Origin of the sequence: Lacihabitans sp. CS3-21 (assembly GCF_024343675.1) — a bacterium.
Classification (GTDB): domain Bacteria; phylum Bacteroidota; class Bacteroidia; order Cytophagales; family Spirosomataceae; genus Leadbetterella.
In genome coordinates, this window is sequence record NZ_RJUD01000099.1 from 1 (window position 1) to 49,923 (window position 49,923).

35 protein-coding genes are annotated in these 49,923 nt (G+C 36.3%); 7 read left to right on the plus strand and 28 right to left on the minus strand.

The features are described 5' to 3' along the window. The 6 genes from EGI24_RS16975 to EGI24_RS17000 all read right to left on the minus strand — a co-directional run. On the minus strand, nucleotides 1-964 hold a 964-nt coding region (locus tag EGI24_RS16975), incomplete at its 3' end, for an amidase (RefSeq protein ID WP_255049734.1). A 487-nt stretch (nucleotides 965-1,451) separates the two neighbouring features. Beyond that, nucleotides 1,452-2,153 carry a hypothetical protein gene (locus tag EGI24_RS16980; protein ID WP_255049735.1) on the minus strand — a complete coding sequence of 234 codons (702 nt, stop codon included), beginning with the start codon at nucleotides 2,151-2,153 and terminating at the stop codon, nucleotides 1,452-1,454. Between the two features lie 274 nt (nucleotides 2,154-2,427). Continuing rightward, nucleotides 2,428-5,460, minus strand: coding sequence for a metallophosphoesterase (locus tag EGI24_RS16985; RefSeq protein WP_255049736.1), 3,033 nt, complete (start codon nucleotides 5,458-5,460; stop codon nucleotides 2,428-2,430). 298 nt (nucleotides 5,461-5,758) lie between these two features. Then, nucleotides 5,759-7,114 (minus strand): PhoPQ-activated pathogenicity-related family protein, encoded by a 1,356-nt coding sequence (locus EGI24_RS16990; protein WP_255049737.1) that lies wholly within the window; start codon nucleotides 7,112-7,114, stop codon nucleotides 5,759-5,761. A gap of 262 nt (nucleotides 7,115-7,376) precedes the next feature. Further along, nucleotides 7,377-7,886, minus strand: a complete 510-nt coding sequence (locus tag EGI24_RS16995; protein WP_255049738.1) for a VOC family protein — start codon at nucleotides 7,884-7,886, stop codon at nucleotides 7,377-7,379. A gap of 663 nt (nucleotides 7,887-8,549) precedes the next feature. Then, entirely contained in the window at nucleotides 8,550-10,412 is a 1,863-nt protein-coding gene (locus tag EGI24_RS17000) for a M6 family metalloprotease domain-containing protein (protein WP_255049739.1), read from the minus strand. Nucleotides 10,413-10,702: 290 nt separating this feature from the next. Between EGI24_RS17000 and EGI24_RS22025 the strand changes: the two genes are divergently transcribed. Then, complete coding sequence (locus EGI24_RS22025) at nucleotides 10,703-11,005, plus strand: hypothetical protein (protein ID WP_409035488.1); 303 nt, start codon at nucleotides 10,703-10,705, stop codon at nucleotides 11,003-11,005. Between the two features lie 340 nt (nucleotides 11,006-11,345). Here the strand turns inward: EGI24_RS22025 and EGI24_RS17005 are convergent, their stop codons facing one another. The 13 genes from EGI24_RS17005 to EGI24_RS17065 form a co-directional block, all read right to left on the minus strand. Further along, nucleotides 11,346-17,864, minus strand: a complete 6,519-nt coding sequence (locus tag EGI24_RS17005) for a PAS domain S-box protein (protein ID WP_255049740.1) — start codon at nucleotides 17,862-17,864, stop codon at nucleotides 11,346-11,348. Between the two features lie 991 nt (nucleotides 17,865-18,855). Beyond that, a complete protein-coding gene (locus tag EGI24_RS17010; RefSeq protein WP_255049741.1) occupies nucleotides 18,856-19,476 on the minus strand; it encodes a dihydrofolate reductase family protein in 621 nt (206 codons plus the stop codon). Nucleotides 19,477-19,617: 141 nt separating this feature from the next. Then, nucleotides 19,618-20,070 (minus strand): GNAT family N-acetyltransferase, encoded by a 453-nt coding sequence (locus tag EGI24_RS17015; RefSeq protein ID WP_255049742.1) that lies wholly within the window; start codon nucleotides 20,068-20,070, stop codon nucleotides 19,618-19,620. A gap of 34 nt (nucleotides 20,071-20,104) precedes the next feature. Next, complete coding sequence (locus EGI24_RS17020) at nucleotides 20,105-20,467, minus strand: hypothetical protein (RefSeq protein WP_255049743.1); 363 nt, start codon at nucleotides 20,465-20,467, stop codon at nucleotides 20,105-20,107. 78 nt (nucleotides 20,468-20,545) lie between these two features. Then, a complete protein-coding gene (locus EGI24_RS17025) occupies nucleotides 20,546-20,989 on the minus strand; it encodes a DUF1801 domain-containing protein (protein ID WP_255049744.1) in 444 nt (147 codons plus the stop codon). Continuing rightward, nucleotides 20,986-21,369: a VOC family protein gene (locus EGI24_RS17030; protein ID WP_255049745.1), complete on the minus strand. Its 384-nt coding sequence runs from the start codon at nucleotides 21,367-21,369 to the stop codon at nucleotides 20,986-20,988. The genes EGI24_RS17025 and EGI24_RS17030 overlap by 4 nt, the downstream gene beginning before the upstream one ends. 266 nt (nucleotides 21,370-21,635) lie before the next feature. Next, the gene (locus EGI24_RS17035; RefSeq protein ID WP_255049746.1) at nucleotides 21,636-22,094 is read right to left on the minus strand and encodes a YciI family protein; all 459 of its coding nucleotides are present in this window, start codon (nucleotides 22,092-22,094) and stop codon (nucleotides 21,636-21,638) included. Between the two features lie 214 nt (nucleotides 22,095-22,308). After that, nucleotides 22,309-23,166 carry an SDR family oxidoreductase gene (locus EGI24_RS17040; protein ID WP_255049747.1) on the minus strand — a complete coding sequence of 286 codons (858 nt, stop codon included), beginning with the start codon at nucleotides 23,164-23,166 and terminating at the stop codon, nucleotides 22,309-22,311. 7 nt (nucleotides 23,167-23,173) lie between these two features. Further along, nucleotides 23,174-24,022: a hypothetical protein gene (locus EGI24_RS17045; protein ID WP_255049748.1), complete on the minus strand. Its 849-nt coding sequence runs from the start codon at nucleotides 24,020-24,022 to the stop codon at nucleotides 23,174-23,176. A 161-nt stretch (nucleotides 24,023-24,183) separates the two neighbouring features. Next, the gene (locus tag EGI24_RS17050; protein WP_255049749.1) at nucleotides 24,184-25,269 is read right to left on the minus strand and encodes a two-component regulator propeller domain-containing protein; all 1,086 of its coding nucleotides are present in this window, start codon (nucleotides 25,267-25,269) and stop codon (nucleotides 24,184-24,186) included. A gap of 172 nt (nucleotides 25,270-25,441) precedes the next feature. Continuing rightward, a complete protein-coding gene (locus tag EGI24_RS17055) occupies nucleotides 25,442-26,302 on the minus strand; it encodes an alpha/beta hydrolase (RefSeq protein WP_255049750.1) in 861 nt (286 codons plus the stop codon). A gap of 143 nt (nucleotides 26,303-26,445) precedes the next feature. Continuing rightward, a complete protein-coding gene (locus EGI24_RS17060) occupies nucleotides 26,446-27,753 on the minus strand; it encodes a glycosyltransferase (protein ID WP_255049751.1) in 1,308 nt (435 codons plus the stop codon). A 52-nt stretch (nucleotides 27,754-27,805) separates the two neighbouring features. Then, nucleotides 27,806-28,369: a Crp/Fnr family transcriptional regulator gene (locus tag EGI24_RS17065; RefSeq protein WP_255049753.1), complete on the minus strand. Its 564-nt coding sequence runs from the start codon at nucleotides 28,367-28,369 to the stop codon at nucleotides 27,806-27,808. A gap of 443 nt (nucleotides 28,370-28,812) precedes the next feature. Here EGI24_RS17065 and EGI24_RS17070 point away from each other — a divergent pair, with 443 nt between their 5' ends. The 5 genes from EGI24_RS17070 (at nucleotide 28,813) to EGI24_RS17090 (ending at nucleotide 37,928) form a co-directional block, all read left to right on the plus strand. Beyond that, a complete protein-coding gene (locus EGI24_RS17070; RefSeq protein ID WP_255049754.1) occupies nucleotides 28,813-31,110 on the plus strand; it encodes a PSD1 and planctomycete cytochrome C domain-containing protein in 2,298 nt (765 codons plus the stop codon). Between the two features lie 2 nt (nucleotides 31,111-31,112). Continuing rightward, nucleotides 31,113-32,567: a DUF1501 domain-containing protein gene (locus EGI24_RS17075; protein WP_255049755.1), complete on the plus strand. Its 1,455-nt coding sequence runs from the start codon at nucleotides 31,113-31,115 to the stop codon at nucleotides 32,565-32,567. 47 nt (nucleotides 32,568-32,614) lie between these two features. Further along, nucleotides 32,615-34,765, plus strand: coding sequence for a c-type cytochrome domain-containing protein (locus EGI24_RS17080; RefSeq protein ID WP_255049756.1), 2,151 nt, complete (start codon nucleotides 32,615-32,617; stop codon nucleotides 34,763-34,765). Nucleotides 34,766-35,411: 646 nt separating this feature from the next. Beyond that, nucleotides 35,412-37,049 carry a hypothetical protein gene (locus tag EGI24_RS17085; RefSeq protein ID WP_255049758.1) on the plus strand — a complete coding sequence of 546 codons (1,638 nt, stop codon included), beginning with the start codon at nucleotides 35,412-35,414 and terminating at the stop codon, nucleotides 37,047-37,049. 219 nt (nucleotides 37,050-37,268) lie between these two features. Beyond that, the gene (locus EGI24_RS17090; protein ID WP_255049759.1) at nucleotides 37,269-37,928 is read left to right on the plus strand and encodes a hypothetical protein; all 660 of its coding nucleotides are present in this window, start codon (nucleotides 37,269-37,271) and stop codon (nucleotides 37,926-37,928) included. Nucleotides 37,929-38,217: 289 nt separating this feature from the next. Here the strand turns inward: EGI24_RS17090 and EGI24_RS17095 are convergent, their stop codons facing one another. The 9 genes from EGI24_RS17095 to EGI24_RS17135 all read right to left on the minus strand — a co-directional run bounded on the left by EGI24_RS17095 (nucleotide 38,218) and on the right by EGI24_RS17135 (nucleotide 48,883). Next, nucleotides 38,218-39,192, minus strand: coding sequence for a DUF4062 domain-containing protein (locus EGI24_RS17095; RefSeq protein ID WP_255049760.1), 975 nt, complete (start codon nucleotides 39,190-39,192; stop codon nucleotides 38,218-38,220). A gap of 187 nt (nucleotides 39,193-39,379) precedes the next feature. Further along, nucleotides 39,380-39,643 (minus strand): hypothetical protein, encoded by a 264-nt coding sequence (locus tag EGI24_RS17100; RefSeq protein WP_255049761.1) that lies wholly within the window; start codon nucleotides 39,641-39,643, stop codon nucleotides 39,380-39,382. A gap of 2 nt (nucleotides 39,644-39,645) precedes the next feature. Next, nucleotides 39,646-40,152 (minus strand): hypothetical protein, encoded by a 507-nt coding sequence (locus EGI24_RS17105; RefSeq protein WP_255049762.1) that lies wholly within the window; start codon nucleotides 40,150-40,152, stop codon nucleotides 39,646-39,648. A 1-nt stretch (nucleotide 40,153) separates the two neighbouring features. Further along, complete coding sequence (locus tag EGI24_RS17110; protein ID WP_255049763.1) at nucleotides 40,154-41,965, minus strand: hypothetical protein; 1,812 nt, start codon at nucleotides 41,963-41,965, stop codon at nucleotides 40,154-40,156. A gap of 5 nt (nucleotides 41,966-41,970) precedes the next feature. Next, nucleotides 41,971-42,849, minus strand: coding sequence for a DUF4407 domain-containing protein (locus EGI24_RS17115; RefSeq protein WP_255049764.1), 879 nt, complete (start codon nucleotides 42,847-42,849; stop codon nucleotides 41,971-41,973). After that, entirely contained in the window at nucleotides 42,833-44,077 is a 1,245-nt protein-coding gene (locus EGI24_RS17120) for a DUF4407 domain-containing protein (protein ID WP_255049765.1), read from the minus strand. Before EGI24_RS17120 ends, EGI24_RS17115 begins: the two co-directional genes overlap by 17 nt. Next, nucleotides 44,074-44,619 (minus strand): hypothetical protein, encoded by a 546-nt coding sequence (locus EGI24_RS17125; protein ID WP_255049766.1) that lies wholly within the window; start codon nucleotides 44,617-44,619, stop codon nucleotides 44,074-44,076. The genes EGI24_RS17120 and EGI24_RS17125 overlap by 4 nt, the downstream gene beginning before the upstream one ends. A gap of 892 nt (nucleotides 44,620-45,511) precedes the next feature. Then, nucleotides 45,512-47,863: a PQQ-binding-like beta-propeller repeat protein gene (locus tag EGI24_RS17130; RefSeq protein WP_255049767.1), complete on the minus strand. Its 2,352-nt coding sequence runs from the start codon at nucleotides 47,861-47,863 to the stop codon at nucleotides 45,512-45,514. A 141-nt stretch (nucleotides 47,864-48,004) separates the two neighbouring features. Next, complete coding sequence (locus tag EGI24_RS17135) at nucleotides 48,005-48,883, minus strand: diacylglycerol kinase family protein (RefSeq protein WP_255049768.1); 879 nt, start codon at nucleotides 48,881-48,883, stop codon at nucleotides 48,005-48,007. A gap of 1 nt (nucleotide 48,884) precedes the next feature. Between EGI24_RS17135 and EGI24_RS17140 the strand changes: the two genes are divergently transcribed. Next, the gene (locus EGI24_RS17140) at nucleotides 48,885-49,874 is read left to right on the plus strand and encodes an App1 family protein (RefSeq protein WP_255047618.1); all 990 of its coding nucleotides are present in this window, start codon (nucleotides 48,885-48,887) and stop codon (nucleotides 49,872-49,874) included. Nucleotides 49,875-49,923: the final 49 nt, after the last annotated feature.

The window sequence follows — 49,923 nt, forward strand, 5'->3', positions numbered from 1 at the left end:
TGTTAAACAAAGCCACCACTTGGGAGTCTGCTTTGGCAGGATCGCAAAGCTGCCTAAAAACGCCAATTCTGGCTCCTTTTAAGCCATTTTTATCTAAATAAGCCCTATAGCTTTCTGGAATTTTACCATTACTTAGCCGTGTTACGGAATCGGCTTTGTCGTAGCCCGCTATGACGTCGAGTACCCGCACGGCATCTTCCACCGTTCGGCAAATGGGGCCACCCATGTCATTGGTCAGAGCGAGGGGGGCAATACCGTTGCGGCTGATTAAGCCGAGTGTACAACGAAACCCTACCAAGCTCTGGTGAGCAGCCGGGCCGCGGATCGAGCTACCTGTGTCGGTCCCCAAGCCAATGGTGCCAAAGTCTGCCGCCACGGCAGCGGCTGTTCCACCGCTTGACCCTGCTGTGGTACGCCGTGTATCATAAGGGTTGCGAGAGTAACCCGGCAGAATGGAACTTACCGAAAAGTTGCCCGATTGGGCAAACTCGGCCAGGTTGGACTTGGCAATGATGATGGCTCCGGCCTCCCTTATTTTTTGAATCACAAAGGCATCGGCGGGCGGGATAGAATTTTTCATGGCCAGCGTACCGTTGGTCGTGGGCATGTCGAAGGTATTGTAATTATCTTTTACGATGATCGGAATGCCGTGAAGCGGACCTATGAATTTACCTGTAACTTTATAAAGCGAATCGAGCCTACGGGCTTCGGTTAAAGCTTTGGGATTCACCATAATAAGGGCGTTGATAAACGGCCCGTCTTTGTCGTATTCTTTAATTCGGTCGAGGTAAAGTTGCACCAGCTCCACGGCGGTAAGTTTACCATTTTGCATAGCCGTATGCAAGCTGGAAATGGTGGCTTCTTGTAATTGTTTGGGCGAAAAATGCTGTGCAACAGCCGATGGTTTAAGCCCCAAAAAAGCCATTGCGATGGCAAGTATAAAAAGAAGTTTGTTTGATTTCATTTTTATTGAAATTTTTAGAATGATGGCTTACAATGGCTGGTTTTAGGCTTACTCGTTTTTAGTTTCCATGGTCTGTGGCATGCTATAGCTGTCAAGCCAAGCTTTTATTTAGTGAATATAAATATTGCTTACTGATAAACACAGATTTGATACAGATTTTTTAGATTTTAAATTTGGAGATGTGTTTGTAATTGGGTACTTCGCCATCTTCCCGATGTCGAAGCAAGTCCTGATAGCTTTCGGGAGAGGATTTACAATCCGACAAAAAGGTTTGTAAATTAAGGTGGTGGAATTTTGAAAATTTAGAAAATGCTTTTGAGGAAATAGAGGATTACAAATGCTAAACTATCTCGCTTCGACATGCCCTAGCGGGAGATGTGGAAGAGCGGATTAACAATCGCTTCCTCACAAATATTCATTATATATCAAAAAAGGTACAATGCCAATTTGCACCGTACCTTTCAACCTATATAGGACAGGATTTTTCTCAAATATTTTCTATTTTGTTATATAACTCATTAATTTCAACTAGTGTACTATAGCAACCATACCCTTCTAATTCCGTTAAATCAAAACTCTCAATAGATTTGAAAAAAACTTTACTTTGACTTGTATATGCATTAACATAAAGTTTTAATTCATTCTTATTTGATTCATCGAGAACAAAATCTCTTTTGATTAAAACTTTACATTGGCTCAAAAAAACCAACAAAAGATTAATATTAGTAACTACTTTTTTGCCGCTGTTTTGGACCTCAAAAGTTAAACTATTAAAATTTCGAGATTTATACAATTCTAAATAAATATCAATTCTCTTTAAATTGTCCTTATCAACCTTTTGCTCAAATTCTGCCCATTGATTTTCAATGTATTGATGTATATGATTAACTTGATTCCTTAACATTTCCGTTTTTTGGAGTTCTACAGCGGCAAGTTGAACTTCAAAAGTTTTTAATATAAAAAGAAAACTTATGAACGTTAATAATGACCCAACTACTCCTCCAAAAAAATCTCCCATTTGCCCTGTTACTTCTGGATCAAAATCCTTGAATCCAAAACTAGTATTTTTGAATACCACAATTAAGAATAATAGAGTTATCAGTATAGTTAGAAGTGAAAAAATTTTAATCAATAGATTTATTGATGTTGGTTTCTTAAACCATTTATTCAATGCACTTTGTTTACTCATTTTGATTTAACTATAATATAAAAAAATCATTTTGCAACGTTCAAACATGCAACTTTAGCTCTTCTACATCTTCCCGATGTCGAAGCAAGATAAGGAGGATTTACAATCCGACAAAAAGGTATGCTTAATAAAGGCAATGGAACTACAATAATACAAAAAAAGAAATAGAGGATTACAAATCCTAAACTATCTCGCTTCGACATGCCCGATCGGAACATGTCGAAGAGCGGATGTTAAAGTAAAGGAAGAGCGGATGTTAATAATATTTATTCTATTACCCATCTATTTTTTTATTGTCTCTTTGTGGTAAAATGTTGTCAGGTACTTTTGCAACTGTATCAATTCCAGGTTTTGGACTTCCACTATTATGTTTAATCCAACAAGCTTTTATCAAATATTCACAGTCCTTTAATTCTGGAGACGACAAAAAGCCAGTCGAATAGGTAGTCCTTAGATTTGTATATAAATTTCCTAGATAAAATGAATTCTTACCAATTTCTCCAATGTAATCTAATATGGACTTCTTCCATCCTTTTGGTCTAGTATAACATTCCATTAAAGCTAGTATATGTTTAACTGTTAAGTCTGTCTCTCTTGTTCTGTAATCACGAAAAAGCATTCTTAATTTATCAGAGAAAAGGTCATCTTTAAACCAAATGTTTAAATTGAAAGGCATAGCGATTAATATACTCTTTAAACATTCATTGTATTCCTTTGGAAAGTCTTCTGATAATTTAAATCTTGCACCACCCACTCCTCCAAAACCATTTTTGGCCATAACTGGTGAGATTAAGTAAAGTGCTCTCATTAGGGCTTTCCATGCTACAGTAATGTTCTTGAGTAATTCCTCTCTTAACTCAGGCTTTACAAATTCACTATTTCTCAAAGCTCTTGATGATGATTTAATAAGCGACATTAAATTTTTGACATCATATTCTTCAAAATAGTTATAAATAGTTTGTGTGTATGGTTTGACACTATCATAGTTTTTATCTGCTACTATGTCTTTAATTTCTTCTGAAATGCCTGACTGCTGAATGTTTTGTTCCAACTGTTCTTGAGTCATCCCTTTCACGGTTTCATTTAGAGCCCATTTAATATCCTTGTAAGGATTAATATCCCCCGTTATTTCTAATTTAGTATGAACCTTTTTTGATAGCGTATCTAGATCTGAAATTAACATTATGACAATGTCTTCAGACCTACCATCAATTCCCGTATAAAATTCTATGACTTCAGGATAGTATAATGAATGCTTGTCACCTAACATGTAGGATTTAAATTCCTCTGAGTATTTCATTCTGAGAGCAGCAAAATAATATATCCAATAAGAAAATCTAAACCGTAAAGATCCATTGAAATTTACAATGATTTGATTGTTTTTTAAGATTTGTAATAAGTCATTAACATTTGTCGTGTTATGTTGCTTTTCACAAAAGGGTTTTGTCAAATTTAAAAAATGAGATTCTGTAAATGATTCTTGATTGTTTTTAAGAAGTTCTTCACAGAAATACCCAACAATAAAGCCACAGTTATCTTCATCAATGGTATCACCATAAAATAGGTTTCCTGGATTATCAAATACTACTTTTAAAACATTTTTAAATACTTTTGATCGATTTATTGGTCTGTCTTCAAAATCACTGAGAAAAGCAATTAATAATTGAATACAATTAATTGGAGTTCGGTGAATATTGAGATCAATTAAATCAACATCAAGTCTTTGTAATATGAGATTTTCTTCAGCAATTTCGTGAATACTATTAAAATCCTTAACAATGTTTCGTAATCCCTGTCGATTTAATTCACATAAATATATCTGACTAAAGCCTTCATGACTTTCTTCAGAATCCAAACCTTCAAGAACGATATTATCATGATAATTTGAGAAAATTATTATTGGAACCTCTGGGAATTTCCTTCGAATATTTTCAATTATTTTTCTCGAATCTCTTGTGTTATTTTTCCAATGGTCAAGTAATAGGCATCTAACAGAAGTATCTTCAATATTTAAATCTGTCAAGGCGTCCTCAAGATCAGAATGATATTTGCCAAAAGTCCAATTATGGGTATCCAAATAAAGCCAACTTTCTTTTTTAATTTCCCAAGCTTTTAATGCGAGATATTGAGCATAGCAAGTTAACCCAAATTGGGGAGCGGCTATTATATGATAATTCTTAGGACTGTTTATTATATTTATGTAGTCTAATTTTTTACTTTCTGACTTATTGGAGCTATTCGGTGAATTAGATGTGAAGTACCTTTCAACCCATTTTGGAGACTGAGAGTATGATTTCATTGCTTTTTGAAAATTAGAGTTGAGTTTCATAAAAATAAAATCATCTGTAGTGATTTCATTACGTTTGAAATTCCATTTGCCATTTTCTGTCCCAGAAAAATTTTGACCTGCCATAAATTTTCTTTGGCGAGGCACCCATTCTCGATAAGATATTGACTCGATTTTCTTGTTTTCAAAATTTATTAATGAATAACCATTAAGATCTGCCTTATTGGAAAATAATTGTGGTGATCCTAACTTTATAATACCACTGCTGTCTGAAACATAAGAATGTAGTAATTCTTGATCATGAATATGCCCTGATATAATTATGTCAATTCCATTTTTAAGCATTGCATTCAATTCATTTCTTGCAAACGAGGTAAGATATTCAAGTGGATGATGCATAACCAATATTTTGGTTCTTCCTTGATTTTCACTTATCCACTCATTTAATCCTGAAGTTTCAATCTTTAGTCTTCCTTTGTCATTGATTTTATTAAGTCCACCATAACAAAGTAAAGAGCAGTTTAAAAAATACAATGTGATTTCAGGAGCGATAATCTCAGGAAAGCCATTCAAATTAAAATTAGATGATTGCAATTTATCTAGATAGAATTTCTTGTAATATTTAAATTTATTATGTATAATATTGTCTTCTTCTTTGATAAAATTATTGAAGCCCGTTTCAGTAAACTCTTTTTCTATAATGTCGTTATGATCTTTCAGGTTATCTTCAATTTCTTTTCTATTAAGGTCATGATTTCCTGGAATACAAAAAATGTTTTGAATTGGAACTCTCTTTAAAATTTTCAATATAAAATTTTCATAGAAATCATTATAGGTTTTCTCAGAATTTCCTTTATTAACTAAATCACCTGATATTACACAATATGTGTTGTCTTTATTATTTAGGTCTAATTGAGTGTCCAAATCGATGAAGAAGGAAGATAGTATTAAACCTTGGGTTTCCGGCTCATTAAATTCATAATGAATGTCTGAAATCTGTATTATCGTAATTTTATCCATATGTGTATTATTAAGGTATATTTGTTCTGGGAGCTGTTTTGTCTTTTAATTGTCAATAGCTTATAAATAGCCGCAAAAATTGTAGTAGTTTTTATATTGTTTGGTGTGATATTTTGAAACTGTTGCATTTTGGCTTGCGTACTTATTTATCAAAAATAGTAAAAAACTTTTAAAGTATAATCCATTCTAATATTAAGAAAGCGGACCCCCTTTTATGCGTTCGCCCTTTTCCCTAACAGCATCAAGTAGTTCGCCAAATTCTGAAGTAGCATAGATAAAAAAGGTCTTAGTTAATGTCCTATAAAACCTTTTCTACGTCTGTTACATATACTCTTGTACTTGTCGTGTAGGTTCCTCCATGGGGGTCTTTGTATTTTAAATCAAGATAAAATGCTTGAAAACCTTTTTTTGGAAAAGGAACCATAACGCGAATATCTGGCAAGCTATCCAATTTTATATTTCTGCTTAACCACAAATTGTTTCTAAAATCTCTGTCGGAAGAGGTGGTATGCCAAAGTGTGGCTCCTACCAAATCAGTCGTCACAGGACTTACTTCTAATGATATATTTCCATGGCTTGGCACAACTTTCCACGTCGCCAAGGGATATGCTTTATTCGTGATCGTCGTTCCGAAAAAAGCACTCAAAGCTTCAAAAGCCTGTTTTCCTCCACCCAAATTATGCCCAACATTGGGCACATAATGAATCAAGTTTTTACCTGGGATTTTATCATAATAAAACTTGATGGCATCAATGGTCCAGTATTCGTCATTGGTGCCTATAAAAATCATTTTTGGAACGGTCAAATGGCTGCGATAGGAAAAAGGGTCAATCATGTCGTTGATGGCTTTGCCGTCTTCGGTGGCGGTGCCTTGCGGAATACCGAGTTTTACATAGTCATCAATTTGCTCACTGTATTCACCGTAGGTTTCATACTGATAATTGAGCGTTGCCGGCATATTGAGCATATCAATTACGATCGGAGCAATGGCTTTTACGCGTTGGTCATCAATAGCAGCCGAAAGCCAAGTGGTCCAACCACGTTTTGATGCTCCAGAAATCAAAAAATTATTGATAGTAATATGGGCTTTTTTCTTTGTAAATTCTTGCACCGCATCCATACCCCTCACGGCCGATTTTACCATCGGGAAAAGCAAAGGGAAAGAATAATCTTTGGATAGCTTAAATTGATTTAAAGTATAAGAAATCAGAGCATCTTCGGTCAGGTCGCCATAAAAGGGCTGATTGGGAACTTGCTTGATGACGGCTACAATCGCTTTGTTTTTTTCTGCAATACCGGATAGAATAGGCCAAAGTCCATTGTTTGCACTCCAATTGGGTTGTTCATCTTTGTTGGAACCACCATCAATAAAAAGCATCGCACCATCGTATTTGACTTCTTTAGGTATAAAAACTGTCAATTGGTGTCGCCAAGTATATTCACGCCATTTTTGCGAAGTCAAAAGCAAATGATAGCCTTTTACATTGCCTAATTCCACCGAATCTTTTAATTCCCATTGATAAGTTTTATCGCCATTTTGGAGGTAATTCTTCAAGGCGGTTTGTGGCGTAGTGGTATTTTGAGCTAGTACAACAGCTATCGAAATCAAGTAAAATGCAAAAAGCAAAGCAGTTTTGTTAGGGCTAAATTTCATAGTTTATAATTTTGGTTGAAATAATATTGGTTTAATAAGGTAATGTCTAGTATTCATAATTAGTTGGATTTCTTTGTAGGCTGATGCCCAAAGTAAATGGCTTGGCGTTCTAGGGATATTTGAAAAACGTCTACCGACAACTGAAACCCAATATTGTTTTAAAAGTTGAAGATAGCAAAAAAGCTAAATTATTAAAGTACTGCCGAAACCAAATTTGATAGCGTACTACAGCTGATGTTCCAACGATAACGCCAAACCCCTTTTAGCGGTTCGTGCTACCGTTTGCAGGCATTGCTTCTATTACGTGTATTTCGTTTCCATCAGGGTCTTTAATCTCGATAGATTTCGCACCGTTGGGCATTCTGTCAATAATTGGGTGCTTGTATTTGCCTGATTTGTAATCGCTGCTTACTTCCATTAGCCTCTTCAGAAAAGCATCCATAGAAATTACCATAAAACCTAGGTGTACAAAACCTACATATTTGGGTGCCGAAGGTACGTCACTGATAATTTTAGTGGTATCGGTGACCCATTGTGACAAATGGAGTTCAATACCCTCATCAAATTTCAACCATTTTACAATGTATTGAGGGCTGGGAGCAAATGGATATTGTATCGTGTCCGCCTGAAAAACTTTGGTGTAAAAATCTACACTACTTTCCAAATTCTTAACATCCAATAAAGTATGGTTATACCAAGCAGTACTTTTTTTTTGTGCTATCGAAAAGGATGCGTTAAAGAAAAGGAGTACAAGCAGGAAAGACTTTATCATGGGCTTATATTTTTTTTACAAAGTGAAGACGAAGCATGACCACCAATTCATAAATACCCACAATATCTGCAGTAGTTTTCGGATTGTTTAGTTTTATATCGTGAAACTATTACATTTTGGTTTGGGTACTTATTTATCAAAAATAGAAAAAAAACTTTTTAAAGTTTAATCAATTCCAATATTTCGAAATCGGATTAATTAATGATCGCTTGAATCCAAAAATCAACAATAATAAATAAATAGGGCAGGTCTTAATCTTAAAATCGCATTTATGGTAGTTTTGAATAGGATGTTTAATGTTTTTAGTATTCTCGGGAAAAGTTTTCAGGAGGTCAGGAAACGTTGGCGGAGGTTGGGAATGGTATACATCTAAGAAATAATTTAGATGATTAGGATTACAAATCTTAAACCATCTCGCTTCGACAGAGCTTTCGCTCGCAAAGTTCGTAAGCCGTTGACTTTCAGAACATGCCGAAGAGCAAAGTAGGGGGATGGATAAGAAAACCGTATTTATGAAGGACTGGAATTTGAAATACAGAAGTTGAACATTTGTACAATGCCAAGCAGAATTTCAAAAGCTGAATTACTTAGCTCCTCCAGTCTTTCATCAATACAAGGTGGGTGACTTCCGTTTTTTCACCATTTATCTATATGGACCTATGATCATTTTTTCTCAAAAGTAATCACATCTCCATTTTCAGTTTTGGCCGTGTAGGTTATGCTTATGCCCTGATAAGTTATGGTTTGAGCAATGCTCATGGTTGCTTGGTATTTTGTTTGATCTGCTTCATTGAGGGGCAGTACTTTTAAAGGCCCGTTACCTGTCCGAATACTGGCATCTACTAAATACACCAAAGGACCTTCTTTGATCAAATTCTTGTCAAAGCCGATCCCCCTTCTGCTTTCAACCACAATGGTGGCCTTATTGTCAATCGGTATGGTTAGTATTTTAACCCCACCCACACTTTCGATAGGCGTCAACGTAACAGCTCCATTTCCTACATTACCTTGGCAAACCACTTGATTATCATTTATCCAGCCTAATATCCAGCGTTCCCATCCAAAAGGTTCAGGAGATTTACCACCTTGGGTTCCCATCAACCCAAACTCACCAACATATTTATGATAGGGTGTTGTGAAAGCGTAGAGGTCAGGCAGTCCTAAATTATGCCCAAATTCATGACAAAACCAAAGCCCTTTTGGCCAAAACGCCATGTCTCTTCCAGAAGTAACGCCATTATGGATACTGGCACCATCAACAGGTATGCTGTTGCCTGGGTGATTCGACTGAAACGCTGGTCCAATATCAGAAGGGCTATTCTTTGGGTCGTTTACCACGAGCACAGAACTATATTTTGAAAAATCTACATTAGCATTTGCTAAACTTATCGCTTCTTGAATATAAGTCTTATGTGCTGCGAAAGTATTAAAAGGTACATAAGAAGCTGCAGCTTTGCTCATTCTATACCATTGAAAAGCTGGCTCAAATTCTATTTTTAGTTTACCGTAAGAAACGCTTTGATAAAAATCTTCTGCAACGGGAGAAATATGAGCGTCAAATATTTCTTTTGGTGTTTTGGTAGCAACAGCGTCATTAAAATCAACAAAAATTACGCCTATTTTTACAATACCCGAAGTAGCTGGTCGAAGGGCCCTGTTTGAGAATCCAATGACGACGTTGTCATTAACCGTATTTTGTAACTTACAAGTTGTAACTACCGGATTGAAATAGACAAAACCTGGATAGGTGGCCAAGCCAGCAGGTGTAGTAACCGTTATGTCACCGCTTTTACCAGTGCCTATTTCGGCATAGATAGTGGTCGCATTGGCCACTGTAAAAGAAGCTGCTGGCTGCCCTCCAAATGAAACCGCAGTAGCCCCAGTGAAATTTGTTCCCGTAAGGATCACTGTCAAATTAGCCGTTCCGTTTTTTTGATTTACCGATGTTATTGTAGCTACAGGTAATTGATAGGTAAAGCCAGCTATTTTGGCACTTCCACTTGCCGTAGTGACCACTATATCGCCACTTGCACCATTTCCCACTACTGCAGTTATGGTAGTCTCATTGATAACCGTAAATGATGTGGCTTGAACGCCACCAAACGTAACAGCCGTAGCCCCCGTGAAATTTGTTCCAGTAATGCTTATCGTTGAGTTGGTGGTGCCGTTTTGGGGGCTAACTGATGCAATAGTGGGCGGTGGCAGTAAATATTTAAAGCCAGCTATACTCGCTGTCCCTGTAGGTGTGGTTACTTTGACATCGCCACTTGCCCCGGTTCCTACTTTGGCGGTGATGGTAGTGGCACTAAGCACCGTAAACGATGCGGCGGGAGATCCGCCAAAGGATACGGCAGTTGCCCCAGTAAGGTTTTTTCCAGTAATGGTGATTTCAGCATTTGTAGCTCCCGAAGTTGGAGAAATTGAAATCTGAGAGGGCGGGGGTATTGGGGCTGAGACTTCGACAGTTTTTTTACAGCCTGCGTATAGCAAACTGATAACCAATAAGTAAAAGAAAATTTTCTTCATATTTAGTAAGTCTATAAAATTAATTTATGGTGGCCACCAATTCTTAAATACCCACAAAAATTGCATTAGTTATTGCATTGTTTGGTGTGATATATTGAAACTGTTGCATTTTGGCATGGGTGCTTATTTTTCAAAAATAGCAAAAAAAAACTTTTGAAGTTTAATACATTCTAATTTTTGAAAGCGGATTAACTTTGGATTGCTTGAAACCAAAAATCAACCAAAATACCTAAAAAGGTCAGGTCTTAATCTTAAATATAGCATTTATGATTTTTTGCATAGGATGTTTAATGTTTTTAATATTCTCGGGAATAGTTTTCAGGGGGTCGGGAAACGTTGTCGGGGGGTGGAAAAACTTTGTCAGGGGGTCGGGAAAGTTTGTCGTGGGGTCGGAAAACTTTGTTAGGGGGTCTGGAAACGTTGTAGGGGGGGCGGAAAACTTTGTCAGGGGGTCGGTAAAGTTTGTCGGGGGGGCAGAAAACTTTGTTAGGGGGTCGGGAAAGTTTGTCGGGGGGTCGGAAAACTTTGTCGGGGGGGCGGAAAATTTTGTCGGGGTGTCGGAAAAAGTTTTTAGAGGGGGGAGGAAATTTTAATGGGAGGAGATGGATTAGACTGGGGTGGCTGGCTTTCTTGGGTTGAGCTACCTGTTTAGTGTTTTGAGGTTTTAATGTGTATTTTTTAACGTAGTTGCTTTTGTAAGGATCTATTTTTTGTCCTTAGGCTTAAATACTGTTCGTCAACAGAGCTATTTTTTTCTGGCTTGGAGGTTCTTTTTGAGATGAAATAGGTAAAAACCAAGACGCTAAGGGAGGAATGAAATTTGTAAAAAATATTTCCTGAAATTTTCTCTACTACACCTAAGTGGATGTAGTAGAGAAATGGCCTGCCGCAAATAGGATTTATTTCAATGACATAGGACTTTTAATCAGTCCTTTATACTTCTGGGAATCTTATTTCAATCACCGTGCCTATATCATCGCTTGGGCTGTTGGGGTCTTCAATTCTGTCTCTGATAGAAAATACGATGTTGGCATCATTGATTTTGTTATAGGTAATCAAGCGTTCCGCCGTAATTTTCAAACCTTGGGATTTATAGCCCTCAATGGGCTTATCCTTTATGATTTCAGAATTTTTCCTTCCCACACCGTCGTCTTCTATCGTACAAATCAAATAATTGGGTTCTTTTTGGAATCTGATGCTCAATAGTCCTTTTTGCTGTTTGTATCTCAAGCCATGGTTGATGGCGTTTTCAATAAAGGGTTGCAAAATCATGGTCGGGATTTCAATGTTTTTGTTTACATGCCCTTCAAACAGTATTTCGAATTCAAACTTATTGTCGAACCTGATTCTCTCTAACTCTATATAAAGCGTGAGCAGATTTACCTCTTCAGAAAGAGGGATGAACTTACTTCTGGAAGAGTCTAAAAACAAACGAATCAACCTTGAAAACTTGGTCAGGTAAAGGTTAGCGGTGAGTGTATCCTGGTTAAGAATATAACTCTGAATAGAATTTAAGGCATTGAAGATAAAATGCGGATTCATCTGCATTTGCAATGCTCTGAGTTCTAGTTCAGCTTTTGATCGGTTGGCTTCTTCTGCCAATTCTTGGGCAGAGGTGAGGGCATCTTCTGCATTTTTTTTCTCGGTAATGTCTATGGAGGTTCCGATGATCATCACCGATTCATTTTGCTCATTCCGAATCACTTTTACAGTATTTTCTAGCCACTTGATTTCACCATGGGCATCTTTTATGCGGAATATGCCATAGGATTGACCTTGCGTTTTTATTTCTTTTTCAATGCGTTCGCCTATCCATTTGTCTTCGGGTAAGATTACCTCTTTCCAAAGCAATAATTTACGCTTCCAGATTTTCGAAGATTTCCCAAACACTTTTTCGAATGAATTGCTTATCAGAACGAGTTTGGAATCTGGTAGGCTGATGGCCCAAACCACCTCATCCAATGAATTCAATATACTGCTGAGGGTACGTTCGCTCTCCAACAACAACTGTTGAGATTTTCGGCGTTCGGTAATGTCCACACTTACGCCAAGCAAACCGGTTACTTCTTCTTTTTCGTTGAGCAGCGGAATTTTAGAGACCAATAACCAGGATTCTATACCGTTATTTTTTACCAATGGAGCTTCTAAACCAATGATGGATTCTTTGGATTGAATAACTTGAAAATCCTGTTCATAGGAATTTTGGGCTGTATCCATATCGTACAACTCAAAATCTGTTTTTCCGAGAACACTTTTTTCGTCTTGAAATCCTGCAAACTGCACATCGGTTTTGTTAGATAATACCTTTTTAAATGCATTGTCTTTCACATAAACATTCACCGGTATATTATCAATTATGGCACGCAATAAGCGTCTTTCTTCAACCAATTCTTTTTCTACTTTTACGCGTTCGGTGATATTTCTTACTACCGTTATAAATCTAAAAACGCGATCTCCCTCATATATAGCGGTTATGGTATCTTCACGCCATATATAGCTGCCATTTTTGTGTAGCGATCTATATTTTAATATAAAGTTATCATTTTTAAGCCCCGTGTGGTAAATGATACTATTTCTAAAATAGTCGGCATCCTCAGGGTGAATATAATCGATGAGATTACCTTTGCTTTGCTGGTAACTTTCCTCAAATGTATAGCCGAATATTTTTTGAAAGGAAGGGGAGGTATATATTATTCGGGTATTTTCAATTACAAAAATGCCATCTGAAGTGCTTTCTGCAATAAAACGATAACGTTCTTCACTTTCAATTAGCAAACTTTCTACTTTCTTTCTTTCGGTGATATCAATGATTACTTCAATTTGTTGAACCAAATTGCCTTGGTCATCTTTGATGGCGGTATTAACTATTTCTATCCATTTTTTTGTTTTTTTGAAAGTTTCAATCTCAATTTCGATATTAAAATTATTGCCATTAAGTATTTCAGATTTGGTATTGGAGTCTCTAAATTTAGGATTAAATAAATCGGCTGGCCGATTCCCCAGTAGATTGGGCAAATCTATTTCCATCATATCCAATAAACTTTGATTGGCCCACAAAACCCTACCCTTAATATCAGCTATTAAAACCCCATTGGTGATTTTTTCGGCTACAAGAGAGAGTTGTTTGATTTCATTTTGGATCTTCTTTCTTTCCGTAATGTCGGTACAGATGGCAGAAATTCTGACCATTTCATTTTGTTCGTTTCTAATACCAAAGGATTTCATTAAAATCCATTTTAGGCCGCCATCAGGGGTTTTTATGCTATATTCTAGCTCGTAGGAGTTGTTTTTATATATGTCTTCTAATAACTGTTCTTTGCTAGGTTGATTGTCTTCAATAAATAAATCATTTATAAATGCGTTTGGACGATAGAAATAGGATTGGTCTGTGCCGAGTACTCTTTTACAAGAGGGGCTTACATAGATATAACTGTTTTGAGCAATATCAAAAAGTAAAAATACGTCTTCGAGGGTTTCATTGAGTTGCCTAAAATTGGCTTCACTTTCTCTGATTATGCGTTCATTGTTGATGCGTTCTATTGCATTAGCCACATTGGTCGATAAAGAAAATAGGATATTTATTTTATCGTCAGACCATATTTGCTCAGTGCTACAATCATCAAAACCAATAAAACCAAAAAATTTATCTTTGATGGTGATGGGGAATAAAATGATAGAAAGAATGCCTTGGCTACTCAATAGCTCATAGGCTTCTGGATCTTCTATTTCTGAAATGATTTTTTTGAATACTTTATTTTGGAGAAGTACCTCAGTGAAAAATGCAAAATGCTCTAGCGGTAAACTTTGTAATTCAAGATTGTCTATTTGGGGAATAATGCCTTCTCGAACCCATTCGGTTTTTTGGCTGGTGAGGTTTTTTGCAATATCATTTTCAAAATAGTATATTCTATCTGCACCAATGGTATCTCCAATGAGGTTGAATATATCAGAGAGGGTGTCTTCAATATTCGTACTGATTAAAAGCCTTTCGGTAGACCTGGCCACCACAGCCAGTAATTCACTTTTGTAAAGTAGTTCTTTCTGATTTTCAATTAATTTGGCCTCTGCTTTTTTTCTTTCAGTAATATCAATTTGAATGGTAGCAATAGCGATAGGCTTTTTATTTTGCGGGTCCCGAATGATAAATATAGTTGAATCGGTAATGATTATTTCATTGGTGTTGAGGTTCATAAGCTCTTGTTCCCCTTGCCAAATACCTTTTTCAAATACGGTGGGTATAATCGAATTGTCTAGTGAAAATTTGCCTTTATCCGTAAAAAAATCTCTGGTTATCAAATTTCCATCGGGATCGTTATAACCCAAGGTACGTTTGGCTTTCTCATTTAGGAAAATAACCTTGCCACTAAAATCTGCCATGCCAATCATGGCACCCGAATATTTAACTAAACTTACAAATTTTTCCTGTTCTAATTGGGTAGAAATTAATTGCGTCTGGGTGTTTTTAAGTTCCTCATAACTCTTTATAAGTGCAATTTCAGCTTGTTTACGTTCGGTAATATTTGAAATGATTCCATCGAGCATCACTTTTTTTTCTATTTCGTCATAATACCTTCTTCCTTTTTCAATAATCCATACGATTTCATTGGATTTATTCACAATACGATATTCGATATCGTATTCTTCTGCATTATCATTGGAATTGGCGTCCACCAAATTTCTATCCTCTGCGTAAACCAGGTCTAAATAGCTTCGTTTTTTGTTAAAAATAAAATCTTCTGCAGGAAAACCCGATAATTGCTCGATGGCGTCACTGATATAAATCATCGTCCATCTATCTTCATGGGTACACCTAAAGGTTACACTAGAAATATTGGAAAGTAGCGAACGATATTGCTGTTCTTTATCTTTTATGATCTGAACAAGGTGGACTTGCTCATTGATGTCTTGAAAAGTTCCATAAAGTCTTTTACACCGCCCATTTTCATATTCTGCTTGGCCCAAAGCCCTTACCCAACGTTCATTGTTTTTGAAAGTGATGATTCTTACCTCGATGTCAAAGGATATGCCTTTCTTAAAACATTGCGTAAATGCATCAAAAACCAAATCCCTGTCATGGCCTTCTTTAAAAAATGCCAAAGCAGTATCCAAATTCAAATCAAAATCTAATGGGGCCTCCAGAGTGGCTTTATTTATATCAGAGAAAAATATTTTTTGGTTCAGTACATCTATTTCCCAAGCACCCACTTTGGCCACTTGGCTGGTTTGTTCTAAAACCTCTTTGGTTCTTTTTAATTCGTTTTCTGTCTTGTACCTTTTGTCGGATTCAATTTCCAAAGAAATAAAATCGGCGATAGATTTTGCAAATGCAATGTCCTCATCTGTCCAATATTTGTTTTCATGCTGATGTTCCCAACAAATCACGCCTACCAATTGCCCTCCGATATTGATCGGCAAATCGAGCATAGACTTAATATGGGTATTTTTCAAGTAATCCTTAGAGAATTCTTTGGTGTAAATATGCGTATGGGCATCATGGGCTATAATGGCCAATTCTCCCCTTAGCCCTTCGAAATATTTAGGAAAGTCCTTTTCGAAAATGCTTTCTGCAACGGAATGCGTATTGTTTTCTTTTACAAATAGATCTATGCAATCAATTTTATCTTCTTTGTATAGCCAAAAGCTTACCCGTCCTGCCTGAATCCCTTCAGCTGCTGCTTCTGTGATTTTAAATAGACCATCATTCCAAAAATCACCTTCATTTAATCTGAATTTAGATAGCTTTATTAATATGTTATTTTGATTAAATATGGCCTCCTGGCGAAGGGAGTCTGCCAATTCCTGATTCTTTCTTTCGCTCACATCTCGGGCGGTAATCAGTCTGATGGTGTTGTAGCCTTGTTCGTCGTAAATAAGGCTTACGGAGTCTTCTCGCCAAATGTAAGAGCCATTCTTGTGTAAAAAACGTGAAACATAGGTTATTTTCGGCGTCTTATTTTTAATAGCTTCGATATAGATTTTATCGAGATATTCATGATCATCTGGATGAAAGAAATCGTAAATATTGTTATCAGCAATGGCTATCGCTTCTTCGGCGGAATACCCAAATTGTTGTCGATGGGTAGGAGATACATAGGATACTTTTTTTCCTTCAAAGACAATTAAAACATCAGAAATATTCTCACTTATATATCTAAACTTTTCTTCACTTTGCTTCAGAGCTATTTTTGCTTTGACCTGTATATCTATATCTTGAACAAAACCAAAAATACGTGTGCACACACCATTACTAAATTCGGATGCACCCTTTGCCCTTACCCAAAGCTTATTGCCTTTTGCCGTGATAATGGGTAATTCTAAATCGTATGCAATTCCTTCGTTCATGCAAAAGCCCAAAGACTTTAAAAGTATATTTCGTGGCTCACCTTCTACAAAATAATTAACTACTTGCTCAAAATTTGATTCATGATCGGGAGCAACTTCAAAAATTTCTTTGGTGATTTTGGATGAAAATATTCTTTGATTAACCAAGTCATACTCCCATCCACCCATCCGAGCCTCTTTGCTGGTTTGTTCAAGAACTTCCTTTGTCTTTTTGAGTTCTAGTTCATCATTTTTGTTGGTGGTTATATTTCGGGCAATACAAATCACTTCTTTTATTTGGCCAGCATCATCGCATAATGGTGATACAACTACGCCAAACCATAATACACCAAAGTCAGCAGGTAAATGATATTCTACATAGGTCTTTTTATTTTTCTTAATAGTTACTTCAATGGCATTGGTAATAATATCAAGGGCTTCATCAGGGAAACCAATTTCATTGATTTTTTTCCCGAGGAAAAACGACGGTGGAACGATCAAATCCTCTTCATTTTCACTTTGATAATATTCAGTGAAAACCCGGTCTAGATTCAACACAAATACCATGTCTCCGATGTTAGAAATCAGACTTTTAAGCCTATTATTGGAAATACTAATTTGCGTTTCGGAGCTTTTAATCGCTGTAATGTCTCGACCAATTTTTATTTTTAAGTCATTATTTAAAGTATCTTCTTGCCACGCTATTATTTTTATTGAACCATCTGGCGATACTAAACTTATGGTTGAATTATCACCATTATTTTTAAACCCTAATTGGTCTTTAACTTCCGATGCCCATTTTTTACCAATAAAGTCATTAGCGTTTAGACCCAACAAAGCATCCAGATTTTTACTGGCAAAGGTTACGAATCCATCTTGATTAACGCCTATGATGAATTGATTACCCTTATTAAAATAATTATAGGCAAAGAATAAATTTTCTTTGATATTTAAATCGATGTGATGGATTACAAAATTGATGATAAAAGCGATGAACGAACTATTAAAATAAAGGATAAATTCTTTTGAAGAAATTGTGTTAGAAAATAAATAGGATAATAGAATACCCAAACAAGCACTAAAGTAAAAATAAAAATATTTGAGTTTGTAAAAAACATAATAGGAGATCATGTTCAATATGGTAAACTCTGTCAGGGTAAGATAATCAATCCCTTTATTTGTGGCAATTTTATAAAGAATTATTAAATTGTAAATGGAAAAAAATATTAAAAAGAGCCTATACAAATTTCTTTTTATAATGGTATAATAATCACTCAGATATGCTATGGATAGGCAAATCACTCCAACCAAAAGGCTAAAGATTAATTCGCTTTTAGCCCTAACTGAAAATAAATCAACATAAAGTTCGCTGAAAGGAATAAATATGCCAACACCCCAAAAGTATAATAGGTACCGATAATAGTGTGTCGATAAATCTGCCAGGTTATTGAGGTAAATCGTACGATTTTTAGCAAATGATTTTTTTAAAATGATGTAAACAAGAACAATCGCTATCGAAACTAGGATAAAAAAAATAAGATATTGCAAAACTTCACCCATGAATTTTGTACTGGAAATATTGTAATAGTTATATGTTTTACAAGAAAACAAATAGAATATTTAACTAAGATACCAATTTTATACGCATTAAAACAAAAATAAATCAGACTTTTATTTTAAAGCCACCTCACTTCGGTAGGTTTTATAAAAGGTTGATTTATTTTGTATAAGTAAGTTAAGTGTTTGATAATAAATCTCATAACTAGTTATTGGTTTAATGACCCCTCTTAATAAGTTTAATACACTTTGAGCTAGATAACCCAATCGGATGTAGGGCTATTTAATATTTGTGTATATCGAAGATTTAAAATTAGAAAAATCGCTGGATGGGTCACATGCTTTAGAAAAATCATAAGTTTCAAGGAGCTTAGGTATAGTGCTTTAGTGATGGATAAATCGTGAAACCAGTGCATGGTGGCGTTTATCCATATGGTCATGTATTCCGAATTTGGGAAATAATCCTATCACTTGTTGCCCTTTACAATTTTTTAAGTGCAGCTCTCTGATTGCGAAATCCGCCTTTTACTCATCTCAAGAAAATATTCTTTGGATAAGGATGTGCCTATTTCTTTGTCAGTTTATATCTTAAATGCGTAGTCAGATCAGACGGAATCACTTCCACAATTTGTAGATCATATTGCTCTTTTTCCATGCCGTCAAAGAGGCGAATGCCACTTCCTAATAAAACAGGGGAAATATGAATAAAAAACTCGTCTATGAGTCCGGCATTTAGAAACTGTTGAATGGTGTTGGCTCCACCTTGTATTCTTATGTCCTTTCCTTTTGCTGATAGCTTAGCTTTCTCCAAAGCAACTTCTATTCCGTCATTGATGAAGTAAAATGTGGTGCTGCCTTCTTGCACCCAAGGTTCTCGTTTTTCGTGTGTTAGCACATATACATCAGCTTTGTATAGATCATTGGGCCACGCGGCTTCACCTTCCTCAAACATACGCTTGCCCATAATATAGGCACCTGTTCGTTCAATGGTCTCCCTAATATATTTTCCATCCGCTCCATCCTCATTGCCTCCTTCCAATCCCAGGTGTTCCCAAAATGCTTTTTGGTTAAACATCCAAGCATGAATTTGTCCCGAAACGCCACCCATGGGGTTTTGAGGACCTCTGTTGTCTCCTGCGAAAAAGCCATCCAGTGATATTCCACTGTCGAAAATTATGCTGCTCATATTTATTTTTTATTTATCTTTCCTCTATCGACTGTAAGGTGATTAACGATGTCCACCATCGTTTCAGGTTTTGGTTTTACCGAAAATTAATATTTTTACGGCTATCAAGCAAATCATTTTACGGTGTCTTTCACCAACTTCCTAGGCAAATTCACTTGCAGCTGGTAATGTCCACAACCATGCATCTCCAATTTCGTGGTCCTGAACTATCCCTTCGTATTGAAATCCGTTCTTCTGCAAAATTTTTGTCGAAGCATTTTGTTCTGGAGCTGTTTTGGCGGTGATGAGAAGGGTAGCGTCCGTTTTTCGAGCGATTGAAACGAGTTCTTGGCAGGAAAATGATGCAATTCGCTGACCTTCAAATGCCTTAAACGTCCAATAAGCGATTTCGACCTTTCCATCTTGCGGTTGACCAGTAAAACCACAAGATCCCACCACCTGGTTTTGCCTGACCACAAAGTAGCCCACCCATGGCTTTTTAAAACCAATGGTTTGGTAATAGTCGTCATACGATTGCAAGAGCATTTGGCAGTCATCAGACGAATAAAGGTCATCAGATTTGTCGGTATGGCGTTCAATTATTCTCAGTTCCATTACTTATATTTTTGCAGTGTTTAATTAAATGATTTTACCACTCTTGTAGGATGACACACACCTGATGGTCTCTTAAGGCGAATTCTCTGGCAGTCCAAGGACGAAGCGTTACCTTGCTGAGGATGGGATGAAGAAATTCAGGATGAGATTTAGAAACTTTCGCATATACATCATCAATATTTTTGGTCACTATCCTAAACTCGGGATTATGCTCTCCGGCCAGAATGGCGTGTTCAAAGAGATAAATTTGTAAACCATCTTTTTCTAATACGCAGAAAGGTTCTTTTGATTTTATTTCATTGTGGCCAATCGAAAATCCCAAACAGTCAACAAAAAAATTCAATCCATCGTTTATATCGGTATAATAGACATTTGGGGCTAGTATTTCGTAGGTCATATCTAGGGTCGTTTTAGATTATCAATTAGGTAAATTATTGTTCACCATTGGTTTAGCTTATCGGTTTGAAAAGTTCTGCTATTCTTTCTTTTTAATTTTTGAAATGGTCTTAGCGATTGATTTGGTTGGCTTATCCATATCTTTAATGGCAAATGTGATGGCTTCAAGAATCAAAGCTTTTACTTCTGGGTTTCTATAATCGCTTTCTTTCGATACATCAATGTGCCTAATTAAATTTCCTGTTCCGGTTAAAAGTTTATGGGGATCTTTCAGCAATGTGCCTTTATTGAACCCCAAATTAAGGTGATTGGTGTATATCGGCAACATACAAAAAGCGTCTGATAGCTTATCTGAGATGGAAAAAACCGCCGTTAATGCATGGGTATGATAAAGCAGCTCGTTGCAATCGGGATATAGGTCCAGAATATATGTTCGCAAATCTTTAAAGAGGTCAATTAATTGCTGGTCTTTAAAGTCCAAAAGGAATTCAAAATCTGGCTCGATAGGTCGTGAACTTTTCATCTCGCAGTAGGGTCATATTGTATCCCACAGATTAAATTACCTTCGGTGTCTAAGAACTTTGCTATATATCCGACGTAGGGTATGGCTGTTTTGGGCATAAGGATTTGCCCAGCATTATTTTTTACTTTTTCAATAATTTCATCTATATTTTCGACCCCAATGGAGCATTCCAAACCAATAACTTTATCGGGTAAAGGTGAGAACTTTCTTGATTGCAGAGCTCCAATTAGCTCACCGTTGTCAGACTTGTCGGCTTTGATTTGTAAAAAATCTGCTTGTCCGTAAGAATTGAATCCCCAATCAAATACGCCCTCATAAAAATTCTTTGCTCGTTCAATGTCGTCAATGTGAATGGCAAAATGTGTCAGTTTGTTGCTCATTTTTTTTTCGGTTAAGGTATATTTCTCGAGTCGTCCCATAAAGAATTGATATCAATTAAAATAGCTGTAACACAATATTGATTTATCTTTAAACTGTGTAAATCGAGAAACTGAACACTTTTTAGCATTCCAAAAATAACAATAAAACTGGAGACTTTTAAGTGCGTATAAAATTTTATGTTGCGAGACTCATTTTACTAACGGCTTTACAAAATCCATTCTAAGTGCATATCATTCAGAAGGTTGCCGTATCAATATCGATAATTCTAAGGTTTTGTCTTCCAGATTTTATTATGAGCATCCAAATATTCTGGCAAGGCCGCTGATCCATACCAAGGGTAAAGCTCGACCTTCAATAAATTTGATTTTATGGCCGGGTCGGTTTCAAGTAATGCACTAGCTTCCTTAATTGTTTTCACATTGAGAATGAATAAACCTCTAAAATCAGCCTCATTCTTTCCAAATGGTCCTGCCACAATGAGTTGATTTGCCTTAGATAATCGCTCCATGTTCGCCATATGGCCAGCAAAACAACTGTCAATAAAAGACTTTTCTTGTGTTTTGTTGTCACCGGTCTTCAAAATCACAAAAACATACATTTTCATGCCATACTGGTCAGCTCCCAATTTATCCGATAGTGATTGGTCAAAAGCGGAGTTGGAAATTTGTCCCCATGCTGTCGTGGAGATTAAAATTGGGATAATAAAAGTAAAAATCGACTTCATTTTATTTTGGAGTTTATTTGTAGGTTACTTTGACATGGTTACTCATCTAGAAAACCGAGAAATGAAATACCTTACATTTCTTATGATAGCTTTAAACGGTTAATTTCTAACATGAATTCTTTATATTCCAAAAATAACAAAAAATCCTTTTTATGGTTAAGCGAAACTAAGTTTTCGGATAGAATCGGGCTTTGTTTTTACCGCCATTATTCGGTTATCCATTTACTTTCAATTTAATATATTCTTCAAAACTCATCATTCCAAGCTGCGGAGCGATGGTGTCGTGTTGCATTACTTCCATAAAAAAGGCAAACTTATCATACATGTTTTTACTAAACAATTTAATCATCGGTAATGCCATCTTGATAAGTCCGAGCGGAACCGTCTTTATACTTTTTTTATTGTCTATCCCTTTTTGAACAATTTCATTTAGCTCCTTTCTGGTATAAATATTTTTACCACCAGCCTCAATAACACAATTTTGTTTATGAATGGCATCCACTGTTATTTTGGCAAGGTCGCCTTCATATATTGGATTTGTTTTTTTATCGCCTTTGCCTATGTGTACCAGTTGGCCTTTTTTAGCCATTTCTATCATGTCTATAAACGCACTAAAAATTGCAGGGGGCTTAATGATTGAATAGTCTATACCCGATTGTTTAAGAAGTTCAGAAAAGTCATGGTGCACTTTGAAATATTCCAAATGCAAATATTTTTCTGAATGGAATGCGGAAACGTAAATAAACTTTTTAACTCCGGCCTTTGTCGCCAGGTGGAGGATGCTCTCATTTGCAGTATAGTCAACCTCTTTAAAAGTAGGCTTGCTTTGGTCATTTGGAGAAACACTTTTACCTAAAGCAGAAATGACGATTTCTTGTTTGTTAAGAATATTTTCGAGATTTGATAAATGGCAAACATCTGCAACAATATATTTTGAAGTAATGTCTGATAAAGACTTTCCTTTTGCCTCATTTCTAACCACAACTGTCAGGTCGTAGCCCTGTTTAACCAATTCCTTTGCAATTTCTTTTCCCAGATTTCCTGTTGCTCCAAATAGAATTACTTTTTTCATTTTATTGTTATTTCATATCGTTGGAAGGATAAACACTATCTGCAAAAATATATTGATGGTAGCCTTGTCCCAAATTGTCTCCAACAATATTGTAGAAACATTCATTACCACCCCCAAAAGGAGATATAATCAAAGGTTCTTTCAAAATGACTTTTTTCAATGTCCAACCTATGGGCAAAACGGCGTCTAAACTCGGCTCGCCTGTTTCCGTTGCATGCATAACATAATAATTTCCCTTATTGTCGGTCATTTGAAATATGCTATCGGTAAACATTACTGTTTGACATTTTTGAATGGTTTTTATTACCAAATGTCCTTTTTCGGGTTTTAGCATATCGGTTTTTCCACCTATATAATCTACACAGACTGGTTTGGCCATTTCCACCCAGGTATATTTTTTATATTCACGCTGTTTTATGCAGTCAGCGTCTTTACAATTAACTTCTGTATTGGGGGAACGATAAAATGCCGTTTTTTGAAAAAGTAAATGTCGGTCAATGTTTTTAGTGTAGGGAAAAGTCGGTTTAAATGCGTCCCATTTGTCTAATGGAATTGGATTTGAACCACCACTAATTACTACTATCAATTCTTTTTGATTGATAATTTCTTTAGCAAAACCGATTTCCTTCCAATTTAACGTATCCGGTAGTTTTGATTTTTCTGTTGAAAAATGTAGTCCAACTTCTTTTGCAGTTTTAAGGCCGCAAGATTGAAATAGGAGTGTAGTAAAAATTGCAAATAGGTGTATATTTCTTTTCATAATGATTTTTGCTAGGTTTTGGAGAAAAGCACCTACATCATAATATGACCAAAAATTGCAGAATACTTTGGACTGATTTGGGTGAAACTGTTGCATGATACCATGGTTAGCTAATTATATGTCTTCCAAAAATAACAAAAAACTTTTTATTTTGAGTATTTCTAATTCTTTCAGTGCCAACCTGATAATTACCATTTTCAATCAAAGATAAGGACGTATAAATGAAGACACTACTAATGTCCCTAGGTACTGTTTATCTATTTGATTATAAATTCGTAGAAATTCGTTCCGTTGAATTTGCAAATCCCGTTGGCATCCGTTCCAAACCACAATTCGCCGTTTTTGTCTTTATAAATCGCGTTAACTGCATTACTGGTCAAACCATCTTTGGTGGTGTAATTCGTCAAGTCGTTGCCATCATATTTCCAAACGCCTGCGTCAACAGTACCCACCCATAGGTTTCCATCTTTGTCTTCGTTTATGGAATATACACGAGCCAAAGTCCCAGGTCCGGCTTTCCCAGTAGCTCTAAAGTTGGCATTGTTAAGTCCTTTTTCTGTTGTGATATTTCTCAAAGTCTTTCCGTCATAGAGGAACAATCCTGCTCCATTATTTCCAAACCAAAGGTTGCCTTTGCTGTCTTCAAACAAACCAAGTACTGCTGGACCAGCCAATCCTTTTTCCTTAAACCAAGTCAGTGTTTGGCCATCGAATCGGCAAACGCCTTCAGCCTGAGTTCCAAACCATACATTTCCTTTTTTGTCTTTGAGGATACAGTAAACCCCATAGCGACTAAGCGAAAAAGGGGCTGTTGAACTGGCAGGGTCAAAGGGTAAATAGTCAAGAGAAGTAGCGTTATATCTTAAAACACCCCCACCGCTATAAAACCATAAATCGTTGTTTTTTGATATCCAATCCGTAGATGTGCCTTTGGTGATGTTGATTTTATCGCTTGCTTTGGAGAATTTTGTGCCGTCAAATTTACTGATGACGAATTGCCCACTTCCCAACCAAATATTCCCCAATGCATCTTCTTGAATGTTGATTACTTGATTATCAGCGAGTCCGTCCTTCACAGTAAATTGTTTCAAAGCTTTCGTATCAAATTGATATACACCAGCTCCATTGGTTCCAAACCAATAATTGCCTTTGCTGTCTTGGAAAATACTTCTGATGTTTTTATCCATATCAACTGCGGTAGCATTCAAACCATAAAACTGAGTAGGTGAGTTGGCTTGGATTCCTGAATTATTATGTTGGGTTTGCCCGTTGCAGGCCATTAGTCCATTCAGAAGAAAAGTGATTACCGTGAACTGTGGCAGTATTGTTTTGAAAAGTTTCATTTAATACACTTTTTAGGGTATGCTCAGCTGATAGCCTAGGCGAAATTATCGATACCTAATTTTATTAGAATTCAAAAGTTCAAATATACCGAAAATTTGTATGGTATCACCAAAACGCACTTTTGACAATTCCATATTGAGCGTTGCTTATTATTTATCAAGGTTTTGATTCTTATTCTTTTGCAGTGATTGGATATAAATGTCTAAATGAATTTGAAACAGCTTGGTGCATAATAGTTGCATGATTTTCTTCGGGTAAATAGTCAAAGAATACTTTCACTTTTCCACTTTTTGTTCCTTTAATTTTTGCAGTCAAAAGATTAGCATCAACTTCCATTACTCTTGGAATTTCAGTAGGAGTGAGTCCTTCTTTTCCAACGCCAATATAGATGTCTGTTTGTTGATTAAAATTCTCTGTCAATATATTTGAGTTTTGATTTAACAAAGAGCCATTGTCCCACCACAGACTTGGGCTAATAATTATGTATTTATTGAAAAGTGTAGGTTTCTTTAATAAAACTTCTGTTGCAAATAGTCCACCAAGTGATTGCCCGATTATGGTTTTGTCGTTGTTTGCCTTGTATTTGGTTTGTATATAAGCTTGTAATTCCTTTTCAATAAACGAAATGAATTTATCTGAATGTCCCGATGTTGGAAAAGCCTTTAAGTCTTTTTTTATGGTTGTTGGAAAGGTAAAATCTCTTCTTCTGTCAACTGTAGCGATACCTACGACAATAGATTTTGGAATTTGATTTATCCATTCAAAGCTATTGAATTGTACCAGTCCAACAATATGTATAAAATCTTCGTCGGCTGAACCGTCTAATAAATAAATTACTGGATATTTTGTTGTGTCTTTTTGATTATAACCCTCAGGAAGATAAATATTTAAAACTCTTTTTTCTACCAGTACATTTGATTGAATTTCGTCAATTAGGCCAAGAATAAATGGTTTTGATGTTTCTAAAGGTTGCTGTCCAAATGCGAAAACTGTTATAAAAGTCAATGTAAAAAGTAAAATATTTTTCTTCATTTTTTTGTCAATTTCTTGTTTGTATTGGGTTTTGGTATTTAGTGGCACATCGGTTGGCGGCTTTGTGATGGCGGGGTTTAGAAAGCCCCAAAGTTCAAATTTAGTACAAAAGCTAATAGAATGTACAAATGTTCAGACTAGTACTAAAGCCCCACTTTTGCCAAACTCAGGTTATGTGCCGTATTTTTATTGTCATCAAAGTATTTTTCAATTTCTGTTATTGCGTTTCCAAGTCCGTTTTCGTTTCTAATTTCTTGACCAACCTTTAAAACGTTGTTTTTGATTTCGTCTTTCTGTACAAGGTAAATAGCTGAAATTATTTTTTCTGCTTTTAGCGACTTGACGGGTATATGAACACCTAACTTTCTTTGTTCAATAATTTTTCCCCAAGTTGGTTGGTCTGTATAAAATGAAACAATGATTACTGGTAAATTGTGTCTAAACATAGTCGCCAAAGTTCCTGCACCACCGTGAAAAATACCTACTTTACATTGTGGTAAAATCGTTTCGTGATTTACATACTTTGTTATGAATAAATTGTCGTGTTTTGGTAAATTGTCAAACCGAGACCAACCTGAACAAAACAAAATTCTTTCTGTTGTCTGTTCTAAAATATGATTAATAATTTTTATAAATTTGGTAGTGTTTCCAATTCCATTACTTCCAAAACCTATGTAAATTGGTTTATCTCCTTTTGATAGCCATTCTGTTAGTTCAGTTGGTGTCTGGTCTAAAAAATGGTTGTCTCTTTTTTGTTTAGGAATATTGATAAATCCTGTGATTTTATGGTGGCTTTCCCAGTCCTTTGGTTGTGGAATTAACGATTGACTAATGCAGTACAAATCCAAAACTTTTTGCTTGTCTATATGTGCAACTAAATTTTCTTTTAATTCGGCAAGTCCTAATTTATTTCGGTATTCGTTAGTGTCTTTCTTTACAAATTGCCAAAAGAAATATTGGGCAATTTTATAAGTAAATTTGTTGTAACAAGAAAAGTTTAAAAAATCAAAATCTCCCAAAGGAAATTCAGTTGTCGGAACAACTGGTGGCATAAAATAGGTGAGTGCTATTTTTTTATTTTGTTTTTCAACAATAGCACTTACAATTGGAAGTGTCATTGAGTTGGCAATAATAAAATCAACTTTTGAAATGGCTTCGAAATAGCTTTTTCGCAAAGGTTCTCTGTTGTCGTGAAGTACTTTGAAATAATACTTCATTAATTTAATTGAATTTTCGGTTTGCAGTATGTCTTGTCCTTCTATAGAGTTCATCATTGTTTCAGCATTTCCCCAAAGTGGTTGAAACGTAACACCAAAACCTTCTACAAATTCTTTAAAGTCTTCTGTTGCAGAAAGCGTTACTGTATGTCCATTGTCCATAAGTCCGAGTGCTAATGCAATGTATGGCTGCAAGTCCCCTCTTGTTCCGTATGTAAATATTCCTATGTTCATGTTACAAAAGAACAAAAACAAAAACTGAAAATTTTTAGCATAGGTTAAAAAATCAATTTACTTTTCTGATTCTACTCAAAGTTACCTGATTCATACCTAAATAAGATGATATGAATCCTAAAGGAACGCGGTTAATTAAATTGGGATGTCTTTTAATGAATTCAAGATATCGTTCTTTAGCCGAAAGTAATTGCAAGCTATCAATTTTATATTGTAAATATAACATACTTTGAATAGCGATTATACGTCCCAATCGTTCAATATCGTGATGCTTTTGATAGAGTCGTTCTAAATCAGAAAAGGATATACGAATAAATTCACAGTCTTCCAATGTTTGAACAGAGTGAATGGTTTCTTTAACAGGGAAATTTCGAATTGTAGGGCCTATAACCATGTTTTCAACTCCAAACCAATCCGTTACTTCTTTTCCATTATGATAAAAAAAAGCCCTGACAACTCCTTTGCTGATAAAATATAAATGTTGAGACTTTGACAGTTCTTGAATTAGCATATGTTTTTTTGGGACATTAACCACTGAAATACATTCTTCAATATCGTGAATAGCAGAACCACAAAGTTTTGAAATGCTATTAATATGTTCTATAAACTTATTCATTGCTTGGAGTCATAATATGGCACATAACTTATAAATAGACGCAAAAATTGCAGTAGTTTTTGGATTGTTTTGTGCGTTCAAAAGTAACCATTGCATTTTGCTTGTGTACTTATTTTTTGAATATTCAAATTTAATGAAAGAATTGAGAAATTCTTCATTATTAGTTCCTAGTGTTGATTCAACAGCTTTTTTGAAAATAAGGAATTATTTTGCCTTTAGTAATTTCACTGCTTTCTTTTATTTGTCGGTTTGATTCCACTTTTGAATATTTTTTGAGAAATATTCAAAAGAACTTAACGATACAGTTAAAAGTGGAACTCTGGGTTTTAAAAAACAGCATTTCAATACTCAAACAATAAAATCAAAGAAGCTCGAAGTACTTCAGGAAATTTGAACTTTAGCAAAATTTTCCTAAATTAGATTTTTATATTCAACCTAAAAAAATGAAAATCAATCATTTACTTGTATTGGTTTTAAGTGTGTGTATAAGTATTTACACGCTTAATGCTTGTACCGATTCCGCTGCACAAGGTTCGGAGATGCCCGATGTGGTAGATTATAATTTTCATGTAAGGCCCATTTTGGCAGATAATTGTTTTGCTTGCCATGGTCCAGATGCCAAAAAAAGACAAGCGGGACTAAGGCTCGATATCGCCGAAGAGGCTTATAAAGCTTTAAAAGAAAATCCTACAAAACACGCCCTCGTTCCCCGGAAACCCAAACAATCAGAGGTGTATCTACGCTTAATAACCAAAGATGCCGAACTAAAAATGCCTCCGATAGATTCAAAGCTGTCTTTGACCGAATCACAGATTGAAATCATAGAAAAATGGATAAAACAAGGAGCGATTTATAAACCTCATTGGGCTTTTTTGGCTCCTAAACAGGCTCCTTTGCCCGATGTGGACGACGAAGATTGGGTAAGCAACGAAATAGATTATTTTATTTTAGAAAAATTAGAAAACAACCATGTAAAGCCCAACCCCACAGCAGATGACGAAAGCCTACTGAAAAGGCTTTCCATAGACCTTACGGGTCTGCCACCCACCACGCAACAAATGGATGCCAAGGATAACTACGAAAAGCAAGTCGATCACTTGTTGGCCAGCCCCAAATACGGAGAAAAAATGGCGGTTTATTGGATGGATCTGGCAAGATTTGCAGACTCTCACGGTTTTCAAGATGACAGCTATCGTAGCCAATGGCCTTGGAGAGACTGGGTGATCAATGCATTTAACAAAAACATGCCTTACAATACCTTTGTGAGCATGCAGCTTTCTGGCGACCTGATGCCCAACGCCACGAAAGAACATATTTTGGCCACGGCTTTTAATAGAAATCATAAAATTACGGAAGAAGGCGGTATAGTAGATGAAGAATACCGGGTGTCGTATGTGGCAGATAGAACCAATACTTTTAGCAAGGCATTTTTGGGCCTGACCATGGAATGTGCAGCCTGCCATGACCACAAGTATGACCCATTTTCGCAAAAAAACTATTACCAACTTTTTTCATTTTTTAATAATGTTCCCGAAAAAGGCATTGAGTCGGTAGTGGGAGGGCCCGAAACCTATGCAAAAAAACCTTTTATAAAAATCACCAAAGGAGAGGTGGACTCATTGCTCCAGTTTATTTCCAAAAAAGACACCAACGAGCTCATAGTTTCGGTAATGGGGGAACTAGAAGACAGCATCCGCCCCACCTATGTACTTGAAAGGGGTGCTTATGATAAACTTGGGGCTTTGGTTTTTCCACAAACACCCGAATCAGTTTTGCCTTTTAATTCAAAATATCCTAAAAACAGATTGGGCTTGAGCCAGTGGTTGTTTGATAAAAAAAATCCGCTTACGGCCAGAGTTTTTGTAAATCAAATTTGGCAAGAGTTTTTCGGAAAAGGACTGGTAAAAACCCCAGGAGACTTTGGTATGCAAGGGGCATTACCTACTCACCCCGAATTATTGGATTGGCTGGCGGTTGATTTTGTGAATCATGGTTGGGACATCAAACATCTCATTCGAAAAATTGTGACATCGGCTACTTATAAGCAGTCTGCCGTCATTTCAAAAGAAAAATATGAAAAGGACCCCGAAAATGTTTTAATGTCTCGGGCTCCACGATTTAGAATCAAAGCAGAGTTTATCAGAGATTTGATTTTGGCCAGCAGTGGTTTATTAAATCAAAGTATCGGTGGGCCTAGTATAAAGCCTTACCAACCCGAAGGTCTTTGGGAGGGAGCCACTTCGGGTAGAGGCATTCTTTCTATTTATAAACAAGACCACGGCTTTGATTTATACCGAAGAGGTCTCTATAGCTTTGTTAAACGCACTGTTCCTCCGCCAGCGATGACCATCTTTGATGCCAGCAACCGAGACCAGTGCCAGATAGAACGCCTACCTACCAATACGCCATTGCAGGCTTTGGTGTTGATGAACGACCCCACAGTTTTAGAAGCCTCACGGGTGCTGGGAGCGAAACTTTTGGAAAATAAGCATCCATTGAAAGACAAACTATCTCAAGCATTTAGAGCCATCGTATGCAGAAAACCCAATGAAAAAGAGCTGGTTTTGTTAGATAATTATTACCATCTATTGGCCAAGTCTATGACAAAAGCAAAAGCCGAAAAGCTGTTGAAAGTAGGAGAGTATCCCATAAAACCGCAATTGGATAAAGTTCAACTGGCCAGCCTCATGCAGGTCATAGCGTCCATATATAATTTAGAAGAAACCTTTTCAAGAACATAATCATGAACAAAAATTTTCTTGAACACCAATTGAATTTCAACAGAAGGCGATTTTTGTCTCAATTGAGTATGGGTGTGGGCGGCGTAGCTTTGGGCTCACTGTTAATGCCCGATCTTTTTAGTGGGAAAAATGTCGCCGAGGCCAATTTGTCGCCGGGTATTCCTGACTTTGCACCTAAGGCCAAGCGGGTTATTTATATGTTTCAAAACGGAGCCCCTTCTCAGCTCGAATCATTCGATTACAAACCCAAACTCACAGAGATGTTTGGCCAAGAACTTCCGGCATCTATCAGAGGTGAACAGCGACTCACCGGCATGACGGCCAATCAATCTACTTTTCCTTTAGTAGGTTCTTTTGCGGGTTTTAAACAATATGGCCAATCGGGGGCTTGGATCAGTGATTTGTTTCCTTATACCTCCAAAATAGTAGACGATATTTGTATTGTGCGGTCTATGCATACCGAGGCTATCAACCACGACCCAGCCCTTACGTTTTTTCAAACCGGTGCCCAGCAAGGCAATAGGCCCAGCATGGGTGCTTGGCTCAGTTATGGCTTAGGCAGTGAAAACAAAAACTTGCCGGCCTTTACGGTATTGCTTTCCAGAGGGGTGGGCAATGGGCAAGGTGTGTATTCAAAACTTTGGACCAATGGATTTTTAGAGTCTATACATCAAGGGGTGCAATTTAGCAGTGGTGAAAACCCTGTTTTGTATTTAAAAGATCCAGATGGAATGAATCGGGAAGACCGACGAAAGATGTTAGATAATTTGGCAGCCATGAACCAGCTTTCTTACGATAAATTTGGTGACCCAGAAATAACATCCAAGATACAGCAATACGAAATGGCCTACAGAATGCAAACGGCTGTTCCCGAAATAATGGATCTTTCAAGTGAGCCTGACAACGTAATAAAAATGTATGGCCCCGACTGTTTGGTGCCGGGTACTTATGCTGCCAATTGCCTTATGGCGAGGAAATTATCTGAAAGTGGGGTGCGTTTTGTTCAACTATATCACCAAGGCTGGGATCAACACGGCAATCTGCCTTATGAAATTACCAAACAGGCAAAAGATGTAGATCAAGCTTCGGCGGCTTTGGTGAGCGATTTGAAACAAAGAGGGCTTTTAGATGAAACCTTGGTGATTTGGGGAGGGGAATTTGGAAGAACCAATTTTAGTCAAGGCACTTTGACGCCCGATAATTATGGTCGTGACCACCACCCAAGATGTTTTAGTATTTGGATGGCAGGCGGAGGCATAAAGCCCGGAATAGTGTATGGAGAAACCGACGAGTTGGGTTATAATGTAATTAAAGACCCTGTACATGTGCATGATTTTCAGGCTACTGTATTAAACCAGCTGGGCTTGGATCATGAAAAACTCGTCTACAAACATCTCGGTAGAAGGTTCAGGCTTACAGATGTTTCGGGCAAAGTAGTAAAAGACATCATTTCTTAAAAACAACCATGGTTTCAAATTCATTTCCCATTCTTGCGTAAAACGGTATGAAAAAAAGTCTTAAAGGCTATTTAGAAGCATTTCTTTTCTTGTTTAACATCTTATTGGTATTCTTGCTGATATTTGAAAACTACATTCAAATTCCTTTATGGATGTTTCCTCTTGGTCGTTTGCATCCGCTCGTTTTACATTTTCCAATAGCTTTCTTGCTTTTACTTTTACTTTTTGATGCTTTTCGACCAAGGTTTGAAATGGAAGTGGAGCATTTTGTTATAAAATATTCATCGCATTTATTACTCATCGCTGTTTTTGTAACTACCGCTTCTGCCATTTCTGGATTGTTTGTGTCTCAAGAGGAAGGCTATGATCCGGAATCGGTAAATTGGCACAAGTGGACGGGTAGTGGCATGTCGGTTTTGGGGTATTTTTATTATGTTTTTAGAACCAAAATTGAAGCAAATAAAATGGTCCAAAGGTTTGCTACCTTTGGCTTAATTGGTCTTTTGTTGATTACCGGCCATTTGGGAGCCACCATTACCCATGGCGAAAACTTTGTTTTCGAAAGTTGGAAACCACAAAGCGTTGTAGAAATAGACAATGCGGAGGTTTTTACAGATTTGGTGCAGCCCATTTTTGAAGAAAAGTGTGTTTCCTGCCACAACGATAAAAAAACAAAAGGCGAGCTGAAGCTTAATTCCGTCGCAAACATTAAAAAAGGAGGTAAAACAGGGCCTCTTTTTGAGGGCAAAGATGCTGAAAAGAGTTTGTTAATGAAGCGTATTTTTCTAGATATAGACCATAAAGAACACATGCCACCCAAAGGAAAAACACAGCTAAGTTTGGAGGAGAAACAAATCCTAAAATGGTGGGTACAAAAAAATGCCGCCTTTAATTTAAAAGTGAAGGAGCTTCCTAAAAACGATTCTTTGTATAATTTGGCCCAAAAAAGGTTTACTAAAAGCACAACAGAAGAAAAATATGATTTTAAAAAAGCCAGTGCAGAAACTATACAGAAACTAAACAATGAATATCGGGTGATCAGCACCCTTTCAAAAACTTCGAATGCCCTGGAGGTTACTTTGTTTAATTCGAAATTCTATGCGGCTAAATCATTGGAGGATTTAACCGAAATTAAAGACCAAATGGTTACGCTGAATCTCAGTAAAGTACCAGTTGCGGATAAGGATTTAAAAACCATCAGTCAGTTTAAAAATTTACGTCATCTTAATTTAAATTTCACCAAAATTTCTGGAAAAGACTTCGGCGGATTGGTTGCTTTGCCGCATTTAAAAACCTTGGATTTGGGCGAAATAAAGGTATATTTAAAGAGTTTCAGAGATTTTTTAAAGAAAAGTAAAAACCTGAAGTCGGTGAGCTTATGGAACAGTAACTTAAGTAAAGCAGAACTGCTCAGTTTAGAAAAAGAGTTTCAAAATATAAATATTATAAAGGGTAAAGAGGAAAATATCCTAAAACTCAATTTGCCTTTTTTGAATAATAAACCAGTTGTTTTTAAAGATTCCATAGATTTGAAAATAGCACATCCCATAAAAAACGTAACCATAAGATTTACAACGGATCTAACGGAACCTGACAGCTTAAAATCTAAAATATACGTTCCTGGCAAAACGGTCCTTCAAAAAACCACCACGATCAAAGCCAAAGCTTATAAAACTGGGTGGATGGGCAGTGATATGGCCACATTTACAGTTTTTAAAAACCACTATAAACCCGACTCTGTGGTGCTGTTGAGTAAACTTAACCGTGTGCATCCTGCCAACGGCTCGGCCACGTTTTTTGATCAAGTATTTGGTACATTTAACGCCAACAGCCCCGCTTGGGCCAACAACTGGGCAGGTTTTAGAAACAACGACATGGAGCTTTTAATGGTTTACAAAAACCCAACCTCGGTTTCAGAAGTTTCAATAAACTTGCTCATTGAGACCGAAACAGGAATCTATCCGCCTCAACTCATAGAAATATGGGGAGGAACCTCTGAAAAAAACATGAAGAAATTAGGGACATCAAAGCCCATTCAACCCAAGCAATCCACCAAACCCTTTATGCAGGTGGCTAGCTGCAAAATAAAACCATTTAAAGGAACGTATTTCAAGCTTGTGGCCAAGCCATTCAATGTACTTCGAGATGGCAAACCCAACCCCGCATTATTTTTGATAGACGAGGTTTTTGTGAATTGATGGTTAATAGTCTGATATTTTTATTGTCAGTTCGAGCGTAGAATAGAACCCGCAGTGGTGATTTGCTTTCGTTCGGGATGCCGTACCAGTCGAACGCAACCCCTGTTGATATGCTGCTATTTACTATAACACCTCAGCTTGAGCCCCTCGAAGGCAAGTCCTTGTGTTTTGCTTTTCTCAGCTTAGACCTCATGGATATTCTACTAATGTAAATAATTACTCAAAAAAAATAGTGGATTTAGAGTTACTGTCATCCGACTAAAATGAATTTAATTAAAAAATTTACCCTCATTGGTCATGTAACCTTGATTTTGTTTTCACCTCTCCCCTTACTGACTGGCGTCGCCTCGCCGGCGGGGCCTTCATTTTTGCCAGTCGTGGCACCGTTCGAAAAAAAACGAATCGGAGTGGCGTACCACCAAAAAAAACTGCACGGCAGCGGCCGACCGCCTGCAAACTCACACATTCAAAATTCTCATATACAAGCAGTTATAAAAATATTCCCTATAGAGAATTTTGACTGTGTTCAAACAGTGCAGGGCGATATAAAGATTTCATTTTTTTCATTTTTTTCTCGGATGACAGTAATTTAGAATTGAAAAGATATAATTTTAAATCTGCAATGTGACATATTTATGAATACGATATGAATAGAAAATTTAAATGCCATCTTCATGCTTTGAAAATGGTGATGATGGCTACAATCCTTATTTCTTCTTTGAATTTGTATGGTCAAGAAAAAGATCAGGAATTCAGTCAATCACTTGAAAATGGTCGATTGGTGAATGAAGGATTTAATAGATGTACAAATTATGTAAATGCATGGATGAAATATGCTGACCCAAAGTCAGGCTTGATACCTAGAAATATCACCGACTCCAAAGATTTTTGGAATGCATGGGATGCAGCAGCAGACAATTATCCTTATATGGTGCTCACTTCTTCTATTCTTATGCCTGATTTCTTCAAAGGCAAGGCATTAGAAATGTTGAAAACGGAACAACAAATAACACCCAGGATTGGCAAGCTACCAGATACCTATTCTTTTTCAAAGGAAGGTTTTAGGAATAACCCAATAGACACCAGTCAGATCATTTTCGGCTCTGCAGAATATATGAAAGATGGACTCATTCCCCTCACGGAATGGTTGGGCAGAAGTCCTTGGAGTGACCGAATGATTGAAATTTTAAATGATTTACCCAAATTGACAAAAATAGCCAAAAACATCCAAGGAGATTTTTACGGAAATAGTGCGACAGTGGAAGTGAATGGCGATTTGATGCAAGTTTTAGCTAGAATGTACTGGTTTACCGGTAAACGAGCCTATTTAGACTGGGCCATAGAAATTGCGGATAATTATCTCAATGAAAAAAATTTACCAACCGTAGCCTTAGATCATTTACGGATAAGAGACCATGGGTGTGAAATTATATCTGGCTTATGCGAGGTGTACATAGCTTGCAGCTACGCTGAGCCAGAAAAAAGAAAGCAATGGCGTCCGTTAATACATTCGATGCTAGACCGTATTCTGGAAGTCGGAAGAAATGAAGATGGGCTTTTTTATGATGAGGTAAACCCCCAAAATGGTAAAATCCTCTCAAAACGTTTAGCTGATAATTTTGGGTATACGCTTAATGCCTATTGGTTTATTGCCCAAATGGATGCTACACCTATTTACCGAGATGCCGTAATAAAAGCCCTTAGCTCTTTGAATGAAAAATACAGAAACCACAATTGGGAGGGTAATGCGGATGGCTATGCAGATGCCATTGAAGGAACTTTAAACTTATATAACAGAGAACAGATTCCCTCAGTGAAAGACTGGTTAGACAGTGAAATTAAAGTGCTTTGGAAATTTCAGAAAGCCGATGGAATGATTGAAGGATGGCACGGAGATGGGAACTTCGCCAGAACCACCATCATGTATTGTTTATGGAAAACGCAGGGCATCGTTCCGGTGGACTGGCAAAAAGATTTGAACTTGGGAGCCATAAGAACAAGCAATGGTTTGAAAATCACTTTGGCAACAGCAACTGGGTGGAAAGGCCAACTAAAATTTGATGAGCAAAGACACAAAACCAAGATGAATTATCCTGCCGATTATCCAAGGATAAATCAGTTTCAAGAATGGTTTACAGTAGATTCCAATAAAAAATACAGCATAAAAAACATGAATTCCAATAAAATCAGCATGGTAAGTGGTAAAAAATTATCCAAGGGCTGGCGTGTTGAAGTAAAACCGGGTGAGGTTCTTTATTTGGAATTGATCGAAACTAACCGCTAGAGATTTGTTAAATAGAGAAAAATGAAGGGATAAATACACTACTATACGATTCCTGACAGTAAAATATTGATTTAGTTTCAGTATTAAAACCTCGAATCAAGCTGTAATATCGATGAATAATAGTAAGAGCTGACATAAAACTCATTCATCAATTTGAAGGAAACCATAGATTTGTATTCGTATTATTGAAGATTTTTAAAAGATTATTAAAAAAGAATTATGCTAAAAAAACTCCTTGCAGAAATAAAAAAAAGAAGAGTCGACATGCTTTTTGAAGTATTTTCACTTTTTTTGGGTTTAACGGCCGCTCTTTGGTTAGACGATTATCGTGATAAAAAGAAGGAAAATGAATTTAACAATAAAATGATTCTCGACATTAGAGGAGAATATAAAGACATTGCCAAAATCGAAAAAGAGTTACAAATCAACTCGAAATTTGTAGATACACTACGTTTTTTTACCAATAAAACTTTTGCCGAGATCGAAAATCTACATCTTTACGATGCAGCTTTATTAGAGGAAATAAAAAAAGAACAAAATGGAGAATTCTCTTTTTCTAATATTATGTCATTGACCAATGGCAATTTCAATGATTCATGGGTTTCAAATGCTTCTTGGGAATTACTTTCTAATCAAAATACCACAAGTATTGATTACGAACTATTAAAAATCCTAGGTGAGATAGAAGGTTCAAGAAAAATAGTTGAATTTCAAACCAATAGGCTAACTTCTCGGTATAGCCTTTTCAAACCATTGAACAAATATGAGCTTATAGAAATGGCAAATATTTTAGGAAATATCCAATCTTCAAAGTTTTATTTGATTAGTAATGTTAAAGTATTTTTAGAGAAAACAAAAAGTTACGACAAGAAGAAGTAAATATTTTGAAGAAAAAAACTCTTCTTTCAAATTTCGAAAGATAAGAATTGGCCTGAAAAGGAATAGAAACTTGAAATACACGCACGAAACATAAAAACTCAGCAGGGAAATGCTTCAAAAACTTACAAAGTAGCGGATGTAAACCCCATAGGTTCGGAAAATCAGGCGTTTAATCGGTAAAAACTACGCGTAGGCCTAGTCCGAAGCTTAAGTTTAATATTGGCTTCATTCTAAATGCTTGAACGCATTACGTTGTGCTGAACGAAGCCCTAGTTGTTGGGCGTAGCTATTAAATTTTATCAAATGCGTTAAAACCTAGTGTAGCTCTCAATTTGTTAAATCTTTCCTGTACAGATGGTGTAGTTTTCCAATATTCTAAAAGTCGTTTCCCATTGTCTGTTTCATGATTTATTTTTGCAAAAGATGTTGAAAGTTCTTTAAAGTTTTTAGGTTCTGAAATAAGATTGATTGCTTCGTCTAGAGTTAAGTTATTGATACGTATCATTTCTTGAATAATAATGTCGTCTAATAAAATATTTTTTATTCTAGATTTACTCAAACGTTCTTCTTCTTCTTCAATTATTTCTGACCCTTTGAATTTATCTGTTTTTGAAACAATTTCCTCTAAATATCTTTTAAGGGTTGTATTAATATTTGAAAGTTCTTTTACCTCTTTAGATAACTCAGATATTTCGGACTCCGATTTTCTATTTCGGATTAATTCTTGAAAAAGCCCAGCCCACTGAATTTTAAGCCACACTTCAATATCAATATGTTTTTCAAATTGATGAATGGGATTATTTCTTGGTTGATTTAGAATTAAATCAATAAATGAAAATATGTTAATTGAATCTACGTGGGCATATTTAATCGATGTATTTTCTCTGTTTTTCTTAAAGGTTTCATACTCAGAATAGACAGATTTTTCAATCAGAATATAGACTGGTATGTCACGCTTGAAAGCGTTTTCATATTCAAGTTTTGTTACGCTTTCATATCTGTTATAAAAATCATTCAATTGTATTTTATTCTGTGAACTTGCAGGCGAGCCATATCGTCCACCAATAATAAGTACAAAAATATCACTGGTCTGAACCTCTCGATAACAAGACTCATCGAGGGCTATGTCTGGGTTATAGGCAATACTACCTTTTTCTGATAGTATAGATTCATAACCAAGTACATCTATGAAGTTTTCTAATGATGAACGAATGTGCTTTAAGTCGTAATAAGTTGAACTAATAAATACCCTTGGTTTTGCCATAAAAGGTTTGTTTTAATTACCGCTAAAGTTCAGGGCTTTTGACAAGCTGGGATATAGAATCCTATCTGCTAAGCCTTAGTACAAATTTATAATAAAGTTCCTGATTTTCAATTACTTCCATCTGCCATACTTGCCATAAGCTTGATGTTTTTGCGGGTAAAACCCGCATTCCACCTATACGAAGGAATTATCCTTCGTATAGCGGGTGTTTTTCAAAAAGTGTTTGAAACTTATCTCTCGATTTTGAAAACTCTTTTGCTTCAAAAAAAATCTTTCCTTCAGCAAGTAAATTTGGTGCACTAAATTTAATTTCTTCTAATTCAGTTTTCAAATTTTCGTTTTCAACAGATAAAGAAACTTTCTCATTAATGACTTCTTGATGTTCAGTTTCTGAAACACAAGATGAAAGTAGAGCTGTTACTATCAAACAACAAGTAAATATTTTTTTCATAATTAACGGTAAAATGGGATTTCAATATTCGGAAAAAAGGTTCTTAAAATTCCTTCAAAAACTGGCATTAAAGAATAAACAAAGCCAATAAAAACAATACCTTTCAAAATAAAATAAACGTAATTATTACCTTCGATTTCGTTTACATCATTTCGGTTGCCTGTAAAAATAACGGAAAGTGCTTTTGTGATGTAATACCAAAGAAATAGCCAAGTATTTGTTAAGCCTATAAACAAAACACTTGTTTTTGCAATTTCGATTAAAGGATTTACGGTGTTTACTTTGTAAATGGTGTCGACAAATTCATTTAAAATAGAAAGTGTTTTAAAATTAAGAAATGAAAAACTGATAACCCAACTCGAAAATAAAATTCCGTATGCCAAAAGAATTTTCCCTTCGCTTTCTGATTTGGATTTTTCTTTTCTGATTAACAGTTGTGTAGCTGTAAGAGAAATTGCAAATGCAACTATGCCGACACTGGTGAGTGTGATTGTTTTTGTTATATCCATTTTATTTTGATTTTAATGATATTCTCCAATACTTTAGGTTAGAAATTTCTTTTGGTAAAACACCTGCTTTTATGTTTGGTGCCGTTGTTTCCCAAAGCACATAACGTTGATTTTCATATGTGTAAGCAATTCCTCTTATCGGTAAATTTACTCCGATAATTGAATGACTGTAATATTCGCTACTAAATAAAGCAACATCATAGCCATAATGAGCAAGCATTGTGTATAATAGCAATGTTCTTGTATCGCAGTCGCCATAAAGATTTGACATAAATTCTACTGGCGAATTGATGCCGAATTTTTGAAATCCGTTACAACTAGCATTTTCAGATGATAGATATTCCCGAATAAATTTGTCGTCATACAAATTAGGATTGCAATCGTCTGGAACAATTACTGAATAAGGAATATCTTGAACGAAAGAAACAAGAAGTTCCGCAAATTTCACGTTTGATAATTGATCTTTTTCTATAATGCCATCAAATAATTGATAAACTCCATTGAGATATTGCTTGTTATTTTCTTTTAACGAATAAATGATTTTATCGTAAGCTCTTAGTGTGGTTTGTTCTAAATTCAATGAGTTTTTAAAGTGTTTCGCTTTGCTGTAATCGCTTTTCTTTGTCCAAATATATCCCTCGTATTTGTTGCCGTCATAATCGTTCCATACCCGGAAATGCTTAATCAATGTATCGTTTTCTACAACATTATTTGTCGTGTCAATTATTGGCGTTGATTGCATTTCTTGCTCTTTCGGATTTTCAAGTACTACAGGTTTTGGATTGAAAGTATTTGAAGTACGGTTAAAAACCTGAAATAAACTAAAAATAAAACCAATTAGTATTACAATCCCAATAATTCTGAAAATCCAATTGTAAATTTTAGCAGGAATTAAATTCAGTAAAAGCAGAATTAGAGCAAATGGCAAAATGAAAGCCATTTGGGGCAATATCATTAGTAAAAATGCAATGCCTAAAATTATTCCGATTACTCCGATTATGGTAGAAAAACAGCCCTCGTTATTTGATGAATTTGCAGGTTTTGAATATTTCCATTCGCTCCAATATGTTTTCTTATGGTCTGAATAAAAATATTCCGTTCGTTTATAATTTCCGTTGTGTTCTACATTGCCTGTTGGTATTGAAGTTTTTGTTATAATTGGGTCTAGGATTATTGATGTTTGAGAAGTTGTATTAGTAATGGGAATTAGGTACTCTTTTTTTGTGTAATGCTCTACGACAAAGTCAAGAACATAGCCTGTAACGACTGCATCTATTGTTCCAAAAACTTCGTTGCCTTCGTCTTGGTGTAATTTTCTATTGAATTTTATTTCAGCAAATAACGGCTCGTGTAAATTGACTTCATATTCTTTGTCGTCTTTTTCTAAAACAGTATGTAATAGTTTTGGTAGTTTTTCTCGTGGTATTTTTAAATCTTGCTGTAACTGAAATGGCGATTTGCTGTAAACTGCATTATTGAGCATTACTTCGTAAATATTAAAATCAAAAAACTTGGAATGTTCGAACTGTTTGGAAAAGTTCTCGTCAATTTCGCCCCAATACTTTCCGTTTAATAATGCTTTGATGTAAGTATGTCGTGGAAGTTCTCTTGTTTTTTTAACTAATTTATATTGTAAACCGTTTTTATCGCTAAAAATTTCATCTTCATTGATTAATTCTGCACCTGAAAAATCAATATGATTATCTTTTACAATTTCATCATTAACGACAATTGATTTATCCGCTGTTTTCGTTCTAAAAAAGAAAAAATACAGAAAAACGAAAATTGCGATGATGATAATTGCAGTTGTCAATTGGCTTAAGGATAAATGTGGTTTAGTAATTCCTGTTCAGAAAGTACGTTTTTAGTTTTCGATTTGAGTATTGTTCTGAATGGCGGATTAGCCCAATACTCGTATTTTTCAATTTTATCGTTGATTAATTCATTATTTATTTTGGTAAAATGTTCTTGGTAAGCAACCGGATTTATTTTTTCCAATTTGTTTAAATACGGCAACAAATTTTCCCTAACTGATTTATTGTAATTTGAGATATTGTTCTCTATAATACGTTTATATTCTTTTTTGAAATCGTTGTAATCATCGATAATTATCCGTTTCTTAATTTCTGCTTTTTGTTCATAAAATTCACCTAATTTTCTAATGCTATATTTTAGGTAAACAGGTAAAAGGAAAATAGCAATAACTGCTATTGTAATGATAGTTGCTAAAGCATTAGAGGTTAATAACTGTTTAATGTCGAATGCTAACGCTGTTGAATTGGGTTTTAAGATTAAAACATTCAATGGTTGGGCAATGATAATAGCCAATAAAACAACAATGAATATTCTCAATCCCATTGAAAATGAGAGCTGAAATTGATTTGTTTTTATCTTTTGATTTATTCTGATTTTTGTTGGTAAAAGCGTTGGGGTAATGGTGTACAAAAATAAAACGTACATATTGGTAACAATATAACCCCAAACTATTCCAACGCCGATATCCGCAAAAACACTATGAAATAAATGTTCTGTGAAATATAAAGCACTTGCAAAACTGCACAACAAGATCACCAATACCAATAATCCGATGAGTGAAAAATAAATTTGAATTTTGTTACTGCACCTTGAAATTATAGTATAGTCTTCCCCAGACAACTTACAAAGACGGTTTCTTATGGCTTTAAGAAGTGAACTCATCAGGATTTATTTTTTTGATATATTCATCTAAATTGCCATCAATTTTTTCTTTTTCTCTTTCTTTATATTTTGCAATTGCGTATTCTGTGAGTTCTTTTTGAATTTCTGTTATTTTGATTTTTTCAAAAATCATTTTTTCGGCTTCGTGATTGATTATCAGATGACGTTCAATACCTTCTTTATCTTTGTAATAATCATAGCGAACTTCAATTCCATTTTCTGCCCGAATTAGGTCATCTCTGTTTTCGCTTAAATAATCGTATGGCGTTTTATTGAGCATCAACTTAAAGAAAATTGGTGTTAATTCTATAGCCATAAATAGCAAGGTTATAAAAAGTGTAATCCAAAAACCTGCAACCTCGTGAGCCAATTTTATACGTTCGAGCAAACCGTCTAAACCTTGTGCAACTTTTACGTTTGTAGCCAATACTTTTTCTTTTTCAGCTAAAATTTCCTTTCGTTTTTTATCTGCATCATTAATTTTATCTCCATTTTGTTGGTCAAATCTATCCAGTTCTGTATTTAAATTATCAATTTGAGATTTTAACGCTTTTGATAAAGGACCATTTCCTGCACCAATTCCATTAGCTTTGCCCATTAAATTGTCAGTGTACGCTTGTTCTGCAATTTTGATACGACTAATCAAATCTTGTCTTTGTTTACCTACTTCGCCTAAATCCCCTTCAACAACTTTTAAACGCTCTTCAAAATTGGCAGTTGTTTTCTTCTCAAATTCCTTTTGTAATTCAAGTTGCTTTTCATACAATTTATTATTGATTTCCGTTTGAAACATCCGTATTTCAATAGGTTTTGAAATCGTTATTGCAATGATAGCACCCATTATGATACGAGGAATGGCACTTTTGAATTCGTCCCAAGTTATTTTTTCTGTACCATCTCCTTTGCCCGTACTTGTAACAATGAAACGGTCAATATTGAAAATCATTAACCCCCAAATAAGTCCAAAAATAGCAGATAAAATAACTGTTGGAAAATCAACCACGTCTTCAACTGCTGAGCCTTTTGCTGAGAAAATAGTATAAAAGGCATATCCTCCTGCAAGTCCTGCCATTGCACCTGTGGCAAATACAATTCCACCCAAACACATATATTTGATTTGGTCACTATACGTTGCTCGTTCTAAAATATAACGGTCGCCTCCTGCACATTTCCAAAGGAAACGCATAATTTTACCTGCTTTTGGTGTGATGTAATAATCTCTTTTCATAAAAACTCTTGGATTTTAAATTCGTTAGATTTGATTGCTATATGTTTTGATTTAACGGTAAAACTTTGAATAGTAACCTTAGGTTTGCCGAAGGCAAACCTAAGGTTAGGTATTTTTATTCTTGTCTTTTGTCGAGTTATTTCAACCGGCCTAATGTTTTCAATTGTAGTTTTGAAAGGCTTTGAATTGAGTTGAAATTCTTTTTTGAGTTCAATTATAAAGACTTGTTTTTGAAAAAATCCAAAGACTTCAACCTTTATATTATCTGCTTTTAATGTTTGTAAATTCAGAATTAGTGGTATTGCAAAATCAAAACTTTTAGTATGGTCAACTTTGAAATAAATTGCATTTTTAAACTTAATGTCCACCACCAAATAAGAATTGTTAGAATGCCAATTTTTGTAATAGTCAAATGACAGTTTTTGCAACCGTTTGTTTTTCTTGAAAAGTATAGCAAGCAATTTCCCAATTCTAATATAATGGAATTTTAAAAACGAAAACAGCTGTTTTTGAATGTCAAAAAAAGATAGAGTTTTCGTCATACGCTACTGTTGTTTGTTTTAGTGCGGTTGGGGCAAAAGCAAATGTACTGCAAAGCGGTGGCTTTGTGCGGCTGGTTGCAGCTCTTTTGATTTTGCTGAAGCGTTGACATTTTGTATTTCATTTTTCTGTTCGTTTATTGTCAGTCGTGTTGTCTTATAGGGTGAGGCACAACAAGTATATTTACACAACTCATTTTTACAGTTGCGTAGATATCTCAATTGTATTTGATTGAATAATTTTGGTATTAAATTGATAATGAGGGGTTTGTGTGCAGATGGGTAATTGCGTAAATATTTTTATCATGAGAGTGGTGTTTTATATTTATGTTTTCAAAGATAAATTTTATTCTGCTTTATTCAAAATATTTATTTCATGACGCAAAATCGAACATAAATTCATCGAAAACATATACGAACTCACCAATGTTGTGAACGAAATCGCCAATGTTGTGAACTAACTCACGAATGTTGTGAACTAACTTACCAGCGGAACGCCGCCCGATGTTAATAGGAACTCACCAATGTTGTGAACTAACTCACCAATGTTGTGAGCTAACTCACTAATGTTGAGAACGAACTCACTAATGTTGAGAACGAACTTACCAATGTTTAATAGGAACTCACGAATGTTGTGAACTAACTCACGAATGTTGTGAACTAACTCACGAATGTTGTGAACTAACTCACGAATGTTGTGAACTAACTCACCAATTTTGTGAACTAACTCAATAAGGTTGTGAACGAACTCACCAATGTTGTGAACGAACCCACCAATGTTGCCCACGAACTCGCCAATGTTGAAAACTAACTCGCCAATGTTGAGTAAGATATTATCAACATCAAATAGTCATTAAACAAATCTAAAAGGAGTAAACTTTGGTTGAAAGCATCCTTACAGCGACAAAGCCACCAACTCGCCTGGGTGGCCAACGGCTCCTACGGCTACCACAATGTATTGTTTGCCATTGATGGAGTAGGTCATGGGTACGCCTGTTTGGTTGGCGGGAAGGTTGATCTCCGAGATGATTTTTCCCGTGGCTTTATCATGGGCTCTAAAAACTTTCCCGCCTCCGCCGTCAGAAGCATACAAGCCTGAGCCTTCTCCTGCAAAGAGTAACGACTTGGTGACCAACATGCCTACCCGCTCAGGTGAGCCCGTTCTTGGTATCTTTAGGCTTTTCAGTGCGGGTATGTTTTTTACCCATTCGGGGGTGTCGGAGTTGGGCACCATCCATTGGTGTTCGCCTTTGTTGAGGTCTATGGCGGTTATTCGGCCATAGGGTGGTTTTACCAAAGGCAGGCCATAAGGCCCAATGCGTGAAGAACCCAAAAACGCCACATAATCCATATCTCCGGCACCTTTTGGAGCGGCTTCTATGCTCATGGGCCTTAGAACCGTGCTGGAGGAAACATACAAAACGCCCGTTTCGGGGTCCACAACACCCCCTTGCCAGTTGGCTCCGCCCACGGCGTCGGGTATCATCAAGGTACCCAATTCTTGGGGAGGATTGTAGAGGTTTACAGGTGTGTATAAGGGTCCTTTGTGAAACTTGGCCGCAATCTTTTGGGCTTCTTTTTTTATTTCTGGGCTAAAATCCACCAAAATGTCGTCAGAATAGCCTTGTCGGTCAAAGGGAGCAGGTTTGGTCGGAAAAGGTTGGGTAGGGGAGGTGATTTCGCCAGGGACACTGCTTTTGGGCACAGGCTTTTCTTCTATCGGCCAAACGGGCTGACCCGTGATTCTATCAAAAACAAAGGCAAAGGCCTGTTTGGTGACTTGTACCACAGCTTTTATGGGTTTTCCGTCTACCTGTATGTCGGCCAAAATCGGTGGAGCGGGCAAATCATAATCCCAGATGTCGTGGTGTACCAACTGATAGTGCCAAACCCTTTCGCCAGTTTTGGCATTGAGACAAACCAAACTTTGAGAAAATAAATTGTCACCCGGACGATGGCCGCCATAAAAATCACCCGTGGGAGCTTCTAAGGGCAGGTACACATAACCCAAGTCGGGGTCGGCGGTGAGTGGAGCCCAGGCTCCTGCATTGCCCGTGTATTTCCAGCTTTCCTGTTTCCAGGTTTCGTTTCCAAGTTCACCAGCCTGTGGAATGGTGTGGAAAGTCCATATTTTTTTACCTGTTTTTACGTCATAGCCCAGTATATCGCCTCTTACTTGCGTTTTAGAAGTAGGAGCCAAGCCCACCGGAAAACTCGAACCTATTACGATGACATCGTTGACGATAATGGGCGGAGAAGTAGAACCAATGGTGGAGGTTGAGGGATCTAGTTGGCTATCCAAGCCTTTTTTCAAGTCTACGATTCCATTTTCGCCAAAATCACTCACCAAATGGCCCGTTTGTGCATCTAAAGCCACCAATTGAAAACTCGGAGAAACAAATACGATTTTATCTTTGCCATTGACTTTGTCTTCCCAATAGGCCACGCCTCGGCCAGAGTTTTGTCTGGGCACATAAGCTTTTCGTTCTTTTTCGTCTAATCTAAAAGTCCAAAGCGTTTCGCCGGTTTCCCCATCTATGGCTGCTACGCTGCGGCTCAAGCCTGCGGTGGTGTACAAGATGCCTTTCACCATCAAGGGCGTAGACTTGAAATAAAACTCAGGATTCGGGCCGAAATTATCAGTTTTCCATCGCCAAGCTATTTTCATTTGGCTAACATTGCTTTCGTTGATTTGGTCAAGCGGCGAATAGTTGGTGCTGGCAAAATCTCCACGGTGTTGTTTCCATTCCGCCTCTATGGTTTTGGGCTTGTTGTTTACCAAGGCAGGCCTAAAACCCATGCTGACCCTCGAGGGAGGAGCCATGCCCATTAAGATTTTCTCCGAAGGATTCTTAAAACTCAAGTGTTTTTCACCAGCTGGAAAGCCGTTGCCATTTAAAACAAAGGCTATAAGTGCGGTATAGGTTTTTTCGTCAAAAGCGTTGGGTTGGGTTTTGGGCATGGTGGTTTTGGTATACACATACAAATCCCTGAGGGTCTTGTTTTTCCATTTGGTCAGGAATCTTTCTCCTACCAGAGCGGTTCCGCCTTCTGTTCCTCTCAAGTCCCTACCATGGCAAGCTGCACATTGGTTGGCATATACTTCTGTGACAGACGCCACTTGGTCATTTGTAAAAACGCCGTCGAGTGCGGTGGGGAGTTCGGTTTTGAGTATGGGTTTCGTTTGTGAAAAGACATTTACCTGATTCGCCATTAGGTAAAGTAGCATGCCTAGCGTTTTATTCATGGTTGGTTTTTTAGAATATTATCCAAACATAAGAAAAAAGGATTAAACTTTTGTATGCTATAATTGAAGTATATTGTTGAGGATAAAAGAATTAGGGAGTGTTTGTTTTATGAGATTCAAAAAGCTTTAGATACGGGAAACCTAAACCTCAGGGACAATCACCTGAAGAGCATTTGGTGCAATGAAGGCATTGACTTCCTTTACTTTGCCCAAATATTCCCCGTCTATTTGAAAATGAACTTTCCTGCGAGTCTTCATGGACAAGGCGTTTGTTTGAAATATTTCGGTTTTGTCGGGGTCAAGTAAACCATGCGAATAAGCCATTTTTATGATTTCGATGAACGATATTTTTTTGATAACAATCACCTCAAACAGTTTATCGCCTAATTTACCGACGGGGTTGATCACCACGCCATTGCCGTATTTGGTGGCGTTGGCTATAACAATCATTTCAGCCTTCATTTTAATGCTCTTTTCGTCTATTTTTAAGGTAATTTCCATCAATGGATTTTGCCACAGGACTTTTAAGGCTGCCACAAAATAGCCCCACCAGCCGCGGATGGGTTGCTTTTCAAATTCTTTCATGGCATAGGCATTCAGCCCAATATCACTCAAATGAATGCAGAGTTGCTCATTGATTCGTGTGATATGAATCTTTTTTGAGAAAGCCTGCAAGAGTATATCCAAAGCTTTTGTAGGATTTTCACTTATTCCGAGTTCCTTTGCAAGTCCGTTGGCTGATCCGGCTGGAATGATGCCCAAAAGGATTTTGGTTTTTATCAAACATTCAGCCACCAGTTTTATGGTACCATCACCACCGACTGCAGCCACACAATCAGGTTTAAACAACTTTATCTTTGCTTTTATGGTTGAAATGTTGCAAGTTGGTGTGAGATTGTAAAAATCTATGGTGTTGCTAAGATTTGAAAAATAATTGGTAACCAAGGAGGTCCAGTCAATCGTATTATTGCCTGAACCAGCATTAATTACAAAAAGTACTTTTAAGTTTTTTGATGTCATAATGAAAAATGAAATTGAACATGCTGTTGCAACTGTAAAAGTATATCATGGTTATGGACACCAAAATAACCTGGTAGTGTATGGTCATGTTTTGGCTGGGAAATCTGTGCGTCCGAGTAAATTTAACAATAATCCCATCAGTAATATTATACATTTAGCCAGATTATTTTTAGTTAAACCTGTACCACATGTACAATTGAGTTTGCAGTGGCAAAATCAAACACTTCATGCCACCACTGAGGTGGATGGTTTTTTTAAATTTGAGTGGCAATCGGATTTTGAAATAGACGCGGGTTGGCATTTGATTGAAGTGCATTTGGTTGATGGTCAGGGATATAAGAAAACTAGTGGAGAAGGAAAGCTATTTGTTCCACATGCTACACAATATGGTTTCATTTCGGATATAGACGATACCGTTTTGGTTTCGCATTCGGCCCACACAGGTAAAAAACTCCGGGTGATGTTCACCAAAAATCCACGTAGCCGCAAAACTTTTGCCGATGTGGTGAAATTTTACAAGTTGCTGGCTCTTACCCATACAGAACCAAACGTGCCGAATCCTTTTTTCTATGTTTCGAGTAGCGAGTGGAATCTATATGATGATTTGAATGCTTTTTTTAAGCACAACGGCTTGCCAAAAGGGGCTTTTTTGTTGAATAATATAAAGAAGTGGTATCAATTGTTGAAAACAGGCAAAACCAAACACGAAGGAAAGCTCAACAGGGTGACGAGAATTCTGAAGGCTTTTCCGAGACAAAGGTTCGTATTGCTTGGCGATAATTCGCAAAGTGACCCGCAAATTTATGCCTCCATAGCCAATAAATATCCTGAGCAGATTGTGGCGGTTTATATTCGAAATATTAGTTTGGAAAAAGCAGATTTTACTACTGAAACCCTAAATTCAATACAAAATAAATCTATAAAAACCTTTCAGTCGCAACATACTGATGAAGCCATTCAACATGCTAAAACAATTGGATTGTTGGTTTGAGATGATTTTTGGAAATTATTTTTTGATAGTTAATAACTAAAGTTTCAGA

Coding starts and splice junctions, on each gene's coding strand:
- EGI24_RS17120 (WP_255049765.1), bottom strand. CDS start 44,077: ATGAAAAGAGATTATTACATCACACCAAAAGCAGGTAAAATTATGCGT.
- EGI24_RS16985 (WP_255049736.1), bottom strand. CDS start 5,460: ATGGATAAAATTACGATAATACAGATTTCAGACATTCATTATGAATTT.
- EGI24_RS17065 (WP_255049753.1), bottom strand. CDS start 28,369: ATGAATAAGTTTATAGAACATATTAATAGCATTTCAAAACTTTGTGGT.
- EGI24_RS16995 (WP_255049738.1), bottom strand. CDS start 7,886: ATGATAAAGTCTTTCCTGCTTGTACTCCTTTTCTTTAACGCATCCTTT.
- EGI24_RS17005 (WP_255049740.1), bottom strand. CDS start 17,864: ATGATCTCCTATTATGTTTTTTACAAACTCAAATATTTTTATTTTTAC.
- EGI24_RS17035 (WP_255049746.1), bottom strand. CDS start 22,094: ATGAAGTCGATTTTTACTTTTATTATCCCAATTTTAATCTCCACGACA.
- EGI24_RS17140 (WP_255047618.1), top strand. CDS start 48,885: ATGAAAAATGAAATTGAACATGCTGTTGCAACTGTAAAAGTATATCAT.
- EGI24_RS17080 (WP_255049756.1), top strand. CDS start 32,615: ATGAAAAAAAGTCTTAAAGGCTATTTAGAAGCATTTCTTTTCTTGTTT.
- EGI24_RS22025 (WP_409035488.1), top strand. CDS start 10,703: ATGTTTTTAATATTCTCGGGAATAGTTTTCAGGGGGTCGGGAAACGTT.
- EGI24_RS17125 (WP_255049766.1), bottom strand. CDS start 44,619: ATGACGAAAACTCTATCTTTTTTTGACATTCAAAAACAGCTGTTTTCG.
- EGI24_RS17105 (WP_255049762.1), bottom strand. CDS start 40,152: ATGGATATAACAAAAACAATCACACTCACCAGTGTCGGCATAGTTGCA.
- EGI24_RS17045 (WP_255049748.1), bottom strand. CDS start 24,022: ATGCAACAGTTTCACCCAAATCAGTCCAAAGTATTCTGCAATTTTTGG.
- EGI24_RS16990 (WP_255049737.1), bottom strand. CDS start 7,114: ATGAAATTTAGCCCTAACAAAACTGCTTTGCTTTTTGCATTTTACTTG.
- EGI24_RS17135 (WP_255049768.1), bottom strand. CDS start 48,883: ATGACATCAAAAAACTTAAAAGTACTTTTTGTAATTAATGCTGGTTCA.
- EGI24_RS17030 (WP_255049745.1), bottom strand. CDS start 21,369: ATGAGCAACAAACTGACACATTTTGCCATTCACATTGACGACATTGAA.
- EGI24_RS17060 (WP_255049751.1), bottom strand. CDS start 27,753: ATGAACATAGGAATATTTACATACGGAACAAGAGGGGACTTGCAGCCA.
- EGI24_RS17050 (WP_255049749.1), bottom strand. CDS start 25,269: ATGAAACTTTTCAAAACAATACTGCCACAGTTCACGGTAATCACTTTT.
- EGI24_RS17100 (WP_255049761.1), bottom strand. CDS start 39,643: ATGAAAAAAATATTTACTTGTTGTTTGATAGTAACAGCTCTACTTTCA.
- EGI24_RS17070 (WP_255049754.1), top strand. CDS start 28,813: ATGAAAATCAATCATTTACTTGTATTGGTTTTAAGTGTGTGTATAAGT.
- EGI24_RS17090 (WP_255049759.1), top strand. CDS start 37,269: ATGCTAAAAAAACTCCTTGCAGAAATAAAAAAAAGAAGAGTCGACATG.
- EGI24_RS17000 (WP_255049739.1), bottom strand. CDS start 10,412: ATGAAGAAAATTTTCTTTTACTTATTGGTTATCAGTTTGCTATACGCA.
- EGI24_RS17115 (WP_255049764.1), bottom strand. CDS start 42,849: ATGAGTTCACTTCTTAAAGCCATAAGAAACCGTCTTTGTAAGTTGTCT.
- EGI24_RS17130 (WP_255049767.1), bottom strand. CDS start 47,863: ATGAATAAAACGCTAGGCATGCTACTTTACCTAATGGCGAATCAGGTA.
- EGI24_RS17020 (WP_255049743.1), bottom strand. CDS start 20,467: ATGACCTACGAAATACTAGCCCCAAATGTCTATTATACCGATATAAAC.
- EGI24_RS17025 (WP_255049744.1), bottom strand. CDS start 20,989: ATGAAAAGTTCACGACCTATCGAGCCAGATTTTGAATTCCTTTTGGAC.
- EGI24_RS17095 (WP_255049760.1), bottom strand. CDS start 39,192: ATGGCAAAACCAAGGGTATTTATTAGTTCAACTTATTACGACTTAAAG.
- EGI24_RS17055 (WP_255049750.1), bottom strand. CDS start 26,302: ATGAAGAAAAATATTTTACTTTTTACATTGACTTTTATAACAGTTTTC.
- EGI24_RS17040 (WP_255049747.1), bottom strand. CDS start 23,166: ATGAAAAAAGTAATTCTATTTGGAGCAACAGGAAATCTGGGAAAAGAA.
- EGI24_RS17015 (WP_255049742.1), bottom strand. CDS start 20,070: ATGGAACTGAGAATAATTGAACGCCATACCGACAAATCTGATGACCTT.
- EGI24_RS17010 (WP_255049741.1), bottom strand. CDS start 19,476: ATGAGCAGCATAATTTTCGACAGTGGAATATCACTGGATGGCTTTTTC.
- EGI24_RS16980 (WP_255049735.1), bottom strand. CDS start 2,153: ATGAGTAAACAAAGTGCATTGAATAAATGGTTTAAGAAACCAACATCA.
- EGI24_RS17075 (WP_255049755.1), top strand. CDS start 31,113: ATGAACAAAAATTTTCTTGAACACCAATTGAATTTCAACAGAAGGCGA.
- EGI24_RS17085 (WP_255049758.1), top strand. CDS start 35,412: ATGAATAGAAAATTTAAATGCCATCTTCATGCTTTGAAAATGGTGATG.